Genomic DNA, 57,671 nt, shown 5'->3' on the forward strand with positions numbered 1-57,671 from the left:
AGATGTGTATAAGAGACAGGCTTATTATATTTGCGGCTATTAAACCTTCTTCTATAGAATATATTTCACCAAAGGTATCATCGTAATGATAAAGTCACTCTTAGCGGTATTAATAGCTGGTGCTGCCATCCTGCTTTCTGCGTGTACTTCAACTGCTCAGCGCATGGCCGAATGTGAGCGCCAGGGCATTAGCAAAGATACCTGCTACCTGGCTGAGCAAAATCGCCAGAATGCTTATAATGAAGCCGCACAAAATGCAGCATGGGCGAACGCGCGTGATGCCGCAGCGGGTACGGGTATCTGGGCTAAAAAAGACGCGAAACAACATGCTCAGGCGGCCAAAGCGGTACACGCCTTTAAATGGGAAGGAATGAAGATCACAATTAAAGGCGAGATCCTGGATGTCGATGGCGTATTGGGCGCGCTGGATGAAAATGAGCCTCAGGCAAAAGTTTATTCACAAGGGCTATACACCTTCATTTACTATCCTGCTAAAGGCAAATTAGCGGTGAGTAAAGAAGGAAAGTTCGAAGGCTACGCAACAAAGATTAAATAGAAACAGAGGCGACACCTGTCGCCTTTTTTAATTTGCAGGCCTTAACGTATTACTCTAGCTGCCACGCCCCGGCATCAATAAGCGATGCGGTTCCCGTCCAGGCAAACATTGCCAGTTCGCGCGCCCCTTCATCAGGATAAATGCGGCTGCTCAGGCACGCCTCCCCTTCATTGACAAACACTTCCACTGACGAGCTGTCAACGAACAGGCGCAGGCTTAGCGTGTCGTTCAGGTTCAGCGCGACGCTTCGGGTACCGCACAGGCCATACTGCGGATAATAACGCTCCAGCACCAGGCGCTGCATCTGCGCATCAACGTAGAGACGGAATCCGTCGCCAAGACGAATGCCGTACTGCTCCGCGCTGCTGTTAGCACAGTCCCACTGCAGAATGACCTCCATCGCATCGCAGCTTTCCACCTGAACGATCTGCTGATTGTTGAGCGTGCTCACCGGCCAGGGGAACCACGCTCCCCGCAAGCTTTCCACTTCTCTGGCTGGCCGCATCTGCAGGCGGTTATCCGCGCTTAGCGTCAGCTCGCGCGGTAAGGAGAGCATGCCAGCCCACCCGTCCTGCTGTTCCGGAAGGGGAGATTCCCACATGTCCAGCCAGCCGATAACGATGCGGCGGCCGTCAGGCGTCAGGAAGCTTTGCGGCGCATAGAAATCATGCCCGCTATCCATCTCCACAAACTCACCTTCACGCGCGAAAGGTTGGCCGGGCTGCCACTCCCCCAGCAGGTAACCGCTCTGGAAAAGGTTGCGATTTTTGAATCCCTCCGCAGCCAGCCCCTGAGGTGAAAACATCAGCACGCGTTTGCCATTGAGGGTGAAAAAGTCCGGGCATTCCCACATATAACCCATCTCTTTTTCAGCCACCGCAAGCACGCCCATATCCTGCCATTCGCGCAGGTCGTCAGAACGGTAAACACGCACCTGGCCCGTCTCGCCATCCCGCGCGCCGACAACCATGTACCAGCGCTCCCCTTCCCGCCACACTTTTGGATCGCGAAAGTGATGCAGCCCAGGCGGCGTGTCAACGATCGTTCCTTGCCGCGTAAAATGGACGCCATCACGGCTGGTTGCCAGACACTGCACCTGGTAAAGGTTAGCCTCGTCATCCGGATCGCCGTGGAATTTGTGGCCGGTATAAATCAGCGCCAGCGTATCGCCATCCACCACCGCCGAGCCGGAAAAACAGCCGTCCTTATCCTCTGGCCCTTCCGGTGCCAGCGCCACCGGGAGGTGTTCCCAGCGAACTAAATTCTTGCTGCGCGCATGGCCCCAGTGCATCGGCCCCCACTGGGTCGAGTACGGATGATGCTGGTAAAACGCGTGATACCAGCCGTCAAACCACACCAGACCATTCGGGTCGTTCATCCAGCCGGCCCGCGCGGCGAGGTGGTAACGCGGATACCAGCGCAGGTTAAGATCGCCGCTTTTGGCCTGTAATGATTGTTCAGCTTTGGCAATGGAATACATCATTTGTTTACTCTTTTCAGTCAGATAGTGGAGGGTTGCGGCATGAGCGGGTCAGAAGAAGACTTACCCGAGCGCAACAGGAAGATGGAGATAAGCGTGGTGCTGAACACTAACAGCCCCATAATGAGATAGGATTGGGCAAAGCCGTATTTCTCATAGCTGTAACCCGCCAGCGGCGACAGCACAGACGCAATCACCGAGCTTGTACAGGCAAAGCCCACCAGATAGAGCGTGGAAGAGAGTCGCTTATCAAAATGTAAGCTGTTGTATTTAAATACCGAGACCAGCAATACGGGCAGTTCTACCGCGTGCAGCAGCTTGGTAATGGAGATGAGCACCGGCCCCTCAACCAGACCAGATGCCACCATACGCATTGCCATCACCATTCCCGCGAATATCAGGCCGTTTTTCGCGCCGAGGCGGTTCACCAGCCACGGAGCGCAAAACATGCCCGCCGCCTCAAGGAAAACCTGGAAGGAGTTGAGATAGCCGTACATCGCGTTCCCTTCCTGCAACGTCGGGAACTGTGATGAGAAATAGACCGGGAACTGCTGATCGTAAACGCCGTAAATGCAGGTGCCGATAACGAAAAACACCAGCGCCCAGAAACGCGGCAGCGTCAGCAGGCGCAATGCGTCTTCCAGCGTCACCTTGCCACCGGACACCGCTTCCTGCATGGCGTGCGGTGCGGAAGAGACCCGCAGGCGCGCGAGCAAAACAAAAAACACCAGCCCGGCGCCGCTCGCGACAGCGAAATTCAGCTTCGGATTGATGTTAAACAGGAGCCCCGCAAAAAAGGTTGCCGCCGCCCAGCCAAGCGATCCCCACATTCTCGCCTTGCCAAACTCAAACTGGCTCTGACGGGCCACGCGTTCGGTATAGGATTCCAGCACCCCAATCCCACCGTTAAACGTCAGGCCAATAAAAATCCCACCGAAAATACTGCCCAGCAACACGTTAATTTGCAGCAGATAGCCAAACAGCAAAAAGGCCGGACCGGAAAGAATAAGCAGACTGGTCAGAAACCAGAGCAGGTTTTTGCGCAGGCCGAGTTTGTCCTGAATAAATCCATAGCAGATTTGAGCAAACAGCGCGGAGACGGAAAGCACGGCATAGATAACGCCCGTATCCCCCGCTTTTAACCCCACTTCCTGGTGGAGCCAGATAGAGAGCAACGAGCCGGAAGATGACCAGGTGACAAAAAAGAAAAACAGTAATGCGCTCAGTAAGGGATAGCTGTGAGAGTGATGCGTTTTCATCATGGCATTCTCGTGTTGGAGTAATGACCAAATGGTAACGTTAACATCCATGCTTTCTCATGCTGCCTGATGAAGATTTATGATGTTAATCACGAAAGTTAACGTTAACATTAAGGAAGTGAGATCGCGATCATAAATTTATCACTGAGGTAAGCATGACTTAACCTGGTCATCAGCCTTCCTTTTACATCAGCGACTTAGTTGTATACCCTCTCACAGAGCATTAACGGAGTAAGAAAATGGCTTCCCTGAAGGACGTCGCAAAGCTGGCTAACGTATCGCTGATGACGGTTTCCCGCGCGCTTAACAGCCCGGAGCGCCTTAAACCGGAAACGCTGGCGCGCGTACAGTGGGCTATCGAGCAAACCAGCTACGTTCCCGATCTGTCCGCCAAGAAAATACGCGGCGCGAATGCTTCGCCTAAAACCATAGGCGTGCTGGCGCTCGATACGGTCACGACACCTTTTTCGGTGGAGATTACGCTGTCCATTGAAGAGACGGCCAGGATGCACGGCTGGAATAGCTTCGTCATGAATATGTTTGCTGACGACAATCCGGATGCCATTGTCGATCTTCTGCTCTCCCACCGGCCAGACGGGATTATCTACACCACGATGGGGTTACGTCAGGTTCCTCTTCCTGCCAAGCTGCTCACCCTCCCCTGCGTGCTGGCCAACTGCGAGAGTGTCGGTGAAAAGGTCGCCAGCTATATCCCGGATGATGAACAGGGGCAGTACACCGCCGTCAGGGCATTACTCGCAGAAGGCTATCGGCAGCCCCTGTGTCTGCATTTACCTGTGGGCCATCTGGCCACAACCCGACGCCGTCAGGGGCTTGAACGCGCCTGCCGTGAAGCCGGAATCGACCCGGACAGCCTGGAACATGAATATATGGCGCACGGGGATGAGCATTATCGTGATATTCCGACCGCATTGCTGGCGCGTATCCGGAACGGCATCCCGCGGTTTGATTCCGTTATCTGCGGTAACGATCGTATCGCGTTTATGGTGTACCAGACGCTGCTGGCGCAAGGGCTTCGCATCCCTGAGGATGTCGCGGTTATCGGCTATGACAATATGGTGGGCATTGGCGAGCTGTTTTTGCCGCCTCTTTCAACGGTTCAGTTGCCCCACTACGAAATTGGTCGCCTGAGCGCCCTGCACATTATTAACGGAGCACAACACCGGGAAACGACGCGCGTTGAAAGTCCATTTTTAATGCGTGATTCCATTGTACGCGCCATGTGACTACCGCTTTTTGTCGTTGATGGAAAAAGAAGGGGGTATGAAGGCAGCATACCCCCTTCTTTTGTCAGCCAATGGCACGATTTGTCACACTCTTTTCTGTCATTTAACAACCCAAACAAACGCCGAATAAGCAATTGTTTTTATTGCCAATAAAGTGCAATTTTCTTTTTAAAAATGGTGATATTGCCTCTCCTGTGCTCCATGTCACAAAACAGTAAACAAATTAACCATTGAGCCCCGTGACAAAAGGCTCTATATTGGCGGCGTTTTTTTCAGGCCCCATCTGTTTTTTAACTTTTTATTCAATCGTGGCTCATAGCGAAGCGGCGGTTGTAGGAGTGATATGATGACGGATAAAGTCCGTATTGACACCGTAGATGCCCACAAAAGCAACGAAACCTATCTGGCCCGTCAGGCCGAGTTTGAATCTAACGTCAGGAGTTATCCGCGCAAACTGCCTTTAGCGATTACTAAAGCAGAAGGCGTGTGGATCACCGATGCAGATAATAAAGAATACCTTGACTGTTTAGCAGGCGCAGGGACCCTTGCGCTTGGCCATAACCATCCTGATGTGCTGAAAAGCATCCAAAATGTCATTACCAGCGGCTTGCCGTTACACACTCTGGATCTGACTACGCCTCTGAAAGACGCGTTTTCTGAATATCTGCTCTCTCTGCTGCCTGGTCAGGGCAAAGAGTACTGCCTGCAGTTCACCGGTCCATCCGGTGCCGACGCCGTTGAAGCGGCGCTGAAGCTGGCGAAAAAAGTGACCGGCCGTAGCGGTATCATCAGCTTCTCCGGCGGTTACCACGGCATGACCCACGGCGCACTGTCCGTGACCGGTAACCTGTCTCCGAAAGAAGCGGTTGACGGTATGATGCCAGAAGTGCAGTTCATGCCTTACCCGCACGAGTACCGCTGCCCGCTGGGTATCGGTGGTGAAGCGGGCGTGAAAGCGCTGACTTACTACTTCGACAACCTGATCAACGACGTTGAAAGCGGCGTGCGTAAGCCTGCCGCGGTCATCCTGGAAGCCGTTCAGGGCGAAGGCGGCGTGAACCCGGCTCCGGCTGAGTGGTTGCAGCGCATTCGTAAAGTGACTCAGGAACACGGCATTCTGCTGATCCTCGACGAAGTTCAGGCTGGCTTTGCCCGTACCGGTAAATTCTTCGCCTTCGAACACGCGGGCATCGAGCCAGACATCATCGTGATGTCTAAAGCGGTTGGTGGCGGTCTGCCGCTGGCCGTGCTCGGTATCAAAAAGCAGTTCGACGCATGGGCGCCAGGCCACCACACCGGTACTTTCCGCGGCAACCAGCTGGCAATGGCAACCGGCCTGACGACGCTGAAAATCCTGAAAGACCAGAACATCGCGGGCAAAGTGGCTGCACAGGGCGAATGGCTGAAAGGCCAGCTGAAAGAGATGGCAAAACGTTATCCGGTCATCGGTCACGTGCGCGGTCTGGGCATGATGATCGGTATCGAGATCGTTAAGCCACACGAAGCTGCTGACCATATGGGCTGCTTCCCTGGCGACGGCGAGCTGTCTGCGCTGATTCAGAAGAAGTGCTTTGAAGCCGGTCTGATTCTGGAGCGTGGTGGTCGTAACGGTATCGTTCTGCGCCTGCTGCCTTCCCTGCTGATCAGCGACGAAGAGCTGAAAATCTTCCTGGATAAATTCGAGCAGGCACTGCTTGCTGCGGGCGTTCGCCCGGCGTAACCGGAGTAGTTGATTACGATGTCAGATTCAAACCCAATTTTGTTCTCCTCTGCGCAGAGCATTGAAGCTTACCAGCAGGCGATTGAACAAAGCACTCAGGCTGTGATGCAGTGGCTGAAGCAGCCTGAGATGTACCAGGGAAAAACGGTCGCGGAACTGCGCGACCGTATTAAGCTGGATTTCAACCCGAAAGGGCTGGGCAACGAAGCGGCGATTGAACGCGCCGTGGAGTTCTTCCTGAAAGACAGCTTGTCCGTTCATCACCCGCAGTGTGTGGCGCACCTGCACTGCCCAAGCCTGGTGGTAAGCCAGGCGGCGGAAGTGCTGATCAACGCCACTAACCAGAGTATGGACTCCTGGGATCAAAGCCCGTCCGCAACCATTATTGAGATCAAACTGATCGAGTGGCTGCGTACCCGCGTGGGTTATCAGGCTGGCGACGCGGGTGTCTTCACCAGCGGCGGTACCCAGAGCAACCTGATGGGTCTGATGCTGGCGCGTGACGCATTCTTCGCGCGTCAGGGCCACTCCGTTCAGCAGGACGGTCTGGTGGGCGATCTGCGCAAAATTCGCGTGCTGTGCTCCGAAAACGCGCACTTCTCCGTGCAGAAAAACATGGCGCTGATGGGCCTGGGCTATCAGTCAGTAGTGCAGGTGAAAACCGACGAGTTCTCCCGCATGGATCTGACCGATCTGGCGGCAAAAATCGAGCAGTGCAACGCGAACGGGGAGCAGATTCTGGCCATCGTCGCGACGGCAGGTACTACCGATGCCGGTGCTATCGATCCGCTGCGTGCCATTGCTGAACTGGCGGCGAAGCAGAACATCTGGGTACACGTTGACGCGGCCTGGGGCGGCGCGCTGCTGATGTCCGATCAGTATCGTCACTACCTGGACGGCATCGAGCTGGTGGATTCCGTCACCCTGGACTTCCACAAGCAGTTCTTCCAGACCATCAGCTGCGGCGCGTTCCTGCTGAAAGAAGCGCGTCACTATGAGCTGATGCGCTATCAGGCGGCCTACCTGAACTCTGAGTTCGACGAAGAAGCGGGCGTGCCTAACCTGGTGTCCAAATCTCTGCAGACCACCCGTCGTTTCGACGCGCTTAAGCTGTGGATGAGCCTGGAAGCGCTGGGTCAGGAGCAATACGCGGCGATCATCGATCACGGCGTAACGCTGGCGCAGCAGGTTGCGGCCTACGTGAAAGAGCAGCCTGCTCTGGAACTGGTTATGCAGCCGCAGCTGGCAAGCGTGCTGTTCCGCTTCCGCGGTCAGGTGCAGATGGATGACGCGGGTATCGCCCTGCTGAACCAGAAAATTGGTGACGCGCTGCTGGAATCCGGCCGTGCCAACGTTGGCGTGACCGAGCATAACGGCGTGACCTGCCTGAAGCTGACGCTGCTGAACCCAACCGTGACGCTGGAAGATATTAAAATCCTGCTGTCTCTGGTTGAGCGCACCGCGCAGGAAGTTCTGGCTAAGTAATATAAAATCCCTCTTCCGCCGGGAGAGGGGTTATCTTTATACGCCTGCCCACCACATTCTGATTTTCAATCCCCAGTAGCTCGTCCAGCCCGTTGTGGTACTGACTACTTTCCCCTTTGACACAATCACCAGCGTCGGCGTTACGCTCACCTGCCACTGCTGCGACACGGCGCCGTTTGCATCGTTAATCACCGGCATACTCAGGTTTTTCTTTTCAGCCCAGCGAGCGAGCTTTGCATCATCACCGGAGCGCATGGCAATGCTCACGACGTTACCGCCCTCTTTTGCCAGCTTATCGACCGCAGGTGTCGTATAACGACAGATGCTACACCAGGTTGCCCAGACGTAAATCAGCAGGGGGCGCTCCTTGCTGAGCGCCGCGATATCGTGAATGTTACCGTCGATACTCTGCATAGGCGTTGCGCTAAAGCTGGCGGGTAATGACGGCTTTCGGTATTGATCCACGCCCCACATGACCGCCAGCGTAAGCAGAATGAGTATGATCCCTTCCCGCGCCCAGCGGCGCAGGCGACTCAATTTACGGTTATCCATTATGACCTCTCGATTTAACGGAGGTCATCTTAGCGGGCTATTCGGCGTCATGCTGTAAAGAAGTGTCGCGTCACTTTATTCCGGGGTATAGCCGTAGTTGTAATGGCTATAACCCGAGTGGTAATAGAACGCAGCGGATTTCACAATATCATTGAGAATCGCGCCTTCAACCTGGACGCCCATCTGCTGCAGACGCTTCCGACAGTTTTCGATCTCTTTGACGCTGGTTTTACCGAAACGGGCAACCAGCAACGTGGTTGCCGCGGCTCTGGCGACGAGTAGCGCATCCGTCACGGCCAGCACCGGTGGCGTGTCGACAATCACGATGTCGTACTCTTTGTCTATTCGCGACATTACCGTCTGGAAGCGCTCATTCATGAGCAGCTCGACAGGATGTGAAGGCTGAGGTCCACAGGTCAAGACATCAAAGCCACCTTTCTCGAAGCGTTGAATCGCATCCTGCCACTCTACGCTTCCCCCCAGCACGCCGGACAACCCATGCTGGTTGTTCAGTTTGAAAATATTGTGAACATATCCCTTGCGCATATCCGCATCAATAAACAGTACCCGTTGACCTGCCTGAGCGGCAATCGACGCCAGCGAGGTGCTAACCAAAGTCTTTCCGCAGTCCTGCGAAGGGCCTGAAATCACCACTATCCGATTAACGGCATTCATCATGGTAAAATGCAGACTGGTGCGTAACCCGCGCACCGCCTCGACAAATATATCCGCCGGACGGTCAACGGGCAGGAAAGGTACGTTTGACGTCCTGTGCTTCCAGTGGGAAGCAAACAGCGTCCTTCTGCGCAAATGCGTTTTTTTCCATAGCCACACTGAACGCGGGAGCGTAGCCAGAAGAGGCATTCCCTGCGCTTCCAGCTGTTCAGAAGAGGTGATGCCCCGTTTAAACGCAGAGCGCACCAACACCGTTCCTGCAGAGAACATTAATCCCACCAGCATACCGCACACAATGATAATCACTTTGTGCGGTTTGACGGGTCCAGGCTGCGTTACTGCCGGGTCAATGATCCGCACGTTTCCGATGGCGCTGGAGCGCGAGATATTCAGCTCCTGCTGACGCGTCAGCAGCTGCAGGTAGATGGTGCGCCCGGACTCAACGTCACGGCTTAAACGCAAAATTTCCTGCTGCGTAGAAGGCATGGATGAGACACGGTTATTCAGACGCGTACGTTCCTGCTCCAGGGTCTGTTTTTTTTCCCGTAAGGCGCGGTAGGTTGGGTGATCCTTTTTGAAAAGCTGAGAAACTTCTGCTTCGCGGAACGTCAGCTCGTTAAGCTGATTTTCCACATTAACAACCTGATCGAGAACCGTCTTCGCCTCAAGGGATAGATCGACAGAATCGCGCTGCTCTCTGTAGGCGTTCAGTCGTGCTTCGGCTTCATCCAGTTCGCGCCTGATTTTAGGTAATTGGTCCTGTAAAAACGTCAGGCTGCGGGTATCTTTAGCTTCCTGGCGCGCAATATTCTGGCTGAGATAATTTTCAGCAATGGTGTTGAGCACCACGGCGATCTTGTCAGGGTCCTCGCCCGTCAGCGTTAAGGTAATAATTCCGCTCTGCTTCGCCGACTCAGAAACAATGAGTCGGCGCTGAAGGGCGTTAATTGCTTCAAGCTTTGTGACGGTTTTGAGGGCAAACCGGGTGCCTGGTGCCGCACTGAGCGAGGTGACAAGCAGCGTTACTCCGTCTTTAACCAGCGTTTTCCCAACAACGCCATCAGCCTCAAGCGTTTTTCCTTCGAGGTGATACCGGCCCTGCTCCTGAACGGTCAGTAAAAGTTCCTGTGGCTTGTCTTCCAGAAGAGGAAGGGTAAGCGCACCAATTGTCAGTTCATCGGCTTTACTCCCTCGTTCCAGCAGCGGCCCAATGACGGGCAGCACGCGCCGTTTGACGCTGTACGTTAGCCCCAGCTTATCAACGGTCTCTCCCAGAATCATCCGCGACTTGAGCAGCAAGAGTTCGGGCGCAACATCAGGTGAAAGATCGGTACCAAACTGGCTTAAGCTTTTGAGCAACGAGTTGTCCTGCTTCGCTTCTATCTGCACAAGGGCATCAGCCTGATAGATCGGTGTGACGCTATACGCATAGATCCCGGCGCATACGGTGAACAGGAGCGTGATGCACGCTATCATTACCCGATGATCAAACATCTCAGCCAACAGCTGAATGAGATCAATTTCATTATCATGCGGTGTCGCAGCACCAAATTTGTCTGATTTATGAGACGACATTACTGCTTCATTCCTTGTTGACGCAAACGACGAGCCCATTCCTGACTGGCTTTTCCTAACTGCTCGAAAACATATTCGAAGGCTTCCCGGCTTTTGCGATACGGGTCGGGTATGTCCTTTGTTTCCAGCCACTGACCAAACAACAGCGATTTCCCCCGATTCTCCGGCGCCACTGAGGCAATAAAACGGAGATGCTCTGGCTCCATCACCAGAATCAAATCGGATTTTTGTAACAGAAAACGTGTGACCTTACGCGCCACGTGACCTTCCAGCGAAACGCCATGACGTAAGGCGACTGCCTTTGCAGTCGCATCCGCCGGGCGTCCTTCAAGCCCGAAAATACCTGCCGAGGCCACCTGCGCGTCGGGTAGCTGCTGGCGCAACAGCCGCTCACCAATCGGTGAACGGCAAATATTGCCGGTGCAAACCACGAGAATTGAATTGAACATTATTGCGGCCACGACCTGATGTAACGGACGGTTTCGGTCAGGTCATGTACGCCACTGATGGTGGGTACCAGCTGGGCGATCACACGATTCCAGCGTGAAAGCGGTGCCGTCGTGACATAGACAATGTCGTACGGTTCCAGCTCGAATTCTGTGCTCAGCACCATGGCTGAGGCATCTTCCGCATTGAGTTGATAGATGTTGGCGATTTTATCTTTCTCGCCTTTTCGTGAAACCGGGCGAATAACAAAAATCCCGGTTGCATCGGCCATATTCTGGTTCAGCCCGCCTGCATTCCCCAGGGCTTCGGCCAGCGTCATGCCGCTACGATCCATCTTAAGGGTGCTCTGTTTAACCACCTCGCCCATCACAAACACTTTCAGCGCGTCGTTCCGGGGAACAAACAGGATATCTCCCGGATAAAGCAGCTTATTTTGGGTTAAATCGCCATGTTGCATCAGAGCATAGAGGGAAAGGCGTGAGTCCTGGCCATCATGCGTGAGCACGACGTTACGCCAGTCGGCATCCGCAGAGAGACCGCCCGCGGCGTTCACCGCATCCATTACCGTCAATGGAATATTGGTTATTGGCTGCTGGCCCGATTTCTCAACCTCTCCGGTGATATAGGCTTTTTGAGAACGGAAGGAGGCAACGCTGACGTCCACCTGAGGGCTCTCAATGACCTCATCCAGCCGCGCGGTGATCTCCTCACGTACCTGCGAAACCGTTTTGCCCGCCACTTTCAGCTTGCCAACGTAGGGGTAGAAAAGCGTACCATCGGCGTTAACCCAGTTACCCGCGTCGCTCGCGCTACGGTACTGCCCTGCGGGCGTCGTGAGTTCAGGGTGATCCCAGACGGTGACCGTCAAAATGTCCCCTGAGCCAATGCGGTATTCCCAGTTTTTGAGCTGCTCATCCAGAGTAGGATTTGCCTGAGATTTAGAAACGGGTGGGCGCAGTTTTTCAATCAATCCAGGGGTTAAAGGAAAAACTTCCACGCGTTTGTCCAGCGGATCGTTAATTTCCTCACCGGTAGTGACTTTTTTCCCGGAAAGACTTAAGTTCTGGCCTGGTGAAAATACACATCCTGTTAGCTGGCTGAGCGTCAGAAAGGACAGTAAAAGAGCAGTTGTATTTTTCATTTATATAAAATGTTGATTTATCGTTGCGCTGGGTAGTTAACTCGCAAAAAAAAGCAAGCAAGATCTTGAAATATCGTTATTTATTATTTCCCCGTGACACTGTAAAACACACGTTCGCTGTTGTTTAAAAAGTTAAAAAACAGCGCACAATTGCGCAAGAAAACGGAGAGTAATAATACTTTATGCGCCGCGATATTAAATGTTATCCCTTACGAAAGCATTCGCTTAACGGTGCTATTTTGACGTATAAACTTATTTTCAGAATAGATTAATAAAATAATAAAAATAACAAATATTCCGCACAATCAACATTCACCGCAATGATGAGCAACACCGTTATCGACTACCCAAACCCCTCCACTTTTGTTACATTTTTTATCAAACGCATCATGCTTTGATACTTAAAATAGACCGTCTGTCTTGTGCTGGGTGCCCTGCAGACGAAAGTCTCTGAAACAATATCACTGGAGAAAAAATGGCTAAGCGTAAATTGCTGCTTCTGGGTGTATTACTGTCTCTGGCGGGCTCCGCGTTTTCTGCCCCGCAAACCGCCGCTGCGCCATCGGGCATCAAGGCCTATGAAGAACAAGAGTTCATCGCCGATTTCACGAAGTTTAAAATCGGCGATACGGCACCGGCGCAGTATCAAACGCCGGAGTACACCATTAAACAGTACCAGCTGCGTAACCTTCCGGCACCGGATGCCGGTACCCACTGGACCTACATGGGCGAAAACTACGTCCTGATTGGCGATGCAGATGGCAAAATCTACAAAGCCTACAATGGAGATATTTTCTATCATCGCTGATACGATCGTAATCCGTCCGTGGCAGGAGAGCGACCGCCCTTTCCTGCGTACGCTCTACCTCCACGCCCGGCGTGAAGCCTGGCCGTGGCTGGACAGTTCTGCGTGGCAGCTTGAAGATTTTGACGCGGCAACCCTGGACGAAGAGATTTGGGTGGCGGAGCAGGATGGGCACCGTCTTGGCTTCGCCTCAGTCTGGACGAACGATAATTTTCTGCACAACCTGTTTGTCGACCCGCAGTATCAGAGCCTGGGCGTCGGACATGTGTTGCTTGAGCACGTACAGAAGACGTTTACCAGCACGGGCTCACTCAAGTGTCTGGTGAAGAATGCGCGGGCTATTACGTTTTACCAGCGGCACGGCTGGCACATTGAGGCGACGGGGAATTCTCCTGAGGGAGAGTACTATCTTATGCATTACCGGCTTGGGTAAAGTCAGGTGGTGCTTCGCTTACCTGACCTACAAAATCGTATTTCGTAGGCCGGGTAAGGCGAAACCGCCACCCGGCAATCCAGCGCTGAGGAATTACACCGCGCGGAAGGCGATTTCACCCGGGATCACTTCACCCTGCCAGTACAGCTGCGCCGCAACGCGCCCCGCCAGTTGGCGATACATCTCAGCGAACTCGCTGTCCGGACGGCTGACGACCGTCGGCTTCCCGCTGTCCAGATCTTCACGCAAGGAAATATGCAGCGGCATCTGCCCCAGCAGTTGGGTGTGATACTGCGCTGCCAGTTTTTCCGCCCCACCCGTACCAAAGATAGGCTCATGGTGTCCGCAGTTGCTGCAGATGTGCATGCTCATGTTCTCGACGATGCCGAGCACCGGCACTTCCACTTTCTCAAACATCACGATGCCTTTTTTGGCGTCGATCAGCGCAATATCCTGCGGCGTGGTGACCACAACGGCCCCCGTTACCGGGATGTTCTGCGCCAGCGTCAGCTGAATGTCACCGGTGCCCGGCGGCATGTCCAGCACCAGATAATCCAGATCCGGCCACATCGTTTCCTGCAGCATCTGCAGCAGCGCTTTGCTGGCCATCGGGCCGCGCCAGACCATGGCGTTATCGTCGGTCACCAGGTAACCGATGGAGTTGGTCGCCAGACCGTGCGCCACGATCGGCGCCATATGCGTGCCGTCCGGCGAGGTTGGACGCTGATTTTCCGCACCCAGCATGTTTGGAATAGACGGACCGTAGATATCGGCATCTAGAATACCGACCTTTGCCCCTTCCGCCGCCAGCGCGAGCGCGAGGTTGACGGCGGTAGAGGATTTACCCACCCCACCCTTACCTGAACTCACGGCGATGATGTTTTTCACCCCATTGACGCCCGGCTGATTTTTCACACGCTTCAGCGTGGCGATGCTGTGGCTCAGCTTCCAGTCAATCGCTTTCGCACCGGTAATGCGCAGCAGCTCGGCGCTGGTCTGCTCTTTCAGCGCGTCAAAGGCGCTGGTCCAGACGAACGGCATCTGCACTTCAACGTGCAGCGTATCGTCCAGCCACGCGACGTGGTGCAACGCTTTCAGCGTAGTGAGGTTATGTTTCAGGGTTGGATGCTGAAAGTTAGCCAGCGTCCCGGCGACCATTGCTCGTAAGGCTTCCGGTGATTTGGCCTGGGATTGAGAACTCATCCCGACTCCTTTGTTCTTGTGAATAAGACCTTAGACAAACAAGTTTACCTGAAAGGCCGTGGTTTGTGCTTACTTAATAATGCCCCTTTTGGTAATATCGAAAACCCTTTTCACAGTTAAAAGAAGTAATGCCTACTATGACTCAAGTCGCGAAAAAAATTCTGGTAACGTGCGCCCTGCCGTACGCCAACGGCTCAATCCACCTCGGCCACATGCTGGAGCATATCCAGGCTGATGTCTGGGTCCGTTACCAGCGAATGCGCGGCCACGAGGTTAACTTCATCTGTGCGGACGATGCCCACGGCACGCCGATCATGCTGAAAGCGCAGCAGCTGGGGATTTCCCCGGAGCAGATGATTGCCGAAATGAGTCAGGAGCATCAGACCGATTTTGCTGGCTTTGACATCAGCTATGACAACTATCACTCCACGCACAGCGACGAAAACCGCGAGCTGTCGGAGCTGATCTACACCCGTCTGAAAGAGAACGGTTTCATCAAAAACCGTACTATCTCTCAGCTGTACGATCCGGAAAAAGGCATGTTCCTGCCGGACCGTTTCGTCAAAGGCACCTGTCCAAAATGTAAATCCCCGGATCAGTACGGCGATAACTGCGAAGTCTGCGGCGCGACCTACAGCCCGACCGAACTGATTGAGCCCAAATCCGTGGTATCCGGCGCCACACCTGTGATGCGTGATTCCGAGCACTTCTTCTTCGACCTGCCGTCCTTCAGCGAAATGCTGCAGGCGTGGACCCGCAGTGGCGCGCTGCAGGAGCAGGTGGCGAACAAGATGCAGGAGTGGTTCGAATCCGGCCTGCAGCAGTGGGATATCTCCCGCGATGCGCCGTACTTTGGCTTCGAAATCCCGAATGCGCCGGGCAAATATTTCTACGTCTGGCTGGATGCGCCAATCGGCTACATGGGCTCCTTCAAGAACCTGTGCGACAAGCGTGGCGACGCCGTCAGCTTCGACGAATACTGGAAGAAAGACTCTACCGCTGAGCTGTACCACTTCATCGGCAAAGACATCGTTTACTTCCACAGCCTGTTCTGGCCGGCCATGCTGGAAGGCAGCAACTTCCGCAAGCCGACCAACCTGTTCGTACACGGCTACGTCACGGTGAACGGCGCCAAGATGTCCAAGTCCCGCGGGACGTTCATCAAGGCCAGCACCTGGCTGAACCACTTCGACGCGGACAGCCTGCGCTACTACTACACCGCGAAGCTCTCTTCCCGCATCGACGATATCGACCTGAACCTGGAAGATTTCGTGCAGCGCGTGAACGCAGACATCGTCAACAAGGTGGTGAACCTGGCGTCCCGCAACGCGGGCTTTATCGCCAAGCGCTTTGACGGCGTAATGGCCGCTGAGCTGGCGGACCCTGCCCTGTACCAAACCTTCACCGACGCGGCAGCCACCATTGGCGAAGCCTGGGAAACGCGCGAGTTCGGTAAAGCAGTGCGTGAAATCATGGCGCTGGCTGACCTGGCTAACCGCTATGTGGACGAGCAGGCGCCGTGGGTTGTCGCTAAACAGGAAGGCCGCGATGCCGATCTGCAGGCCATCTGCTCCATGGGCATCAACCTGTTCCGCGTGCTGATGACGTACCTGAAGCCGGTTCTGCCGCAGCTGGCAGCCCGCGCTGAAGCGTTCCTGAACACCGAACTGACCTGGGATGCAATGGCGCAGCCGCTGCTCGGCCACAAGGTGAACACCTTTAAGGCGCTGTATAACCGCATCGAGATGAAGCAGGTTGAAGCGCTGGTCGAAGCCTCTAAAGAAGAGGTGAAAGCGGCTGCAGCACCGGTAACCGGCCCGCTGGCGGACGATCCGATTCAGGAAACCATCACCTTTGATGATTTCGCTAAGGTCGACCTGCGCGTGGCGCTGATTGAAAACGCAGAATTCGTGGAAGGCTCTGACAAGCTGCTGCGCCTGACGCTGGATCTCGGCGGCGAGAAGCGCAACGTCTTCTCCGGCATCCGTTCTGCCTACCCGGACCCGCAGGTGCTGATCGGCCGTCAAACCGTGATGGTCGCTAACCTGGCGCCGCGCAAAATGCGCTTCGGCATTTCCGAGGGGATGGTGATGGCAGCAGGCCCTGGCGGGAAGGATATCTTCCTGTTAAGCCCAGACGAAGGCGCGAAGCCGGGCCAGCAGGTGAAATAACAAAAAAGCCGGAGATAATCTCCGGCTTTTTTTATGGTTTCGGGTGATGCACCCGATGGGTCAGCCCGCGCAGGAAATTACGCAGAAACTGGTCGCCGCACTCGCGGTAATTTTTGTGGTCCGGCGCGCGCATCATGGCAGTAATTTCCGGCATCGACACGCGGTATTTCTGCTCGGTCATGATCGCCTGGATATCGTCCGTTTTCAGCGAGAAGGCGATACGCAGCTTTTTCAGCACCGTGTTGTTGTTCACGCGACGCTCCAGCGCCAGCTCGGGCGCGGAGTCATCTTTTCCACGCTTATCGTAAATCAGCCCGTTCAGAAAACCCGACAGAATGATGTCCGGGCAGCGGACGAAGCCCTCTTCGTCCTCTTTGGTCATCCAGGTATCAAAATTTGCAGACGTGGATTCCATGTCGGACAGCGCAAGAATGCGCACCATGTCGTTATTGTTTGCTTTCAGGGTGTAGCGCAGGCTACGAAGAATATCGTTACTTAGCATAGAGCCTTCGAATGTCGATGATGCAATGGCGCGCAGTGTACCAGTTTTACAGGCCAATCGCCTCTTTCAAACTTTTCAGATAGCGGCGGCTGACGGGGACGGTCTGCCCGGCGCGCAGCACCAGCTCGGCCTGGCCGTTATCTTCCAGACGGATCTCCTTCAGGTGTGCCATGTTCACCAGATACTGACGGTGACAGCGAATCAGCGGCGTGCGGCTCTCCAGCGTGCGCAGGGTCAGCTCGGTAAACCCTTCGTTCCCTTCCGCGCTGGTGACAAACACCCCGCTCAGGCGGCTGCTGACAAACGCCACATCATCCATTTGCAGCAGATAAATCCGGCTGTGCCCGGTGCAGGGGATAAATTTCAGCGGCTGCTGGTTCTCCGGCAGCAGCGTGACGTCCTGGACGGTTCGCTCCTGGCGTAAGCGGGTGAGCGTTTTTTCCAGCCGCTTCTCTTCAATCGGCTTGAGTAAATAATCGAACGCGTGCTCCTCAAAAGCCTTAACGGCATATTCGTCGAACGCCGTCAGAAACACGATGTAGGGACGATGCGCCGGGTCGAGCATGCCGACCATCTCCAGCCCGCTGATGCGCGGCATCTGAATGTCGAGGAACAGCACGTCCGGGCGCAGCTTGTGCACCGCACCGATGGCCTCAATGGCGTTGGCGCACTCCCCCACAATCTCAATGTCTGGCTGCTCCTGCAGCAGAACGCGCAGGTTTTCCCGTGCCAGCGGCTCGTCATCCACGATCAGCACTCTTAACATGCGTTTTCCTCCAGCGGCAGTCGAACGGTAATACGGGTAAAACGGTCAGGCTCGCAGGCGACGGTAATGCCACAGTCGTCGCCAAAATGGGCGCGCAGACGTTTATCCACCAGGCTCATCCCTAATCCGCCCGAAGCGGAAGGCTGGTACAGCCCGGCGTTATCTTCAATATCCAGCACCAGATGGTGGTTAAAACGGCTGGCGGCAATGGTTATTTCCCCTGTCCCCAGCAGCTGCGAGGTACCGTGCTTGATGGCGTTCTCCACAATAGGCTGCAGGGTAAAGGCCGGAAGATGCTGATACGCCAGCTCGTCCGGAACGGAGAGCGACACCTGCAGGCGGGACTGAAACCGCGCCTGCTCAATTTGCAGATAGGCATTCACGTGCTCAATTTCGTCGGCGAGGGTAACGATCTCTGACGGGCGCTTCAGGTTTTTACGGAAAAAGGTCGACAAAAACTGCACCAGCTGCGCGGCCTGATCGCTGTCGCGGCGGATCACCGCTTTTAGCGTGTTGAGGGCATTAAACAGGAAATGCGGATTGACCTGGGCATGCAGCAGCTTAATTTCAGACTGCGTCAGCAGGGCTTTCTGCCGTTCATATTGCCCCGCAAGAATTTGCGCGGAAAGAAGCTGGGCGATCCCTTCCCCCAGCGTGCGGTTGATGGAGCTGAACAGACGGTTTTTCGCCTCATACAGCTTGATGGTGCCCATCACCCGCTGATTTTCCCCGCGCAGCGGAATGACGAGCGTGGAGCCCAGCTTGCACTGCGGATGCAGCGAGCAGCGGTAAGGCACTTCGTTACCGTCGGCATACACTACTTCGCCGGTTTCAATGGCGCGCAGCGTATAGGTCGACGAGATCGGTTTGCCCGGCAGGTGGTGATCGTCTCCGGTGCCGGTAAACGCCAGCAGCTTTTCGCGATCGGTAATGGCCACCGCACCGATATCCAGCTCTTTATAAAGTACCTGCGCGACCTTCATGCTGTTCTCTTCGTTAAACCCCTGGCGCAGGATCCCTTCGGTCGAGGCGGCAACCTTCAGCGCCGTGGCGGAAAAGGCCGAGGTGTACTTCTCAAACATGGCGCGCTTGTCGAGCAGAATACGCATAAACAGCGCCGCGCCGACGGTGTTGGTCACCATCATCGGGGCGGCAATACTGCTGACCAGGTGCAGCGCATCCTCAAACGGGCGGGCAATCAGCAGAATGATCGCCATCTGCGCCATTTCAGCCACAAATGTAATGGCCCCGGCGGTAAGCGGGCTAAACACCTTGTCCGGGCGACCGCGCTTAATCATATAGCTGTGCACCAGGCCACCAAGCAGCCCTTCGACGATCGTCGAGATCATGCAGCTGAGCGCCGTCATCCCGCCCATGGAATAGCGATGCAGCCCACCAGTTAAACCGACAAGACCACCGACGACCGGGCCGCCCAGCAGCCCGCCCATCACCGCGCCGATGGCGCGCGTATTAGCAATAGAGTCTTCGATGTGGAGGCCGAAGTAGGTCCCCATGATGCAAAAAATAGAGAAGGTGACGTAGCAGAGCAGCTTGTGCGGCAGGCGTACGGTGACCTGCATCAGCGGAATGAAAAGACGCGTTTTGCTCATCAGCCAGGCAATGACCAGAAACACGCACATCTGCTGAAGCAACAGCAGCACCAGGTTAAACTCGTACATACTCAAAACCGCACACGCTAAAAAACGCGTAACATACACGGATGCGGCTGAACTTTCTTTGAAGCGCCCCAAAAAAGCGCAAAATCGTGTCCGTTATCACATCTTTTTCTGCACATCGTGCATGGTTCGCATCATTTGTTTAAAAATTAATCAACTCTTCCTGGTTCGGCAAAGTGGGTCTACAGTTAAGCTGGGGACGCGTAAGCCAGGGGGCAAATATGGCGCTTTACACAATCGGTGAAGTGGCACTCCTTTGTGATATCAATCCCGTTACCCTACGGGCGTGGCAGCGACGGTATGGATTGCTCAAACCGCAGAGGACGGACGGTGGTCATCGCCTTTTCAACGATGCCGATATCGACCGGATCCGCGAAATCAAAAGCTGGATCGACAACGGGGTGCAGGTCGGGAAAGTGAAGTCCCTGCTGAGCCACGACGACCCGGACACGCAACGCCTCTGGCGCGAGCAGCAGGAAACGCTGCTGCGGCTCCTGCAGGCGGGTAATCTGCAGCGACTGCGCGCCTGGATCAAAGAGCAGGGTCGCGATTATCCGGCGAAAACGCTTATCACCCATCTTTTCATTCCGCTCCGTCGGCGCCTGCAGTGCCAACAGTCTACCCTGCAGGCGCTGCTCAGCATGCTTGACGGGGTGCTGATCAACTATATCGCCGTCTGTCTTGCCTCGGCGAAGAACAAGGCAGGAAAAGATGCGCTGGTGGTCGGCTGGAACGTGCACGATACCACCCGTCTGTGGCTGGAAGCGTGGATCGCCACCCAAAAGGGCTGGCGCGTGGATGTCCTTGCGCACTCGCTGGGGCAGCTCAAACCCGAGTTTTTCGACGGCCAGACCCTGCTGGTCTGGTGTGGCGAAGTGCCGTCCGCCACGCAGCAACAGCTGCTGACGGAGTGGCGTGAGCATGGTTATCCGGTTTATTCCCTTGGCCCGGATGAGCCATAACGGCATTTAATGGTTCATTAACAGCTGCGCTTCACCGTATAATTGTTCCGTTAACAACAGGAGCACATGATGAAGGCAACTAAACTCGCCATTATTACCCTTTTTGTCCTGATGGCCGTAAGCGGTATCGGCGGGGTGATGCTTGCAGGATACTCGTTTATCGTTCGTGGCGGTGTCGGCTGAGGTACAGCGCCAGCCGCTCAAAAAGGCGATCGACAACGATGGCCGCCAGCGCGACCAGCACCGCCCCCTGCACAATATAAGCCGTATTAAACCCGCTTAAGCCGATGATGATCGGCGTTCCCAGCGTATTGGCACCGACCGTAGACGCAATGGTCGCCGTCCCGATGTTAATGATCACCGACGTGCGGATCCCGGCAATAATAACCGGTGCCGCAAGCGGCAGTTCTACCTTGCGCAGCCGCTGCCAGCGGCTCATCCCCATCCCTTCCGCCACGCTTAAAACAGACGCCGGGACCGTCGCAACGCCCGCCAGAGTACCCTGCAGAACGGGCAACACGCCGTACAGAATCAGCGCAATAATCGCGGGCTGCTGACCAAAACCCATAACCGGCACCGCTATCGCCAGCACCGCCACCGGCGGAAACGTCTGTCCAATGGCCGCAACCGTCTCCACCAGCGGACGAAACTCCCGGCCCGCAGGTCGCGTGACCGCGATGCCCGCCCCTACTCCCAGCACCACCGCGATGACGCTTGAGAGCGCCACCAGCCAGAGATGCGCCAGGGCAAGGTTAATAAAGCTCTCCTGCTGATACACTGGCCGCGGTAGCCCCGGAAAAAGAGTGTTAAACAGCGCCGCGCTGTGAGGCATCAGAAACAGTAAGGCGACAAAGAGCGCTACCAGCCAGAGGAGCGGATCACGCAGTGCCTTCACGCGTCACCTCCCCGGCCAGCAGATCGCGAAAATGCAGGCTGCCGCACGGCGCACCCCGGACATCCGCCACGGGCAGGACTTCGCACCGGCGCGCGACAAACGCGGAGAGGGCATCCCGCAGGCTCATCTGCTCCTGTAGCGGTTCCCCGCCGGACGGTGCATTCTCCCGACGCATATAGTCTCCGACCGTCCGCAGGGAGAGCAGCCTGACGCCCAGCTCGCTGCGTCCAAAAAACTCGCGCACAAAGTCATTCTTCGGGCTGGTCAGCAGCGCAAGCGGCGCGCCCTGCTGCACCACCTCGCCGTGGTCCATCAGCACCAGATGGTCGGCCAGGCGCAGGGCTTCATCTATATCGTGCGTCACGAGGACGATGGTTCGACCAAGAATGCGGTGAATGCGGGTCATCTCCGTTTGCAGCGCCCCGCGCGTAACGGGATCCAGCGCGCCAAAGGGTTCATCCATCAGCAGCACCTGCGGGTTAGCCGCCAGCGCGCGCGCCACGCCCACGCGCTGCTGTTGCCCACCGGAGAGCTGGTGAGGATAGCGCTCACGCAACGCGGGCTCCAGCCCCAGCAGAGACATCAGTTCATCAACGCGGTCAGCGATTTTAGCCCGCGACCATTTCTCCAGCTGCAGCACGGTGGCGATGTTCTGTGCCACCGTCCAGTGCGGAAACAGGCCGATAGACTGAATGGCATAGCCCATTCGGCGGCGCAGCTCCAGCACCGGCAGGCTGCGGATCTCTTCCCCGGCAAAGCGAATCAGCCCGCTGTCATGCTCCACCAGCCGGTTGATCATCTTCAGCGTGGTGGATTTTCCCGAGCCCGAAGTGCCAATCAGCACGGAAAATGCCCCCTCGGCAAAGTTCAGGTTCAGATGGCTTGCCGCCGGGCGGCCGGCAAAGGTTTTACTCACATCATGAAATTCAATCATTGGCTCTTCTCCTGAGCAGCGCGAGCCATAAGGCAAACAGGGCGTCGACGACAACCGCCAGCGCAATGGTAGGGACTACGCCTAACAACACCAGATCGAGGGCGCTGCTCAGCAGCCCCTGGAACACCAGCGCGCCAAAGCCGCCCGCTCCAATCAGCGCGGCAATCACCGCCATGCCAACGGTCTGAACTGCCACCACCCGCAAGCTGCGCAGCAGCAGGGGCAGCGCCAGCGGGAGCTGTATCTTCCAGAAACACTGTCGCGCGCTCATCCCCATCGCATGGGCGCTTTCCAGCACATCCGGCGCAACCTGGCTTAAGCCCGCGACTACGCCGCGCACCAGCGGGAGCAGCGCGTACAGCACCAGCGCAATCAGCGCGGGCGTTAACCCCGTTCCGGCGATACCCACCGCGCCCAGCGCGGGAAACGACTTCACCAGCCCGGCCAGAGGGGCAATCAGCAGGCCAAACAGCGCAACGGAGGGAATGGTCTGGATGACGTTGAGTACAGCAAAGATGCTACCCTGACGTGAGGGATGACGATAACACCACATGCCGAGCGGTATCCCGATCAGCAGCGCCGGGATCAGCGTGCCGAAAAGGATCGTCAGATGTTGCGCCAGGGCATCATCAAACACCTCCTGACGGTTGGCGTACTCTTTTAACAGCGAGAGGTTGTTCAGTTCACCACTGAACAATAACAGCAGCGGAATAGACCATATCTGCGCATTAAGCACCCAGCGCCAGACAGAACTGGCGATGAGACGACGAATCGCATCGCTGCTGGCCAGTAAACACAAAGCCAGCCAGAGCCACAGGCCGCTGCCTGGCGTGGTTCTCGCCAGCGGACTTTCCGCCGAGGCCATATGCGTTGCCGCCAGCCCCGCGCTCCAGAACAGCGTGATAAAGAGACCTTCCGAGAGCAGCAGCGTCAGCCACTGCGCCGTTCGCCCTTGCCAGAGCGACAGTGCAACCCACGCGGCCAGCGCAGCCGCCAGCCACCACGGCGTGAACGACCATACGTCCCAGAGAGCACGCCCTTCCCCCGACATCAGGCGGTTAGGCGCGACGTTCACAAACGGTAACGCGACCGCCGCGATGGCCACGCAGGCCAACAGCAGCAGTACGCGGTTATGACATTTTATTGGCACAGCCCTTTCCCGTTACTTCACAAGCCCTTGTTGTTTCAGGAAGTCGGCGGCCACTTTTTTGGCATCCAGTCCCTCGACGGCAATGCTGGCATTCAGCTGTTGCAGCGTTTTTTCATCCAGCTTTTCGAAGACCGGTTTGAGCCATTCAGCAATATCCGGGTAGGCTTTCAGCACCGCCTCACGCACAACCGGGGTAGGAGCGTAAATCGGCTGAACGCCTTTTGGATCGGTCAGGGTTTGCAGGCCCAGTGCCGCGACCGGGCCGTCGGTGCCGTAGGCCATCGCCGCGTTAACGCCGGAGGTTTGCTGCGCCGCCGCCTTAATAGTTACCGCCGTATCTCCGCCCGCCAGCGAGAGCAGCTGCGCCTGGTCGAGCTTGAAGTCGTACGCTTTTTCGAATGCAGGGAGCGCGTCGGGACGCTCGATAAACTCCGCGGACGCCGCGAGCTTGAAGTCGCCCTTCTCTTTCAGGTAGCGGCTGAGATCCGCAAGCGAGGTGAGCTTCCCTTTCTCCGCCACGTCCTTACGCACGGCGATAGTCCAGGTATTGTTGGCCGGGGCCGGGGTCAGCCAGACCAGCTTGTTCTGTTCCGCGTCGAGTTTTTTGACTTTTTCATAGCCAGCTTTGGCGTTTTTCCATGCTGGATCGTTCTCTTCTTTAAAGAAGAACGCGCCGTTGCCGGTATATTCAGGATAGATATCCAGCTCGCCGGAGGTAATCGCGCCGCGCACGACGGGCGTGGTGCCCAGCTGAACTTTATTGACGGTTTTCACGCCGTGGCTTTCCAGCACCTGGAGAATAATATTCCCGAGCAGCGCGCCCTCGGTATCGATCTTTGAGCCCACTTTTACCGGCTCCGCCGCCTGTAACGGCAGGCTTAGCGCCGCGAGTAGCGCCGCAGAAACTACCATCCCCGATTTAATCGTCATTCCGCTATCCTCATTTTTTTGCTGCCTTTTTCAGAGGCTTGAGAGAAAAGCGTAGCTTAAAACGGCGGATTTACCCGGCAAAATGCCTTTTTAGCATAAGGTAAGACGCATCCCCCGATGAACGGGGGATGCAAAGGAGGGAAAGGTTACAGCAGCTCGAACTCGCCTTTATTTACGCGGGCGGAATCCACCCCGATAAAGACGTTAAACTTGCCCGGTTCCGCATCATATTTCATCTGCTGGTTCCAGAACTTCAGCGCATCCACGTCAATCGGGAAGCTGATGGTTTTGGTTTCGCCAGGCTTGAGATTGACCTTCTCAAAGCCGCGCAGCTGCTTCACAGGACGGCTCATCGAGGCGGTGACATCCTGCACGTACATCTGAATCACCGTTGCCCCTTCACGCTTGCCAGTGTTGGTCACCTCGATGCTGGCGGTGACCTTGCCGTCGCGCTTCAGGCTTGGCGCCGACATTTTCACCTCAGAGACCCTGAAGGTGGTGTAGCTCAGGCCATAACCAAACGGGTAGAGCGGGCCGTTAGCTTCGTCAAAATAACGAGACGTGTATTTGTTCGGCTTGTCGGCGTTGTACGGGCGACCGGTGTTCAGGTGGCTGTAGTAAACCGGGATCTGCCCGACGGAGCGCGGGAAGGACATCGGCAGCTTGCCCGACGGGTTGTAATCGCCAAACAATACGTCGGCGATGGCGTTACCGCCTTCGGTGCCGGCGAACCAGGTTTCCAGAATGGCGTCAGCCTGCTGGTCCTCTTTCACCAGCGCCAGCGGACGACCGTTCATCAGCACTAGCACAAGCGGCTTGCCGGTCGCTTTCAGGGCGGCGATCAGATCGCGCTGGCTCTGCGGGATGGTGATGTCGGTACGGCTGGAGGCTTCGTGCGCCATACCCTGCGCTTCCCCCACGACCGCGACAACGACGTCAGACTGCTTCGCCGCGTTGACCGCTTCGTCGATCATCTCCTTCGGCGTGCGCGGATCGACCTTCACCGCTTCCTCGTACTGGTTGAGGAAGGTGACGATGTCTTTATCGTCGGTGACGTTCGCCCCTTTGGCATACACCACTTTGGCGTTTTCACCGACGGCGCTCTTGATGCCGGTCAGGACGGTAACGGACTGATCGGCCACGCCCGCAGCAGACCAGCTCCCCATCACGTCGCGCTTGCTGTCAGCCAGCGGGCCGACCACAGCAATAGTGCCGGATTTTTTCAGCGGCAGCGTGTCGAGGCGGTTCTTCAGCAGCACCAGGCTTTCGCGCGCCACTTCACGCGCCTCTTTACGGTGCAGGCGGCTTTCGGCGTTGGTATCCGCCGGGTCAGAATCTTTCGGCCCCAGGTGGCTGTACGGATCGTTAAACAGCCCCATGTCATATTTCACGTTCAGCACGTGGCGCGCGGCATCGTCCAGCTCCGCCATCGTTACCTTGCCGCTCTTCACCAGCCCCGGCAGGTATTTGCTGTAGTACTCGTCGCTCATGCTCATGTTGATGCCGGACTTGAGCGCCACGCGCACCGCGTCTTCCGGATCGGACGCCGTGCCGTGCTTGATCAGCTCTTTAATCGCGCCGTGGTCGGAAACAGTGATGCCCTTAAAGCCCCACTGGTCGCGCAGCACGTCTTTCAGCAGCCAGGAATCGGAGGTCGCAGGCGTGCCGTTCAGCGAGTTCAGCGCCACCATCACTGCGCCGCTGCCCGCATCCAGCCCTGCCTTGTACGGAGGCATGTAGTCGTTAAACAGGCGCTGCGGGCTCATGTCGACGGTGTTGTACTCTTTACCGCCTTCCACGGCGCCGTAGGCCGCGAAGTGTTTAACGCTGGTCATCACCGAGTAGCGGTCCGCCGGGCTCTTGCCCTGCATCGCTTCCACCATGGTTTTGCCCATCGTGGCCGTTAAATAGGTGTCTTCACCGAAGCCTTCCGAGGCGCGGCCCCAGCGCGGATCGCGCGAGACGTCCACCATCGGTGCCCAGGTCATGTTCAGGCCGTCGTCCGCCGCTTCATAGGCCGACACGCGCCCGACGGTTTTCACCGCGTCGAGGTTAAACGAGGAGGCTAAGCCGAGGCTGATCGGGAAGACGGTGCGCTGGCCGTGCACCACGTCATAGGCGAAGAACAGCGGGATTTTCAGGCGGCTGAGCTGCATTACCTGATCTTGCATGGCGCGGATATCCTGGCGGGTGACGGTGTTAAAAATCGCGCCCACCTGGTTCTCTTTGATCATCTCGCGGATGGCCTCTTTCGGGTTATCCGGGCCAACGCTGATCAGACGCAGCTGGCCGATTTTTTCATCGACCGTCATCTTCTTAAGCAACTCCGTGACAAACGCGTCGCGGGCTTCAGGCGTGAGCGGGTGATTACCAAACAAATCCTCTGCCAGCGCAGGTTGCAGCGCCAGGCTGACGGCGACACCTACAGAACATAGCCATTTCATGTTGTTATTCTCTCTCATCAATAACCGTGGGAAGCACCCGGCCAGACCGTGCGAAAAGCGCAGTGTGCCATAAACCCTCTGAACGTTGCAGGGTTATTCTCTGATTTTTCTCGTGAATACTCGACCGCTGAACAATTAATCGCGCTATGCTTTACAGCGAGAAATTTGCCCCACCACAAGGAGTGGAAGATGACTTCTGTTCGAACTGACGATAACAATACCTTTATTAACGAACTGTCGCGCCTGGTTGGCTCCTCTCACCTGCTTACCGACCCGGCCAAAACCGCCCGCTACCGTAAGGGTTTCCGCTCCGGCCAGGGCGACGCGCTGGCGGTGGTCTTCCCCGGCACGCTGCTGGAGCTGTGGCGCGTGCTGAGCGCCTGCGTTGCGGCGGACAAGATTATTTTAATGCAGGCGGCCAACACCGGCCTGACCGAAGGTTCCACGCCAAACGGCAACGATTACGATCGCGATATCGTGATTATCAGCACTCTGCGCCTCGACAAGCTGCATCTGCTGGACAAAGGCGAGCAGGTGCTCGCGTTCCCGGGCACCACGCTCTACTCGCTGGAAAAAGCGCTTAAGCCGCTGGGCCGCGAGCCGCACTCGGTGATCGGCTCCTCCTGCATTGGCGCCTCGGTGGTCGGTGGGATCTGCAATAACTCCGGCGGTTCGCTGGTCCAGCGCGGCCCGGCCTACACCGAAATGTCACTTTTTGCCCGCATTGATGAAAACGGCAAGCTGACGCTGGTGAACCACCTGGGCATCGATCTGGGCGTAACGCCGGAACAGATCCTCAGCAAGCTCGACGACGACCGCGTGAGGGACGAAGACGTGCAGCACGATGGTCGCCACGCGCACGACCACGATTACATCACCCGCGTACGCGATATCGAGGCCGATACCCCGGCGCGCTACAACGCCGATCCGGATCGCCTGTTTGAATCGTCCGGCTGCGCGGGCAAGCTGGCGGTTTTTGCGGTGCGTCTCGACACCTTCCCGGCAGAGAAAAAGCAGCAGGTATTTTACATCGGCACCAATCAGCCTGAGGTCCTGACCGAAATTCGTCGCCATATTCTGGGCGAATTCACCCACCTGCCGGTGGCGGGCGAGTACATGCATCGGGATATTTACGACATCGCGGAGCGCTACGGGAAAGACACCTTCCTGATGATCGATAAGCTTGGCACCGACAAAATGCCGTTCTTCTTCACCATGAAGGGCCGCACCGACGCGATGCTGGAGAAAGTGCCGCTGTTCAAGCCCCACTTTACCGACCGCTTTATGCAGAAGCTGGGCAACGTTTTCCCTGCGCATCTGCCAGAGCGAATGAAAACCTGGCGTGATAAGTACGAACATCACCTGCTGCTGAAAATGGCCGGGGACGGGATCGCCGAAGCGCAGAGCTGGCTGACCGAGTTCTTCAGGACCGCTGAGGGTGATTTCTTTGCCTGCACGCCGGAAGAAGGCAGCAAAGCCTTCCTGCACCGCTTCGCCGCGGCGGGTGCCGCTATCCGTTACCAGGCGGTGCATTCCGAAGAGGTGGAAGATATTCTGGCGCTGGATATCGCCCTGCGACGCAACGACACCGAATGGTTTGAGCATCTACCGCCGGAAATCGACAGCAAGCTGGTGCATAAGCTCTATTACGGCCACTTTATGTGCTACGTCTTCCATCAGGACTACATCGTCAAAAAAGGGGTAGATGCTCATGAACTGAAGGAGCAGATGCTCGCCCTGCTGCGCGAGCGTGGCGCACAATATCCTGCGGAACACAACGTTGGGCATCTTTATAAAGCCCCTGACGCCCTTAAGCAGTTTTATCGCGAGAATGACCCTACAAACAGCATGAACCCCGGAATCGGGAAAACAACGCGGAAGAAATACTGGAAAGAGAGTGCAGACGCGGAGCAGCGCATAACGCAAGCGTCTGATTAAACCTTACAGCCAAATTTGAGAGATTGTTTCGCGCGCCTTAATCGTAATAGAGTAGCGGTCTGTCGCCGGAGAAATGTTTCTCCGGCATTCTATAACGAGGAGCAGGCGCATCATGTCGGCTGTTGATGTTTTATCCGAAACCGAACTGGAAGTGCGCGACGCCCTTCCCGATGATGTGCATGCCATCGCCGCCATCTATGCCTGGCATGTGCTTCACGGACGCGCGTCATTCGAAGAAGTCCCCCCCACCATCGACGAAATGCGTCAACGCATGAAAAGCGTGGCCGAGAACGGTTTACCGTGGCTCATCGCGCTCTATCGCGGCATCGTGGTGGGCTATTGTTACGCCACCCCTTATCGACCGCGTCAGGCCTATCGCTATACTCTGGAAGAGTCGATTTACGTGGATGCCAGCATCACCGGACGCGGTTTTGGCACCGCATTAATGAACGCGCTGATCGCGCGCTGCGAGCAGGGCCCGTGGCGGCAGATGATTGCCGTTGTCGGAGATGGCAATAATAATTCCGGCTCGTTACGGCTGCATAAAAAACACGGCTTTGAGATTGTCGGTCAGCTTCGCAGCGTGGGGTATAAGAAAGGCGACTGGCGGGATACGGTGATAATGCAGCGCCCGCTCAATGACGGTGACTGGACGCTGCCGGAATAAACGTAAAACGGTAACCTGGGTTACCGTTTTTAGTGTTTTCTCCCTCTCCCGTGGGAGAGGGTCGGGGTGAGGGCATCAACGCGCAGAGGGGAATTAATCGTTTTGCGCCGTCGCCATCTGCTCCGCTTTCTGCTTTTTATAGGTCAATGCCGCAGCCGGAACGGGCTGCACTTTCCCGGTCTCAATCCAGGTCCGCAGGCGGCTCGCATCCGCGAAGTGGGTATATTTCCCGAAGGCATCCATCACCACCAGCGCCACCGGCTTACCGTTAAACACGGTGCGCATCACCAGGCAGTGGCCTGCCGCATTGGTAAACCCGGTTTTGGTTAACTGAATATTCCAGTTCTCGCGGTACACCAGATGGTTCGTGTTGCGAAACGGCAGCGTGTAAGACGGATTCGAGAATGTCGCCATGTCCTCACGCGTGGTGCTGAGCTGGCCGAGCAGCGGGTACTGCTTGCTGGCAATCAGCAGTTTCGTCAGATCGCGGGCCGTGGAGACGTTGTTAATCGACAGACCCGTCGGTTCAACAAAATGAGTATTGCTCATCCCCAGCGCTTTGGCTTTAGCGTTCATCGCGCGGATAAAGGCATCGTAACCGCCAGGATAATGGTGCGCCAGACTTGCCGCCGCACGGTTTTCGGACGACATCAGCGCCAGCAGCAGCATATTTTTACGGCTGATTTCACTGTTCAGGCGCACGCGAGAGTAGATCCCTTTCATCTCCGGCGTGTGGCTGATATCCACTTTCAGCTTTTCGTCCAGCGGCAGGCGAGCATCAAGCACCACCATCGCGGTCATTAATTTGGTTATTGAGGCGATCGGGCGCACCAGGTCCGGGTGGCTGGCGTAAATCACCTTATTGGTGTTGAGATCAACAATCATCGCGCTGCCGGACGCAATTTGCGGCTGAGCAGCAGCGGTGGTCACCGCGGGCGTTTTGGCGACAGCTGGCACGGCAGCGGACGCGCCCAGCAGCAGCGCCAGGCTAAGTAAGGAGACACGAAATTTCAGCATGGTGAGACTTCTGATAATTATTCACGCACGTAATGACGTACACCGCCTGCGTCGACGGATAAACACAGGCTGGCTTCGGCATCATAGCGGTCACCGTGCTTTGTCGCCAGCGGATAATCGTGAACAGATGCTGCATTGCTGGCATTTACGCCAGCAAGGCAGTGAGCTTAGAAGAGACGGTATCCATAACCCCAGAGAATAACCGTCAGTGCCAGTAACACCTCCAGTACCAGCACCCCGATGGCAAGCGTGGAACCGGAGAAGCTCAGGCCCTCTTCTTTATTGATATTCAGGAAGGTTGGAACGCCCAGATACAGCAGATAACCGGTGTAAAAGAGCGCAACAGTACCGATCAGCGCGCACAGCCAGACCAGTGGATAGAGCGCAACAATACCGCTTAAGAACAGCGGGGTCGCGACGTATCCGGCAAAGACCATACAGTGTGCCAGCGATGGGCGCTGTGGGTAGTTACGCGCCATCCAGTGAATGACGCGCCCCATGACCGCCACCCCTGCCAGCATCAGGCCATAAAAGAGAATGGCCAGATAAAGCCCGGTAAACCAGGAGAGCTGAACCACGGTACCGTCACCGAAGTTCCAGCCGATTTGTGTTGTGCCAATAAACGCGCATATTACCGGCACCGCGGCCATCAGCAGCACATGGTGGGTGTAATGATGCGAGACCGTTTCGTTCTCACTTTTGATGACATGCATTTCACGATCGGGATGGGAGAAAAGTCCCCAGACATGGTTCATAGCGCCCCCTTGTTGTCGGCCCGTCAGCGATACCTTAAGTATAATGCAGGCTTTAGATTATTTTATGTACAGTGGGAAATTTCCGTTGATTGCCGCGCGGTTGATTCATGAGGTATATGATTAAACGAGGAACACAGAGGGAGATAACCGTTACGTAATGGATATTAACGCACTCATTGAACAATATGGATATGCCGCGCTGGTCATCGGCAGCGTGGCGGAAGGTGAAACCATCACGCTGCTGGGCGGCGTCGCCGCGCATCAGGGCTTACTGAAGTTTCCGCTGGTCGTCGCTGCGGTCGCGCTGGGCGGCATGATTGGCGATCAGCTGCTCTACTTCCTGGGGCTACGCTTTGGCCCGACGCTGCTCAAGCGTTTCGTTAAACACAAAAAGAAAATCAACCGCGCGCAGCGCCTGATCCAGCGTCACCCTTATCTGTTCGTCATAGGCACCCGCTTTATGTACGGCTTCAGGATTATCGGACCGATACTGATTGGTGCCAGCCGCCTGCCGCCAAAAATTTTCCTGCCGCTGAATATTGTTGGCGCGATAGCCTGGGCGCTGATCTTCACCACGCTTGGTTACGTGGGTGGCGAGGTGATTGGCCCGTGGCTGCATAACCTTGACCAACACCTGAAGCACTGGGCGTGGTTGATTCTGGTGGTTGTGGCGGTGATTGGGGTCAGGCTGTGGATGCGGCACAGAGAGAAGAAGCGGGATGAGGAGTGAGTCAGCCTGGTGCCCCTCACCCCTTTGGGGAGAGGGGAAACCTGTTACCCTCCCGGCTTAAACTGCGGGTTCGCCAGCATAAAGCCCCCGTCGACGATAAACGATTGCCCTGTCGTATAGCTGGCGTCGCTGTCACACAGCCACGCCACCAGGCTGGCGATTTCTTTGGTGTGGCCCGGCCTTGCCAGCGGGATTTCCGGCATTGACCCTTCCTTCACTTCGCTGTCATCCATATCGTTCATCGGCGTGGCAATGGCCCCCGGCGCGACGGCGTTCACCAGAATCTTGTGCTTCACCAGCTCCATCGCCATCGATTTGGTTAAGCCGCCGAGCGCATGTTTCGCAGCCGTGTAAGCGCTGGCATCAGGAAGCGGCGTGTGCTCATGCACCGAGGTGATGTTCACAATCCGCCCCCCTTCCCCCTGCTTCACCATCTGCCGTGCCGCAATCTGCGAGCAGAGAAACGCGCCGTCCACGTCGACGGTAAAAATGTTCCGCCAGTCGTCAAACGCCATCTCAAGAAATGGCGCTTTGGTCATCGCTCCGGCATTGTTAACCAGCACGTCCAGCCGGCCGAAACGTGCAATCAGCGTTTCAATAGCATCAGCGCCGTCCGGGAGCGTGCTTAAATCAAGATGGATAGCCTCTGCACGCTGCCCACGCGCTTCAACTTCACGGCAAGTTTCCAGCGCCCCTTTTTCATCAGAATGCCAGGTGACGCCAATATCAAACCCGCGCTCTGCCAGCATCAGCGCCGTGGTTTTACCGATCCCGGAATCCGATGCGGTTACAATCGCTACTCTGTTCATACTCACCTCCTGAAAAACTGCAAAGAGGTAAGTATAGATAATGGCCCTGTTTAGCCATGATGATAGCCGCCGCCCAGCGCTGACGTCAGCTGCAGCGTGGCGTCGAGATACTGGCCTTTCAACATGACGCCTTCGAGATGCTCTTTCAGTGCCGGGATTCTGGCTTCGCTGACCCGCGAACCGGCAATAATACCTGCGCTAAAACGCGCCTGCGCCAGCGCCACCACGCGCGCCGCGTCTTTTTCGATCTGCTGCTGGTGACGATTTTTTGCCGTCAGGGTTTCAACTTCACTTGCCGTACGCGCCACCTGATTGACCGCCTCCACCACCGCTTTGTTGTAGTTCGCGACCGAGAGGTTATTCTGCGCCTGGGCGATATCCAGATTAGCGTTCAGCCTGCCGCTGTCGAAGATCGGCAGCGTCAGTCCGGCAGTCACGCCCATCTGCTGGGCTGAAGAGCGGAACAGATCGCTCAGGTGCAGGGCATCCTGCTGTAAGAACGCCATCAGGTTCACGTCAGGATAAAACGCCGCTCGGGCGGCTTCCACCTCGCTCATAGAGGCTTCGATATACCAGTGTGCCTCCTGCAGATCCGGACGGCGTGCCAGCAGTTCATATCCCAGCGTTGACGGTAGCGAGGCTTCGGCTGCAGGCAACGGGTGGCGCGTAAGGTGTGTTGCCGGGGTGCCGGTCAGCGCATCCAGACGCACTTCAATGGCCTTCATTTTTCCCTTTACGTCGGCCAGCTGTTCATTAGTCTTACTGGCGTGTATATCGGTTTCGACGCCCTCCACCGAGGAGGTAATACCGTGCTGATACAGTTCGCGATCGGCGTCGATAATATTTTCCTGCTCCTGTTTAATCCGGGTAAGAACTTCCCCTGCTTCGGCCTGGGTCTGCCACGCCCAGTAAAGACGCGCAACGCTGGTTGAAAGCAGCTGACGGGTCTGCTCCAGCTCCGCTTTTTGCGCATTCACTTTACCGATACGCGCTGCAATCCGGGCGCGGTTTTTTCCCCACAAATCGAGATCCCAGCCCGCCGTCAGGCCAAAGGTGCCGTTGGTATACCATGGGCCGGTGGTGCCCGCCGCCGGGTCGGTAAGGGCAAACGGCCCCATCAGCCCCTCTGCCGACATTTTTTGCCGTTCAACATCCGCTGAAAAATCCATTTGTGGGCCATCGGCTGCGATAGCGGCTCTGGCCTGCGCTTCGGCAAGCGTAATGCGCTGCCGGGCAATTTGCATATCGGGCGCATCCGCTATGGCTTTGGCAATAAGCGAATTTAACTGCGGGTCGTTATATTCTTTCCACCATTCATTTTTCGGCCAGTCCGCATGACGAAGTTGGGTATTAACGGACGCGGCTGCTGTTTGCGTTTGAATTGGCGACACCGTGGAATGTTCCGGTGCGCAGGCAGCCAGCATAAAAACAAGGGGAGCACTCAGAGATAAAATAAGAAAACGTTTCATTACGCCATGCACTCAAAAAAATAAAGGCGCAACTTACGCTTGATGACGCGCTATTTTTTAGTAACGCGTGGCAATCCGCAAATTGTCATACACTTACATACTCGGCAAAATATTCACCGAGTGAATTATTTATTTTTAAATATAACTGCCGATTATTTTGACTGTATAACCCGCGCAATATCAGCCGACGTTTGCAGCGTGCGGATCTCCTGAAATAATCCCAGCGCTTCACTGTACTCTTTGCGTAAATAACTCAGCCACTGCTTAATACGCGCGACGTGATACAAACCGGTGTCGCCCTGTTTCTCCAGACGGCTATATTTTTGCAGCAGCGTGACGACGTCTGCCCACGGCATCCGCGGCTCGTTATATTTCACCACCCGGCTGAGGTTCGGCACGTTCAGCGCGCCGCGGCCAATCATCACCGCATCGCAGCCGGTGGCTTTCAGGCACGCCTGCGCGCTCTCGTAATCCCAGATTTCGCCGTTGGCGATCACCGGAATAGTAAGTCGTTTGCGGATCTCACCAATCGCCTGCCAGTTAATGCGCTCGGCTTTGTAGCCGTCTTCTTTAGTGCGGCCATGCACCACCAGCTCGGTGGCCCCGGCCTGCTGCACCGCATCGGCAATTTCAAACTGTCGGGCGTCGCTGTCCCACCCCAGGCGCACCTTAACCGTCACCGGCAAATGCGAGGGCACGGCCTCACGCATGGCTTTCGCGCCGCGGTAAATCAACTCAGGATCTTTCAGCAACGTCGCTCCACCGCCGCTGCCGTTTACCAGCTTCGACGGGCAGCCGCAGTTAAGATCCACCCCGTAAGAGCCAAGCGCTACCGCGCGGGCGGCATTTTCCGCCAGCCATTCAGGATACTGGCCGAGCAGCTGAATACGTACCAGCGTGCCGGAAGGGGTCCGACTCTGGCGATGCAGTTCAGGGCAGAGACGATAGAATGACTTTTCTGGCAGCAACATATCGACCACGCGCAGGAACTCCGTCACGCAGAGATCGTAGTCGTTCACCTCGGTCAGAAGCTCGCGCACGAGGGAGTCGAGCACGCCTTCCATTGGGGCCAGTAAAACACGCATAGCAGTACCTGTGAAAAAAGACGCGCTATAGTAGCCGCTCTCTATATCGCTGGGAAGCGCTTCTGTTCAGGCAGAAAGTCACCCGGCGTTGCCCCAACAATAGCGCGAAACGCCGCCGCAAATGCCGCCGGGCCGGAAAACCCCAGCATCCAGGCCACCTGCTTAACCGGGTATCCGTTGGCGAGGAGATCCAGCGAGGCACAAATCCTTGCGCGCTGTCGCCAGGCCCGGAAGCTAAAGCCGGTATCGTTGATAAACGCACGTGAAAATGTGCGTTCAGACATCGCGACCCGTTCCGCCAGCCTTTCCAGAGAGAGATCCCAGAGATTGTTGGCAATGATGTCACAGGCCACGCGATGTAAGCGCTCATCCACGGGCATCGGCAGTTCGGCAGAAATCTGCTGCGTTTCGCTGAGGATGTCGAGCAGCAAAACGGCCATGCTGCGCTGACTTGCCGGCCGGTATTCCGCGCTGAACAGCCCGGCAATCAGCTCTTTGAACAACGCTGTGGCCATAATCACGTGAACCTCGTCTTTCCGCTTAAAAGGTTCGCATTGCGAAATCAGTGCCGGGCTAAACCAGACCGCGCGAAGCTCCGTTGCGGATAACACGCTGTAGGTATGCTCCTGTAAGGGAGGGATCCACAGCGCGCGCTGCGGCGGTATGACCCAGCGTTTGCTGCCGGTTTCAACCAGCATAACCCCCTTAATGGCAAACAAAAGTTGTCCCTGCGAATGCTGGTGAGGCGGATCGACTTCGCCGCGCGTATAGCGAATTGCCCCTCTTGACCATCCGATAGCATCGTCGTGAATTGGCGTTTTATCGATAACGGTTGGCATTTCACATTCCCCCCTTCCTCTTATGATGCTGCTTGTACACGTAACCAGAGAGAGACGCAATGCACATCCATTTTATTATTCATGAACATTTCGAGGCGCCAGGCGCCTATGAAATCTGGGGGAAAAGTCGCGGCTGCAGTCTGAGCTACACCAGAGTGTATCAGGGCGAACCTTTACCTGAGGAACTGGGGGGCACAGACCTGCTTATCATCATGGGAGGCCCGCAATCCCCCGCCACCACGCTTGAGGAATGCCCCTGGTTTGATGCGCAGGCGGAAAAGGCACTCATCAGCCGCGCGATAGAGGCAGGTAAAACGGTGATAGGCGTTTGTCTGGGCTCACAGCTTATCGGCGAAGCGCTGGGCGCAGCGTTTTGCCACAGTCCGGAAAAAGAGATCGGCAAATTTCCCGTCAGGCTCACAGATGCAGGCAAGGCGAACCCGCTGTTTGAGGACTTTGGCAGCGTGCTGAACGTCGGTCACTGGCATAACGATATGCCTGGGTTGACGCCGCAGGCTAAGGTTCTGGCTTACAGCGAGGGCTGTCCCCGCCAGATCGTGCAATACAGCGAACGGGTTTACGGTTTCCAGTGCCATATGGAGCTGACGCCGGAGGTGGTAGAGTTGCTGATTGAGCATTCGCAGAATGACCTCCGCCGTGCGGGTGAATTCCGTTTTGTCGAAACGGCGGAAAAACTCCGCTCGCATGATTATCGCGAAATGAACCAGGTGCTGTTTTCTTTTCTCGATAAACTGACCGCCTGACGCTGATGCCTTCTCTGGCGCGTTACTTCGCCAGCGCAATCCCTTTCCTCTAAACTGTAGCCTGCACCAATAAGGTGATACCGGACGTTCCATTCCGGAATGTCTGGTATGCTCAAAATTCATGATGTGATCCGTGGCACATTTTTAGGTTTAATTGTATGATGAATGCGTTTCAGCAAGGACTATCACCATGAGCAAACCATTGAACATTATCTGGCAATATCTGCGCGCATTCGTCCTGATTTACGCCTGCCTGTATGCCGGCATTTTCATCGCGTCGCTGCTGCCTATCACCATTCCCGGCAGCATTATCGGTATGCTGATCCTCTTCGTTTTACTGGCGCTGCAAATTCTGCCTGCAAAGTGGGTCAACCCAGGCTGCTTCATTCTTATCCGCTATATGGCGCTGCTGTTCGTGCCTATCGGCGTGGGCGTCATGCAGTATTTTGATTTGCTCAAGGCGCAGTTCGGCCCGATTGTCGTTTCCTGCGCGGTCAGTACGCTGGTGGTTTTCCTGGTGGTGAGCTGGAGTTCTCATCTGGTACATGGCGAACGTAACGTGGTCGGGGAGAAAACAAAAAAATGATGGCTAATATCTGGTGGTCACTGCCGTTAACCCTGCTGGTATTCTTCGCCGCGCGCAAGCTTGCCGCACGATTTAAAATGCCCTTGCTGAACCCCCTGCTGGTGGCGATGGTGGTGATTATTCCCTTCCTGCTGCTCACCGGCATTCCTTATGAGCGTTACTTTGCAGGCAGCAAAATTTTAAACGACCTGCTGCAGCCCGCCGTTGTCGCGCTTGCCTTTCCTTTATATGAGCAGCTGCACCAGATCCGCGCACGGTGGAAGTCCATCATTACTATCTGTTTTGTGGGAAGCCTGGTGGCGATGATCACCGGCACGTCGGTGGCGCTGTTGATGGGGGCCTCCCCGCAAATTGCCGCCTCTATCCTGCCTAAATCAGTGACCACGCCTATCGCGATGGCGGTAGGCGGCAGCCTCGGCGGTATTCCGGCCATCAGCGCGATGTGCGTGATTTTCGTCGGTATTCTCGGCGCGGTTTTTGGCCACACTCTGCTGAACGGGATGCGTATTCACACCAAAGCAGCGCGCGGGCTGTCGATGGGCACCGCCTCGCACGCGCTGGGTACCGCCCGCTGCGCGGAGCTGGACTATCAGGAAGGGGCGTTTAGCTCGCTTGCGCTGGTGATCTGCGGGATTATCACCTCCCTGCTCGCCCCGTTCATTTTCCCGCTGATTCTGGCGGTGATGGGCTAAAATTTGCGATGCGTCGCGCAAATTTCATTTTGATTTCATAAGTTGCATACATAATGAGAAGTGGATCACATATAAAGGCCTTACGGCTCCGTAAACTACCGATCCATTAACCTTTATGAGGCAAACGCCATGCACCCACGTTTTCAAGCTGCCTTCGCTCAGCTTGCAGAGAATTTGCAGTCAGCCCTGGCTCCCGTTCTGGCAGATGCACATTTCCCCGCCCTGCTGACGGCGGAGCAGGTCACGGTGCTTAAACAGGCAACCGGGCTGGATGAAGACGCGCTGGCTTTCGCACTGCTGCCCCTGGCTGCCGCCTGCGCCCGGGCCGATCTTTCCCACTTCAACGTCGGCGCCATCGCGCGCGGCGTCAGCGGAACCTGGTACTTCGGCGGGAACATGGAGTTCCTCGGCGCAACCATGCAGCAGACCGTTCACGCCGAGCAGAGCGCCATCAGCCACGCCTGGCTGCGCGGTGAGAAAGCCCTGAGCGCCATCACCGTAAACTACACCCCATGCGGCCACTGCCGCCAGTTCATGAACGAGCTGAACAGCGGGCTGCAGCTGCGCATTAACCTGCCGGGCCGCGCGCCGCACACGCTGGGCGATTACCTGCCGGATGCCTTTGGCCCGAAAGATCTTGAGATCAAAACCCTGCTGATGGACGAGCAGGATCACGGTTTCGTCCTGTCCGGCGATGACCTGAACCAGGCGGCCATACGCGCGGCGAACAAGAGCCACACCCCGTACAGCAACTCCCCGAGCGGCGTGGCACTGCAGTGCCGCGATGGCCGTATCTTCACCGGCAGCTATGCGGAAAACGCCGCGTTTAACCCAACGCTGCCGCCGCTGCAGGGCGCACTCAACCTGCTGAGCCTGAACGGCTACGATTATCCGGGCATTCAGCGTGCCGTTCTGGCCGAAAAGGCCGATGCGCCGCTGATTCAGTGGGATGCCACCGCCGCAACGCTCAAGGCGTTAGGCTGCACGACGATCGACCGCGTCCTGCTGGCGTAAACCTTCCGGCGGACAGAAATGTCCGCCACGTTGCTGAAAAACCCCTCAGTTGAGTCGCTGTTTCTTGCGCTAACCAGGCGGGTAAAGTAGCCTGAGTTAAATTTCATCCACGAACGAGCCATCTTCATGTTAAAGCGCGTTTTTTACAGCCTGTCTGTCCTGGTCGGCATACTGCTGTTTATCGTGCTGGGTCTCGACCGCTGGATGAGCTGGAAAACGGCCCCCTACATCTTTGATGACCTGCAGGATCTCCCCTATCGCCAGGTGGGCGTGGTGCTCGGCACCGCCAAGTATTACCGCACAGGGGTGATCAACCAGTATTATCGCTACCGCATTCAGGGTGCGCTGAACGCCTACAACAGCGGCAAGGTAAACTACCTGCTGCTGAGCGGCGATAACGCGCTGCAAAGCTATAACGAGCCGGTGACGATGCGGAAGGATTTGATTGCCGCGGGCGTGGACCCTGCCGATATCGTGCTCGACTACGCCGGGTTCCGCACCCTGGACTCCATCGTGCGCACGCGCAAAGTCTTCGATACCAACGACTTCATCATCATCACCCAGCGCTTCCACTGCGAGCGCGCGCTGTTTATCGCCCTGCACATGGGCATTCAGGCCCAGTGCTACGCGGTGCCGTCGCCAAAAGATATGCTGAGCGTGCGCGTCCGCGAGTTTGGTGCCCGCTTTGGTGCCCTGGCCGATCTCTATATCTTCAAACGCGAACCGCGCTTTTTAGGCCCGCTGGTGCCGATCCCGGCAATGCACGAAGTGCCGGAAGACGCGCAGGGTTACCCGGCGGTGACGCCGGAGCAGCTGCTGGATATGCAGAAAAAAGAGAAAAAGTAGGCCTGCCTTTATACTTTCTTTACGCCGGCACTGACGCTTTTTATCCCCCCTTTACGCCAGCTCTTTTAACCTGAGTTCACTGCCGCTACGGCTTCATTGAAGAATGACTATGAACTCGATAATGAATGCGTTTTTCCTCAAAAGTCTCCGCCCTTACTTTAACTTTCCCGGATTATCACTCCCCGGCGCACTTAATTCTGGTCTCTGGCTGGATGAAAAAATTGACGCCCTGCAGCACAATATTGCCGTGGAAGTGGCCGACTATCTGGAACGCTACCCGCAGACGAAACACGTTGACGTTTACCTGAACGATATCAACGGCACGATGCGCGGCAAGCGCCTCACGGTGGAAAGCATGCTGAGTCTGGAAAAAGGCTGTTATTTTCCGCTTTCCGTCTACTCCATGGATCAGAAGGGAAAAATCGCCGCCCCGCTTTATGATGAACCCGACCGGCTGTGCGTCCCGGTCGCCGGTTCTCTGCGTCCCTGTCCGCAGGATCCGGAGCATACCGCGCAGATCCTGCTGACGATGAAGGACAGCGACGGTAACCCCTGCCCGCTTGAGCCACGCGCGATACTGCAGAACGTCGTGGCCCGCTTCCACCAGCACGGCCTTTTCCCGGTCATTGCCCCGGAAATCGAGTTTTACCTGACGGGACAGGGCGATCGCGATCCGCAAAATCAGGGCTGTTTTCACATGGACACCTCGTCGGCGCACGCGGCGCTTTTTGACGAGCTGGAACAGCTGGCGCACCTTCAGCGCATTCCGCTGTCAGGGGTGGTAGCGGAAGCCGAGTCCGGACAGTACGAATTAAACCTGAAGCACAGCCAGCGCGTCGTAGAGGTCTGTGATAACGTGCTGGCCCTGCGCCGCCTGACCCGCTATGTCGCTGAAAAGCACGGTCTTCAGGCTAACTTTATGGCTAAGCCCTTCAGCCAGCTCTCCGGCAGCGGTTTGCACATCCATTTCAGCCTGAACAACAGCCGTGGCGAGAACGTTTTTGCCTCGCCGGTGAACGCGCTGAGCAGCATGATGCGCTTGTGCATCGCGGGCCAGCTGGCGCTGATGCCCGCCTCCGTCGCCATTCTTGCGCCGGGGGTCAACGCGTTTCGTCGCCTGCGAAAAAACCTGACGGAACCCGTCTTTAACTCGTGGGGCTATAACACCCGCTCCGCTGCCCTGCGCATTCCCTGCTCGGAAGTGAGCAACCGTCGTATCGAGTACCGACTGGCCGGAGCCGATGCGAATCCGTATCTGGTGGCGGCCACAATCCTGACCGGCATGCTGTACGGGCTGGAACATATCGACGAGGGGGAACTCCCGGAACCGCAGCAGGACCAACCGGAACTCCCGCTGTTCCAGCAGGAGGCAATTGAGGCCTTCGCCCGCTGTCAGTATCTCACCGACAGCCTGGGCGACGCCTTTTCCGAACAGTGGGTCGCCTGCAAGCTTTCTGAACTCGAGTGGTTTGAGCGCATTGTGACGCAAGAAGAGTCCCATCTGGCATAGGCCATAAAAAAGCCCGCTCGGTGAGCGGGCCGGGTATGGCGAGTGACGATTACTTCTTACGGGCGTACTTCAGTGAATCCAGCGCCACCGCGAAGATAATGATGGCGCCCTTGATGATGTACTGCCAGTACGGGTTCACGCCGATGTAGGTCAAACCGTAGTTGATGACGGTAAAGATGATCACACCGGTGACCACGCCGAGCACGGTACCCACCCCGCCGCTGAAGGAGACGCCGCCGACCACGCAGGCCGCAATCGCATCCAGCTCGTACATGAAGCCAAGGTTGTTCGTTGCGGAGCCGATACGGCCTGCTTCCAGCATCCCGCCGAAGGCGTAGAACACACCGGACAGCGCGTAAATCATCAGCAGGTTCAGGGCAACGTTTACCCCGGACACTTTCGCCGCTTCCGGGTTACCGCCGATAGCGAAGATGTTTTTACCGAAGCGCGTTTTGTTCCACAGGATCCAGACGAACGCCACCGCAATCAGCGCATAGAAGGTAATGTACGACAGGCGGAAGCTGCCCAGCGCGATAAACCCCTGCGTGAAGGTGGAGAAGCCGCTGTCAAAGCCCGAAATCGGCGACGCGCCCACAAAGTCGTAGTACAGGGAGTTGATACCATAAACGATGATCATCGTACCCAGCGTGGTGATAAATGGCGTCACGTTCAGGTAAGCGATGATAATACCGTTGATCAGGCCAATCACCGCCCCGATGGCGCAGACAATCAGGATCACCACGAAAATCGGCATAGTCGCCATCTCCGGGAACACCTTGTTGGCGTTTTCCATCGACTGCAGCAGGGTTGCCGCAATAACCGCCGCCAGGCCGACCTGACGACCGGCAGAAAGGTCCGTCCCCTGGGTGACGATAAGGCCCGCCACGCCGAGCGCAATGATGATACGCACGGAGGACTGGGTCAGAATATTACTCAGGTTCAGCAGGCTTAAGAACGTAGGGTCCTGGAAAATAATAATGGCCAGCAGGACTAAAAGAACAACGTAAATACCGCCTTCTTTCAGGTAAGTGAGAAAACTTTTTTTATTTAACGCACTCATGAGGAGCCCCTGATCTTAAAGGTGCAAAGACGCAAGACGCAAAATTTCGTTTTGCGTTGTCGTTTTGGTGTCAACAATACCGGCAACGAGACCATTGCTCATAACCAGAATACGGTCCGTGATCCCTAACAGTTCCGGCATTTCGGAAGAAATAATAATGATCCCTTTATTCTTTTTCGCCAGCTCGGCAATCAGCTGATAAATTTCAAACTTCGCGCCGACGTCAATACCGCGGGTCGGTTCATCCAGCATCAGAATTTCTGGCTGTGTTAATAACCATCGGCCAATAATAACTTTTTGCTGGTTACCACCGGAAAGCGAACCGATTTGGGTACGGTGGCCAGGCGTTTTCACGCGCATGGAGTCAATTACCCACTGGGTATCGCTCTTCATGCGGGAGTTATCCAGCAGCCCGACTTTGTTTTTGTAATTGCGAATATTAGAGATTAACGAGTTAAAGTTAATATCCAGATAAGCATAAATACCGGTCGAACGACGTTCTTCCGTCACCAGCGCAAAACCGTTATTAATGGCTTCGTTGGCATTATGGTTGTTAATTTTCTTCCCGTGCAGCGTGATGGTGCCGTCGGCCTTCTCGCGGATGCCAAACAGGGTTTCCACGATGTCGGTACGCTTTGCCCCTACCAGGCCAGCAATGCCAAGAATTTCGCCTTTGTGAAGGTCGAAAGAAACATCGCGGATGGACGGCTGGCGCAGCGAGGTCAGATTGCGCACTTCGAGGATTACTTCACCTGGCTTGTTCTCTTTGTCCGGGAAGCGCTGGTTCAGGGAACGGCCGACCATCATGGCGATGATCTTGTCCATGTCCAGCCCTTCAAGCGGCTGCGTGGCAATCCACTGGCCGTCGCGCAGGATGGTAATTTCATCGCACAGCTGGAAGATCTCTTCCATTTTGTGCGAGATGTACACAATGCCGCAGCCGCGTTCTTTCAGCTTACGAATAATGGTAAAAAGGTGATTAACCTCTTTTTCCGTTAATGACGAGGTGGGTTCATCCATGATGACGATTTTCGCATCATAGGAGAACGCTTTGGCAATTTCGATCATCTGCATCTGGGAAACGGATAATGTCCCCACGCGAGCGCGCGGATCGATATCAATATCCAGCTCATCGAAAATCGCTTTGGTGTCGCGATACATTTTATCCTGATCGACAAACACACCTTTAGTTGGGTAACGTCCCAACCACATGTTATCCATTACCGAGCGTTGCAGTACCAGGTTTAATTCCTGGTGAACCATCGAGATACCGTTTTCCAGCGCTTCTTTCGCTGAATGGAAATCGATCTCTTTCCCCTGAAAAAGAATGCTGCCAGAATCTTTTTGATAGATCCCAAAAAGACATTTTAATAACGTTGATTTACCCGCACCGTTCTCCCCCATTAATGCATGAATAGAGTGAGGACGGACTTTTAAATTAACATTATCGAGTGCCTTAACACCGGGGAAGGACTTGTTGACGCCTGTCATTTCCAACAAGTATTCACCGGACGACTGAGTAGTTGTGCTGACCATAATTATACCTTGTTGGCCTCGCATATCGCGTTATAAAAGGGCGCAACGAATTGCGCCCAGTGAAGACAAAACAAAGATCTTATTTACCGATAAACTCAGCCAGGTTGGACTGGTCTACGCCCACGTAAGGCACGCGAACGATTTTGTTGTCAATTTTCCAGTTGGTGCCATCCGCCGCGCCTTTACCGTCGGCGAGGTTTTTCGCCAGATCGAAGGTCGCTTTCGCCTGGTTGTTGGCATCGTTCAGAACGGTACCGGCCATCGCGCCAGATTTAACCAGCGCCAGCGCTTCCGGCAGGGCATCCACGCCAAATACCGGGATGGACGATTTATTGTGGGCTTTCAGCGCTTCAACCGCACCCATTGCCATCGCATCGTTGTTGGCAATGACCACTTCGATTTTGTTCGCGTTCGGGCCAGACAGCCACGCGTCCATCTTATCTTTCGCCTGAGCGGTGTCCCACATCGCGGTATCTAACGCCAGCTGCTGGGTTTTCAGGCCCTTGTCGTTCAGCTCTTTGATAACATAGGTGGTACGCGCTTCAGCATCCGGGTGGCCGGGTTCGCCTTTCAGCAGCACGAACTGGATCTGACCGTCTTTGTTCAGGTCCCAGTTCGGGTTCGCCGCCCAGTGCTTCGCGATCAGATCGCCCTGAATAATGCCGGACTCTTTAGAGTCAGTACCGACGTAATACGCTTTGTCATAGCTGTCCAGCGCTTTACGGGAAGGTTCTTTGTTGAAGAAGACGATTGGCACGTTCTGGCCGCGCGCTTTCTCAATAACCGTGCCTGCTGCAGCCGGGTCAACCAGGTTGATCGCCAGGGCCTTAACGCCTTTAGCCAGCAGAACGTCGATCTGATCGTTCTGTTTGGACTGGTCGTTCTGGGAGTCATTCATCAGCAGCTGTACGTCTGGCGCTGCTTTCGCATCTTTCTCAATTGCTTTACGCACAACAGACATGAAGTTGTCGTCGTATTTATAGATGGTCACACCAATACGGGTATCCGCAGCGTGCGCTGCTGCACCAAAAAGCATGCTTGCCATTACAGCAGACAGGGTCAACACCTTCTTATTCATGGTATCTCCGGTTTTTTTATGCAGGGTAGTTCTTGTGAATAACGATCGGCAGGCAGGTGTTAATAAAACGTTACTGACAGCCGACGTTCACTTATAAAATTTCTATCTTCCGTGGTCGGTAACGCTCCAGAAATGCGTTTTATTCGTTGTTTGCGGCACATTGGCTATGGTGAAAGCGAATAATCACCGTTACATAGCGTTTCAGCCCCTAAAACGCTGACATCATAGTCAGCGCCTTGTTAAGATACTGTGAATTTACTCACAGATTGAAAACGGTTACATCACCTGGTGTAATCAGTTAGTGATCGGAACCACAATTTGCCGGGCGGCGACGGAATGACGACGCACCAGCGTCGGCATGAAGCAGTGAGTTGCCCCCGGATCCAGCAGCCCTACCGCTCCCTGTAGCGCCAGCTCGGTCGCCAGTTTTGCCATAGAAGCAATGGGATAGCGCACCGTAGTCAGTTGCGGGTCGGTGTAACGGGCAATCGGAATATCATCGAAACCAATCAATGACAAATGCTGTGGCACCGCAATGCCGTTATCCTTCAGCGCAGTCAGCGCGCCTGCCGCCATGCTGTCGTTATAGGCAAACACCGCAGAAAGCTGCAGATTGCGGCCCAGCAGTTCCACCATTGCCGCCTCACCGCCCTGCATATCCGGCGTGCCGGTGCCAATCCAGCTTTCTGATGGCGTAATACCGTGCTCTTTCAGGGCGTTTTGCCACCCCTCACGCCGCAGCTCGTCATCTTCAATGTGATGGCTGGAGGCCAGATAGCCGATCCGCTGATGGCCGTTATTGATGAGCATTTTGGTGGCCATCATAGCGCCGCTGACGTTATCCAGCCCGACACAGCGGTGGGCATAGCCCGGGACGATGCGGTTGATTAACACCATACCCGGGATCTGCTCCATAAACCCGACCAGCTCTTCATCGCTTAAGGCTTTTGAGTGAACAATCAGGGCGTTGCAGCGCTGGCGGATCAGCACTTCAATGGCATAACGCTCCTTTTCCGCCTCGTGATAGCTGTTGCCAATCAGCACGTATTTCTGATGCTGCTGGGCGACCACATCGACCGCTTTCACCAGCGCACCGAAAAAGGCGTCCGAGACATCCATTACCACCACGCCGATGGTATCGCTGACCTGTGTTGCCAGCGCCTGCGCGTTGGCATTTGGCCGGTACCCGAGCTGGGTCACGGCTTTCATTACGGTTTCACGGGTTTCAGGGCTGACCAGCGCGCTGTTGTTCAGCACGCGGGAGACGGTAGCCACAGAAACGCCCGCCAGACGGGCGACGTCACGAATGGTGATCATATTCACCATCCTTCAAAGAATTGCAGCAACTCACAGACACCCCCTGTGTTTAGCAAGGTGGCTATTTTGGCAGCGAGAGAAAGGGGACTACGTGAAGAAGCTCACACTCATGAAAACGCTTACATCCGTTTTGTTAATGATTGTGATCCAGATCGTTATCTGGATGTATTACTTAATGATACCCCCGAAGCATGTGCGGTTAACTGACGCCACACCCACTCCAGCGGTCCCTGGCGGAAGTAACGCAGCCAGATGACAGAAAACGCCAGGTTTACTATCCAGACCGGAATAACAAACGCCAGTAGTCCGAGGCGGTCGAATTTCATAAACAGGCCAAAGCGATAGAAAATCGTGGTGCAGATCAGCGTCTGCAGGAGGTAATTGCTTAACGCCATCCGCCCAACGCAGGCTACGGCGCTGACGATCCACAGGCGAGAAAGCTGCGGCCAGAAACCATAGATCAGCGCCGCATAGCCGATGGTCTGGAACGGCGAGCTCAATTCACGCGGCGCCTGCAGCAGGAACGCGCACCAGCGGTAATCCCAGTGAAGGTGCCACTGCGCCATCACCGCCGGAAGGTTAATCAGCACGCCCAGCAGGACCAGCCCCGCGCCGGTGCGGCGGTAGTGACGCAGGCTGAATTCCCCTTTCAGCCAGCCGGTGCGCATCAGTGACGCGCCCATCAGCATCATGCCCGCCAGCTGCCAGCCGTATTGCGCCCCCAGGGCAAGCAGATTGTCGCCCAGCATATCCGCACGGTTGCTTATCGCTTCCGTACCGCCCTTCAGCTTCCAGTACTGCTCGTACTGGAGGTTAGCGGCGTCCGGGATCCAGGAACGGTTTGTCGCGTCACCGGAGATCAGCCCCAGCAAAAGCAGTACGCCGAGTCCCATGAGATAGAGCATCACGCCGGTGTTAAACAGGCTTTTCACGCTGTGCGCGTCGCGAATCAGCCGCCAGCAGATCAGCCCGACTAACCCATAAGCGAGAAGAATATCACCGTCCCAGAAGAACAGGCCGTGGATAAAGCCGAGAATTGCCAGTAGCGTTAAGCGCGACTGGATCCAGCGCGTGCCGCGTTTGAGCAGAAGCTGCAGGCCCGCGCCAAACAGCAGCGCAAACAGCGTGAGGAATTTAACCTGGGCAAACAGGTCGAGGATCGCCCACGTCCAGGCATCGCTTCGGGTGATGTCGCCGTACCAGGCGGGATTGAGGTAAGCGGCCTTCGGCAGACCGAAGGCGCTGATATTAAGCAGCAGGATACCCAGAATGGCGACGCCGCGAACAAAATCGAGCGTGACGTTTCGCTCCATGGTCCCTGCCCTGTCTGATTAGTTGTGGTGACGCACGGCGCGCAGGAACTCCTGGCGGGTGTTCTGGCTTGATTTAAACAGGCCGCCCAGTGAGGTGGTGGTGGTCGCACTGGTCGCATCACGCACGCCGCGCGCTTTCACGCAGTAGTGCACCGCATCAATAGAGACAGCCACGTTATTGGTACCCAGCAGCGTTTGCAGCGCGATCAGGATCTGCTGCGTCAGACGCTCCTGCACCTGAGGGCGCTGCGCGAAGAACTGCACAATACGGTTGATCTTCGACAGGCCAATCACCGTGTCTTTCGGGATATACGCCACGGTCGCTTTACCGTCGATGGTCACGAAATGGTGCTCGCAGGTGCTGGTCAGCGTAATATCACGGACCGTCACCATCTCATCCACCTTCATCTTGTTTTCGATGACGGTAATTTTCGGGAAGTTGGCGTAATCCAGTCCGGAGAAAATTTCGTCAACGTACATTTTCGCGATACGCTTGGGCGTCTCCATCAGGCTGTCATCGCTCAGATCGAGATTCAGCAGTTGCATGATCTCGGTCATATGCCCGGAAATCAGACTTTTACGGGTTTCATTGTCCATATCCTGAACGGGCGGACGCAGTGGCGTTTCAAGACCGCGCGCGAGCAGGGCTTCGTGGACCAGGGCAGCTTCTTTACTGAGTGATGACATTTTGTTCTCCTGCAGGTGTGGCGTCTTTCGCCCTCGTTGTGGCAAAAGTATGCGCTCATTGTGCGTGAGGCGACGCACATAATCCAGTATTCACGACGATAATTATTGCAATTGCTGTTGCCTTTCAGCGTGGCGATTCCAGACCAGGGCACCCGCGACAAACAGCGCAACGCCAGCCAGCCCCAGCGCAGGCTCCAGCCGGTGGGTTAGCCAGGTTGATAACGCCGAGGTCACCGGCCCCACCAATTGCCCGATGGCATACCCGGTGGTGAGCAGCCCCGCCATATAGCGCGTGTGGTTCGGTGCCAGTTCGCGGCCGTATAAAAGAGAGAGCTGCACCGCGCAGAGGAACCCGCCGCCGACCAGCAGCCCGCCCGTCAGCAAGCCGCCAATGCCCGGCAGCAGCCAGGCCGCCAGCACGCCCGCCCCCTGTAACCACAGCACTATCGCCAGCCTGCGGTTAGCCGTTGAGGTGTGGCGCAAAAGAATGCTGAGCGCAATCCCCACCACGGCCGCGGCACCAAAAATCGGCCAGACAAACTGGGCAAACAGGCTGCCGGGAAAACGCACCGCCGCCATTTGCGAAAGAAAGGTCGCCGGAAGGATATAGCCAAATCCCGCCAGGCTGTAGCTCCAGACCAGGCGCTTGAGATCCGTCGTCAGCAACAGCGGCTCTGGCGCGCTGCCGGGTCGATGAAGCTGTCCGGAACGCGGCAGATAGCGCGCCACCAGCGCGACCAATACCAGCGCCAGCACGCCGTAGATTTGCCACGCCGCACCGGCCGAAAGGGATTTCGCCTGAATATAGACCGCGAGCAGGCCGCTCAGGGCGATGCCCGCGCCAGGACCGGCAAACACGGCAGCGCTGAGCCCCGGTTTACCCAGCTGCCCCAGCCGCTCGTTGCTCCAGGCGGCAATCAGCACCATTGACCAGCCGCTCATGCAGCCAATCACAAAGCGCAGCAGGCCGTGCACAACGGCGTTATCCGCGGCGGCGGAGAGCAGAGTCAGCGCAACCGCACCGGTGATGCCAAGCCAGAGTCGCGTTTCAACAAAGCGGTGCGCCCGCATGGCATCCCATGCGCCCACCAGATAGCCCAGATAATTCATCGCCGCCACCAGACCTGCGCTGGTGAGCGTGAGTTGCCCGGCGGCAATCATCAGTGGCACCTGAGGCGTAAAGGCGAAGCGCCCTATCCCCATCGCCACCACCAGAACGACAAACCCACTAAGCGCAATACGCAGCGCCATGACCGCTCCAATTGTTAAAGAAAAGTAAATTTATGATGCAGCATCTCGCCGCTCCGCGAAAGTGAAAGTTGCTCACAGGTTAATGAAAACGCTGTATTATGGCTCTAATGAATAGCTATTCTCATTAAGGAGCCCTGCATGGAACTGCTCGAAGAGCACCGTTGTTTTGAAGGTCGACAGCAGCGCTGGCGGCACGACTCCACCACGCTGAACTGTGCTATGACGTTCAGCATTTTCCTGCCCCCGACGGAAAATCCGCCGGTTCTGTTCTGGCTTTCAGGCCTGACGTGTAATGACGAAAACTTCACTACCAAAGCGGGCGCGCAGCGTATTGCGGCCGAGCTGGGCATTGCGCTGGTGATGCCCGACACCAGCCCGCGCGGCGATGATGTGGCGGACGATGCCGGGTACGATCTGGGCAAAGGTGCCGGATTTTATCTCAACGCCACCGAGCAGCCGTGGGCGAGCCATTACCGCATGTATGACTACATTCGCGACGAGCTGCCAGCGCTGATTAAGGCCGAATTTACGGTGAGCGACCGCTGCGCCATCAGCGGGCACTCCATGGGCGGGCACGGGGCGTTAATCATGGCGCTGAAAAACCCGGGGAAATACACCAGCGTCTCTGCGTTCGCGCCGATTGTGAACCCAACGCAGGTGCCGTGGGGACAAAAAGCTTTCACAAACTATCTGGGTAAAGATGAAGAGAAATGGCAGGAATGGGACAGCTGCGCGCTGATGCTGGCAAGCCGGACGGAAGATGCGATTCCGATGCTTATCGACCAGGGTGATGCGGATCAGTTTCTCGCCGGACAGTTACAGCCTGCGGTTCTGGCTGAAGCGGCGCGCCAGAAGGACTGGCCGCTGACGCTGCGCATTCAGGCGGGATACGATCACAGCTATTACTTTATGGCGTCCTTTATTGAAGATCATCTCCGCTTCCATGCGGAACATCTGTTCAGGTAAGTTCAGCCTTTTTGCCCGGTAGCCTCCTGCATACCGGGCCTTTCCCCTCCCCCTCATTTACATAGTTCTATCCGCTTGAATCCAGGCTGGTTTCCTTTCACCCCCTTCAAACACAAATGATTTCAATTATCATTTGTGTTTACAATTCTTCATTCTTTTGTACAATTCCAGGCTCTTCTCCATCTTAAAGAGTTCTTAAAAGACAAAAACATACAGTTCTCAGGGTTATCCCGATGGAGTTTTATTCATTTTTATACGGAATGTACAAATGACAATACCCCGCATTAAGCTCCTGGCCGTCGCCGTTGGCGCTGCCACATTCACCCCTCTCGTTCACGCAGCCGATCAGGACACCGTTGTCGTCACCGCGACGGGTTTTGAACAAAAGATCCAGAATGCCCCCGCCTCCATCTCTGTTATTTCGAAACAGCAGATTGAAGATAAAGCCTACCGTGATGTTACCGATGCCCTGAGAGACGTCCCGGGCGTGGTCGTCACCGGCGGCGGGAGTAGCAGTGATATCAGCATTCGCGGCATGGCATCTCAGTACACCTTGTTCCTCGTGAACGGCAAACGCGTCAGTACGCGAAGCACCCGCCCAAACAGCGACAACTCGGGTATTGAACAAGGCTGGCTGCCGCCGCTGGAGTCCATTGAGCGCATTGAGGTTATCCGCGGCCCGATGTCCTCACTTTACGGCTCCGATGCGATGGGTGGCGTCATCAACGTCATTACCAAAAAAGTCTCAAACACTAAAGCCTGGACCGGTTCGTTGCACGGCGATGCAACCTTCCAGGAAAACCATGATTCCGGCGATATCTTCCAGACCAACGCCTACGCTTCTGGTCCCCTGATTGACGGTCTGCTTGGCGCAAAAGTGACGGGGCTGTTGTCACGCCGCGCCGAAGATAAAATCGTGAACGGGTATAACGAGCAGAAAATGCGTAACGGTGGCATTACCCTGAACTTCACCCCGGATGAGAAGAACGATTTCGATCTTGATTTTGCTCGCGAGCTTCAGGACAGAAACAGCACGCCAGGGATGTCGAAAGCGGCTGAAACCTGCCGGGGAACGACCTGTACGCCAAATACTAAAAGCGACTCACGCTATGAGCACACAACTTACTCCTTAACCCACAGCGGGTATTACGACGACTTCAATACCACCAGCTATATCCAGCAGGAAGAGACCAATAATCCAGGTCGCAAAATGCGCTCGTATAACACCACCTTCAACAACCAGAACCAGATTTTCCTCGGCGATCATACGTTGACCCTCGGCGGGCAGTATCGGTATGAGAAACTGCGCGACGAGGGCAATCAGCTGGAAGCTGCGGACGGCCTGAACAAACTGACGCGCTGGAGCTGGGCCCTGTTTGCCGAAGATGAATGGTCAATGACGGAAAGCTTTACATTGACCGGCGGCCTGCGTATGGACAAAGACCAAAACTACGGGACGAACTGGACGCCGCGCGGTTACGGCGTATGGCACCTGGCCGATCACTGGACGTTGAAAGGCGGGGTTTCGGCTGGCTATCGTGCGCCGGATCTGCGGCAGTCGTCTGCCAGTTGGGGCCAGGTAACGGGTGGCGGCCGTCTTGACGGTATCATCGTTGGCAACCCGGATCTGAAACCAGAGAAGAGCCTGAGCGAAGAGCTCGCCCTGCTCTGGGATAACAACGATAACCTGAATGCCGGCGTGACGCTGTTTAATACCGACTTCAAGGACAAGATTACGGAAGTTCGCCGCTGTAACAGCAGCGCCGATCCCGCCTGTACGATTGGCGATCACAGCTATGATTTCGTGAGCGACCGCGTTAACGTGGACAAAGCCAACATGCGCGGCGTGGAGTCCTCCTTCGGCTGGAAAATCTCGCGCGATGTAAACTGGACCGCAAACTATACCTATACCGAATCTGAGCAGAAGAGCGGTCAGTTCTCAGGCAAGCCGCTGAACAAGATGCCGAAGCACATGTTCAACACTACCCTGGACTGGCAGGCGACGCCCGACGTCGGTTTCTGGAGCCGTCTGAACCTTCGCGGTAAAACGTCTGAGTACCTGAGCCGCACGTCAATGTCCCAGGGCACACCGTCCTACACTCAGGTTGATGTCGGTCTGCGCTACAACGCGAACAAAAACCTGCTGGTTACCGCCGGTGTGTATAACGTGCTGGATAAGCAGATTGACTACGACACGTATGACACCGTGCTGGACGGGCGTCGCTATACGGTTGGCATGACCTACAGCTTCTGATCTGCCCATAAAAAAGCCCGCTCGGTTGAGCGGGCTGAAAGAGAGGAAGCGCGGTTATTGTTTAAATCGTTCCGGGAAATCCATTTCACTGTAGCGAACGAAGCGGGTTCCTTTCGTCAGTTTGTAGCCAAACCAGATGATCAGGAACAGCGGAATACCAATGTAGGTCGCCGTGACGGCACCCCAGTCAATGGTGTCCGCAAGGAAGGCCTCATAGTTCTGACCCAGAGTAATGATCAGGCACAGAACGAAGGCGAAAATCGGCCCCAGCGGGAAGAACCCTGAACGGTACGGCAGGTTATTCAGGTCATGACCCTGCATGACGTAGCCGCGACGGAAACGGTAGTGGCTGATGGCAATGCCCAGCCAGGCGATAAAGCCCGTCATCCCGGAGGTGTTAAGCAGCCACAGGTACACCGTCTGGTTGCCGAACATGGAGGTCAGGAAGCACAGGCCGGCAATCACCGTGGTGGCATACAGCGCGTTGCGCGGTACGCCGCCGCGGGACAGTTTCGAGAAAATGCGTGGCGCTTTGCCGTCGCAGGCCAGGGTATAAAGCATACGGGTGGAGGCGTACATGCCGGAGTTACCCGCCGACAGCACCGCCGTCAGGATCACCGCATTCATTACCGCCGCCGCTGAGAGCAGGCCCGCGTGCTGGAAGACCAGGGTGAACGGGCTGACGCTGATGTCTTTCACATCGTTACGCAGCAGGCTTGGATCGGTATACGGAATGATCAGGCTGATAATCAAAATAGCGAACACGTAGAACAGCAGGATACGCCAGAACACCTGACGCACCGCGCGCGGAATGTTCTTCTCCGGGTTTTCGGATTCACCGGCCGCGATACCAATCAGCTCCGTTCCCTGGAAGGAGAAGCCGACAATCATCGCCACGCCAATCATCGCCGAGAAGCCCCCGGCAAACGGCGCATCGCCGATGGTCCAGTTACTCCAGCCCGCAGGTTCAGCCCCTTTGAAAATACCCACGATCATCGCCACGCCGACGACGATAAAGATGATGACGGTGGCCACTTTGATCAAAGAGAACCAGTATTCCGCTTCGCCAAAGCCGCGCACGGAGATGTAGTTCAGCAGGAAGATGACGGCGAGGAACAGGGCGCTCCAGATCCAGCCCGGCGTGTCCGGGAACCACCAGGTCATCACCAGCTGCGCGGCGACGAGGTCCACGGCGATGGTGACGGCCCAGTTGTACCAGTAGTTCCAGCCCAGCGCGAAGCCGAAGCCTTCCTCAACGTATTTTTGTCCGTAGGTCGAAAACGAACCTGACACCGGCATGTATGCCGCCAGTTCGCCCAGGCTGGTCATCAGGAAATAAACCATCAGGCCAATCAGGATATAAGAGAATAATGCCCCACCCGGGCCGGCTGCCGAAATCGTTGCGCCAGAGGCAACGAAAAGACCTGTACCGATTGAGCCGCCAATGGCGATCATCGTCAGGTGACGCGCCTTGAGTTCACGACGTAGCGTGGGCGCTTCTGTGGTTTTAGTTTCTGAAACCATGTGAAAATGCTGTCCATTTAATAAATGAGGCGCGATTGTAGCAGACGATCTGCGTTCCTTCCGGCAGAAATACCCTGTTATAAGAGAGCTTCATGACGCGTCCAGGATTATAAGTAACGCATTATTTTTCCCTCTCCCCTTTGGGGTGAGGGGCGCTTTTACATCTCGCAGTAGCGCAGAAAACGCTGCAGCGAACTGGACAGGTGTTTCTGACGATGGTGGATGCACCACAGCGTGCGCACCAGTTTTGGCAGCGGAACGGGGATTTCCACCAGCGATCCGGTCTCCAGCTGTTCGGCAATCACCCGCCGGGAAAGACAGCTGATGCCCAGGCCATGACGCACCGCGTGCTTAATCGCCTCTGAGTTTCCCAGCTCCATTCCCAGCTGGAAATGCGGCAGATGCGACAGCAGCAGGTAGTCGACAATCTCACGCGTGCCGGAACCCTGCTCGCGGAGGATCCACTGCGCCTGCGCCAGCCGCTCCAGCGTCACCTCACCCTGCAATAACGACGAGGCCGGAGACGCAAACACTACCAGCTCATCCTCCAGCCAGGGCTCGGCAATGATATCGACGTTGTGGCAAGGACCTTCGATAAGTCCGATATCCACGCGGAAATCAATCACCGCGTTGATCACGTCCTGGCTGTTACCCACGCTCATCTCCAGCGGCAGGGTCGGGAAATCCCGGCGGTAGCGGGCAATCACTTCCGGCAGGATGTAGTTGCCGATGGTGCTGCTGGCAAAAACGCGGATCGCGCCGTTGTCCTCGCGGAACAGCTGCTCGATTTCAATAGCCTGCTCCAGCAGCGCCAGCGCGCGCGGGTAAAGCAGGCGGCCATGTTCGTTAACCACCAGTCGCTTCCCTACCCTGTCAAACAGCTGGACGCCCAACTGGCCTTCGAGATCGGTCAACGCCGCGCTGACGGCAGACTGCGAGAGCGCCAGCATTTGTGACGCCTGGGTCGTCGAGCCGCTTTTCAGCACCTCGGCAAACACTTCCAGCTGACGCAATGTAATGTGCATGGTTGCTTACCACTTATAAAGATTGATTATAAATATATAATCAATTTTATTTTTAAGCCAGCGCGCCGTAACCTTTAGCCAGACAAAGGAGAAGGTTATGTCAGAAATCACCTTACAACATCATCGTACAGTGTGGCACTTCGTGCCCGGCCTTGCGCTCAGCGCCGTCGTCACCGGCGTGGCCTTATGGGGCGGCAGTATTCCGGCAGTGGCCGGTGCAGGGTTCAGCGCGTTAACGCTGGCCATTTTGCTCGGCATGGTGGTCGGGAACACCGTTTACCCCCACATCTGGAAATCCTGTGACGGCGGCGTGATTTTCGCCAAGCAGCATTTATTACGTCTCGGGATTATCCTTTACGGCTTCCGTCTCACCTTTTCGCAGATTGCGGACGTGGGCGTCAGCGGGATTGCCATTGACGTCCTGACGCTGACCAGCACCTTTTTACTGGCGTGCTTTATTGGTCAGAAAGTGTTTGGCCTGGATAAGCAAACCAGCTGGTTAATCGGCGCAGGCAGCAGCATCTGCGGCGCGGCGGCAGTGCTGGCGACGGAGCCGGTCGTTAAGGCCGAAGCCAGTAAAGTGACGGTGGCGGTCGCGACGGTGGTTATCTTCGGTACGCTGGCAATCTTCCTGTATCCGGCCATGTACCCGCTGGTGGCGCACTGGTTTAGCCCGGAAACCTACGGCATCTATATTGGCTCAACCATGCACGAAGTGGCGCAGGTGGTGGCGGCAGGTCACGCCATTAACCCGGAAGCGGAAAACGCGGCGGTCATTGCCAAAATGCTGCGCGTGATGATGCTGGCCCCGTTCCTGATTATCCTCGCGGCCCGTGTTAAACAGCTGGCACCGGCTGGCGGCAGCGAGAAGAGCAAAATCACCATTCCGTGGTTTGCGATCCTGTTCATCGTGGTCGCTATCTTTAACTCCTTCCACCTGCTGCCAAAAGCGGTAGTGGAGATGCTGGTGACGCTGGATACGGTGCTGCTGGCGATGGCGATGGCGGCGCTGGGGGTGACCACGCACGTCAGCGCGCTGAAAAAAGCCGGTGCAAAGCCGCTGCTGATGGCGCTGGTGCTCTTCATCTGGCTGATTGTCGGCGGCGGTGCGATTAACCTCGCCGTGCACAGCCTGATGGCATAAACCATCTCGTCCTTCTCCTGTTAACCCGCTATCATAAGCGTTTCGGGTTAACAGGAGTTTTTTTATGAAATACGTTGGAGCGCACGTCAGCGCTGCAGGTGGCCTGGCGAATGCCGCCATTCGCGCCGCCGAAATCGAGGCGACCGCTTTCGCCCTGTTCACCAAAAACCAGCGCCAGTGGCGCGCCGCGCCGCTCACCGCCGACGTGATTGATGATTTCAAAGCCGCCTGTGAAAAATACCATTACAGGCCGGGCCAGATCCTTCCCCACGACAGCTATCTGATTAACCTCGGGCATCCGGTGCAGGAAGCGCTGGATAAGTCCCGCGAGGCGTTCCTTGATGAAGTGCAGCGCTGCGAACAGCTCGGGCTGACGCTGCTGAACTTCCATCCGGGTAGTCATCTGATGCAGATTGATGAAGATGCCTGTCTGGCGCGCATTGCCGAATCCATCAACATGACGCTGGATAAGACCAAAGGCGTCACCGCAGTGATTGAAAACACGGCTGGTCAGGGCAGCAACCTCGGCTTTAGGTTTGAACATCTGGCGGCAATCATTGACGGCGTGGAAGATAAGTCTCGCGTGGGCGTATGCATTGATACCTGCCACGCGTTTGCCGCCGGGTATGACCTGCGCACCACCGAGGCCACGAAAAATACTTTCGAGGAGTTCGAGCGCGTTGTTGGCTTTAAATATCTTCGCGGTATGCACCTGAACGATGCGAAAAGCGCGTTCGGCAGCCGCGTTGACCGCCACCACAGCCTGGGCGAAGGCAATATCGGTCAC

At 56.1% G+C, this 57,671-nt stretch carries 52 protein-coding genes (1 of these 52 running past the window's edge); 22 read left to right on the plus strand and 30 right to left on the minus strand.

The genetic code is table 11. The features are described from left to right. The first annotated feature begins 85 nt into the window (after window positions 1-85). Window positions 86-556: a hypothetical protein gene (locus HBA26_RS13800; RefSeq protein WP_063437101.1), complete on the plus strand. Its 471-nt coding sequence runs from the start codon at window positions 86-88 to the stop codon at window positions 554-556. 49 nt (window positions 557-605) lie between these two features. Here HBA26_RS13800 and HBA26_RS13805 read toward each other — a convergent pair whose 3' ends face one another. Then, window positions 606-2,039 carry a glycoside hydrolase family 32 protein gene (locus HBA26_RS13805; protein ID WP_126345328.1) on the minus strand — a complete coding sequence of 478 codons (1,434 nt, stop codon included), beginning with the start codon at window positions 2,037-2,039 and terminating at the stop codon, window positions 606-608. Between the two features lie 17 nt (window positions 2,040-2,056). Then, window positions 2,057-3,298, minus strand: a complete 1,242-nt coding sequence (locus HBA26_RS13810; RefSeq protein WP_028013826.1) for an MFS transporter — start codon at window positions 3,296-3,298, stop codon at window positions 2,057-2,059. 236 nt (window positions 3,299-3,534) lie between these two features. On the opposite strand from HBA26_RS13810, the gene HBA26_RS13815 reads away from it, so the two are divergent. The 3 genes from HBA26_RS13815 to HBA26_RS13825 all read left to right on the plus strand — a co-directional run bounded on the left by HBA26_RS13815 (window position 3,535) and on the right by HBA26_RS13825 (window position 7,747). Further along, the gene (locus tag HBA26_RS13815) at window positions 3,535-4,542 is read left to right on the plus strand and encodes a LacI family DNA-binding transcriptional regulator (protein WP_126345329.1); all 1,008 of its coding nucleotides are present in this window, start codon (window positions 3,535-3,537) and stop codon (window positions 4,540-4,542) included. A 343-nt stretch (window positions 4,543-4,885) separates the two neighbouring features. Then, window positions 4,886-6,262, plus strand: coding sequence for a diaminobutyrate--2-oxoglutarate transaminase (locus HBA26_RS13820; protein WP_014884533.1), 1,377 nt, complete (start codon window positions 4,886-4,888; stop codon window positions 6,260-6,262). Window positions 6,263-6,280: 18 nt separating this feature from the next. Then, on the plus strand, window positions 6,281-7,747 hold the full coding sequence (locus HBA26_RS13825; protein WP_126345330.1) for an aspartate aminotransferase family protein: 1,467 nt from the start codon (window positions 6,281-6,283) through the stop codon (window positions 7,745-7,747). Window positions 7,748-7,783: 36 nt separating this feature from the next. On the opposite strand, the gene HBA26_RS13830 is transcribed toward HBA26_RS13825, so the two are convergent. From HBA26_RS13830 to HBA26_RS13845, 4 genes are all read right to left on the minus strand, one after another. Further along, window positions 7,784-8,299, minus strand: a complete 516-nt coding sequence (locus HBA26_RS13830) for a protein disulfide oxidoreductase (RefSeq protein ID WP_045259750.1) — start codon at window positions 8,297-8,299, stop codon at window positions 7,784-7,786. 75 nt (window positions 8,300-8,374) lie between these two features. Further along, window positions 8,375-10,549 (minus strand): polysaccharide biosynthesis tyrosine autokinase, encoded by a 2,175-nt coding sequence (locus tag HBA26_RS13835; RefSeq protein WP_126345331.1) that lies wholly within the window; start codon window positions 10,547-10,549, stop codon window positions 8,375-8,377. Beyond that, window positions 10,549-10,998, minus strand: a complete 450-nt coding sequence (locus tag HBA26_RS13840; RefSeq protein WP_126345332.1) for a protein tyrosine phosphatase — start codon at window positions 10,996-10,998, stop codon at window positions 10,549-10,551. The genes HBA26_RS13835 and HBA26_RS13840 overlap by 1 nt, the downstream gene beginning before the upstream one ends. After that, a complete protein-coding gene (locus HBA26_RS13845; RefSeq protein ID WP_028013832.1) occupies window positions 10,998-12,137 on the minus strand; it encodes a polysaccharide export protein in 1,140 nt (379 codons plus the stop codon). The genes HBA26_RS13840 and HBA26_RS13845 overlap by 1 nt, the downstream gene beginning before the upstream one ends. Before the next feature lie 475 nt (window positions 12,138-12,612). Between HBA26_RS13845 and HBA26_RS13850 the strand changes: the two genes are divergently transcribed. Together HBA26_RS13850 and HBA26_RS13855 are read left to right on the plus strand one after the other, a co-directional pair. After that, entirely contained in the window at window positions 12,613-12,945 is a 333-nt protein-coding gene (locus HBA26_RS13850) for an RcnB family protein (RefSeq protein ID WP_008500887.1), read from the plus strand. Beyond that, window positions 12,896-13,375: a GNAT family N-acetyltransferase gene (locus tag HBA26_RS13855; protein ID WP_045259769.1), complete on the plus strand. Its 480-nt coding sequence runs from the start codon at window positions 12,896-12,898 to the stop codon at window positions 13,373-13,375. Before HBA26_RS13850 ends, HBA26_RS13855 begins: the two co-directional genes overlap by 50 nt. 93 nt (window positions 13,376-13,468) lie before the next feature. On the opposite strand, the gene apbC is transcribed toward HBA26_RS13855, so the two are convergent. Beyond that, on the minus strand, window positions 13,469-14,578 hold the full coding sequence (gene apbC, locus HBA26_RS13860) for an iron-sulfur cluster carrier protein ApbC (RefSeq protein WP_028013834.1): 1,110 nt from the start codon (window positions 14,576-14,578) through the stop codon (window positions 13,469-13,471). A gap of 137 nt (window positions 14,579-14,715) precedes the next feature. Here apbC and metG point away from each other — a divergent pair, with 137 nt between their 5' ends. After that, entirely contained in the window at window positions 14,716-16,749 is a 2,034-nt protein-coding gene (gene metG / locus HBA26_RS13865) for a methionine--tRNA ligase (protein ID WP_047363114.1), read from the plus strand. Window positions 16,750-16,780: 31 nt separating this feature from the next. On the opposite strand, the gene HBA26_RS13870 is transcribed toward metG, so the two are convergent. The 3 genes from HBA26_RS13870 to HBA26_RS13880 are packed head-to-tail and all read right to left on the minus strand — an operon-like array spanning window position 16,781 to window position 19,696. Beyond that, window positions 16,781-17,251, minus strand: coding sequence for a DUF1456 family protein (locus HBA26_RS13870; RefSeq protein WP_045259745.1), 471 nt, complete (start codon window positions 17,249-17,251; stop codon window positions 16,781-16,783). A 46-nt stretch (window positions 17,252-17,297) separates the two neighbouring features. After that, window positions 17,298-18,017, minus strand: coding sequence for a two-component system response regulator BtsR (gene btsR, locus HBA26_RS13875; RefSeq protein ID WP_023312443.1), 720 nt, complete (start codon window positions 18,015-18,017; stop codon window positions 17,298-17,300). Continuing rightward, on the minus strand, window positions 18,011-19,696 hold the full coding sequence (locus HBA26_RS13880) for a sensor histidine kinase (protein ID WP_059354110.1): 1,686 nt from the start codon (window positions 19,694-19,696) through the stop codon (window positions 18,011-18,013). The genes btsR and HBA26_RS13880 overlap by 7 nt, the downstream gene beginning before the upstream one ends. 218 nt (window positions 19,697-19,914) lie before the next feature. On the opposite strand from HBA26_RS13880, the gene mlrA reads away from it, so the two are divergent. Beyond that, window positions 19,915-20,655, plus strand: a complete 741-nt coding sequence (mlrA, locus tag HBA26_RS13885; protein ID WP_028013838.1) for an HTH-type transcriptional regulator MlrA — start codon at window positions 19,915-19,917, stop codon at window positions 20,653-20,655. A 69-nt stretch (window positions 20,656-20,724) separates the two neighbouring features. Continuing rightward, window positions 20,725-20,838, plus strand: a complete 114-nt coding sequence (locus tag HBA26_RS13890) for a protein YohO (protein WP_008500895.1) — start codon at window positions 20,725-20,727, stop codon at window positions 20,836-20,838. On the opposite strand, the gene HBA26_RS13895 is transcribed toward HBA26_RS13890, so the two are convergent. From HBA26_RS13895 to bglX, 5 genes are all read right to left on the minus strand, one after another. Continuing rightward, window positions 20,813-21,550 carry an ABC transporter permease gene (locus tag HBA26_RS13895; RefSeq protein WP_126345333.1) on the minus strand — a complete coding sequence of 246 codons (738 nt, stop codon included), beginning with the start codon at window positions 21,548-21,550 and terminating at the stop codon, window positions 20,813-20,815. The genes HBA26_RS13890 and HBA26_RS13895 overlap by 26 nt on opposite strands. Next, window positions 21,534-22,484 carry an ABC transporter ATP-binding protein gene (locus HBA26_RS13900; RefSeq protein ID WP_126345334.1) on the minus strand — a complete coding sequence of 317 codons (951 nt, stop codon included), beginning with the start codon at window positions 22,482-22,484 and terminating at the stop codon, window positions 21,534-21,536. Before HBA26_RS13900 ends, HBA26_RS13895 begins: the two co-directional genes overlap by 17 nt. Beyond that, window positions 22,477-23,634, minus strand: coding sequence for an ABC transporter permease (locus HBA26_RS13905; RefSeq protein ID WP_047367953.1), 1,158 nt, complete (start codon window positions 23,632-23,634; stop codon window positions 22,477-22,479). The genes HBA26_RS13900 and HBA26_RS13905 overlap by 8 nt, the downstream gene beginning before the upstream one ends. Before the next feature lie 12 nt (window positions 23,635-23,646). Continuing rightward, window positions 23,647-24,564, minus strand: a complete 918-nt coding sequence (locus HBA26_RS13910; protein ID WP_041909045.1) for an ABC transporter substrate-binding protein — start codon at window positions 24,562-24,564, stop codon at window positions 23,647-23,649. A 146-nt stretch (window positions 24,565-24,710) separates the two neighbouring features. Further along, window positions 24,711-27,008, minus strand: coding sequence for a beta-glucosidase BglX (gene bglX / locus HBA26_RS13915; protein ID WP_126345335.1), 2,298 nt, complete (start codon window positions 27,006-27,008; stop codon window positions 24,711-24,713). Window positions 27,009-27,197: 189 nt separating this feature from the next. Here bglX and dld point away from each other — a divergent pair, with 189 nt between their 5' ends. Both dld and HBA26_RS13925 read left to right on the plus strand, forming a co-directional pair. Then, window positions 27,198-28,946, plus strand: coding sequence for a D-lactate dehydrogenase (gene dld / locus HBA26_RS13920; RefSeq protein WP_126345336.1), 1,749 nt, complete (start codon window positions 27,198-27,200; stop codon window positions 28,944-28,946). A 112-nt stretch (window positions 28,947-29,058) separates the two neighbouring features. Beyond that, window positions 29,059-29,613 (plus strand): GNAT family N-acetyltransferase, encoded by a 555-nt coding sequence (locus tag HBA26_RS13925; RefSeq protein ID WP_028013845.1) that lies wholly within the window; start codon window positions 29,059-29,061, stop codon window positions 29,611-29,613. Window positions 29,614-29,706: 93 nt separating this feature from the next. Here HBA26_RS13925 and pbpG read toward each other — a convergent pair whose 3' ends face one another. Both pbpG and HBA26_RS13935 read right to left on the minus strand, forming a co-directional pair. Beyond that, window positions 29,707-30,630, minus strand: a complete 924-nt coding sequence (pbpG, locus tag HBA26_RS13930) for a D-alanyl-D-alanine endopeptidase (RefSeq protein WP_028013846.1) — start codon at window positions 30,628-30,630, stop codon at window positions 29,707-29,709. 167 nt (window positions 30,631-30,797) lie between these two features. Continuing rightward, a complete protein-coding gene (locus tag HBA26_RS13935; protein WP_028013847.1) occupies window positions 30,798-31,385 on the minus strand; it encodes a Yip1 family protein in 588 nt (195 codons plus the stop codon). A 157-nt stretch (window positions 31,386-31,542) separates the two neighbouring features. Between HBA26_RS13935 and HBA26_RS13940 the strand changes: the two genes are divergently transcribed. Then, entirely contained in the window at window positions 31,543-32,115 is a 573-nt protein-coding gene (locus HBA26_RS13940) for a DedA family protein (protein WP_028013848.1), read from the plus strand. Window positions 32,116-32,159: 44 nt separating this feature from the next. Here HBA26_RS13940 and HBA26_RS13945 read toward each other — a convergent pair whose 3' ends face one another. The 4 genes from HBA26_RS13945 to HBA26_RS13960 all read right to left on the minus strand — a co-directional run bounded on the left by HBA26_RS13945 (window position 32,160) and on the right by HBA26_RS13960 (window position 36,317). Beyond that, a complete protein-coding gene (locus tag HBA26_RS13945; RefSeq protein WP_126345338.1) occupies window positions 32,160-32,924 on the minus strand; it encodes an SDR family oxidoreductase in 765 nt (254 codons plus the stop codon). Window positions 32,925-32,974: 50 nt separating this feature from the next. Beyond that, window positions 32,975-34,393: a multidrug resistance outer membrane protein MdtQ gene (mdtQ, locus tag HBA26_RS13950; RefSeq protein WP_126345339.1), complete on the minus strand. Its 1,419-nt coding sequence runs from the start codon at window positions 34,391-34,393 to the stop codon at window positions 32,975-32,977. 152 nt (window positions 34,394-34,545) lie between these two features. Next, window positions 34,546-35,478, minus strand: a complete 933-nt coding sequence (gene dusC / locus HBA26_RS13955; RefSeq protein WP_028013851.1) for a tRNA dihydrouridine(16) synthase DusC — start codon at window positions 35,476-35,478, stop codon at window positions 34,546-34,548. Between the two features lie 41 nt (window positions 35,479-35,519). Next, complete coding sequence (locus HBA26_RS13960; RefSeq protein ID WP_063943455.1) at window positions 35,520-36,317, minus strand: helix-turn-helix transcriptional regulator; 798 nt, start codon at window positions 36,315-36,317, stop codon at window positions 35,520-35,522. 59 nt (window positions 36,318-36,376) lie between these two features. Between HBA26_RS13960 and HBA26_RS13965 the strand changes: the two genes are divergently transcribed. The 6 genes from HBA26_RS13965 (at window position 36,377) to HBA26_RS13990 (ending at window position 41,729) form a co-directional block, all read left to right on the plus strand. After that, entirely contained in the window at window positions 36,377-37,081 is a 705-nt protein-coding gene (locus tag HBA26_RS13965; RefSeq protein ID WP_028013853.1) for a type 1 glutamine amidotransferase, read from the plus strand. 190 nt (window positions 37,082-37,271) lie between these two features. Further along, a complete protein-coding gene (locus HBA26_RS13970) occupies window positions 37,272-37,667 on the plus strand; it encodes a CidA/LrgA family protein (protein WP_028013854.1) in 396 nt (131 codons plus the stop codon). After that, complete coding sequence (locus HBA26_RS13975) at window positions 37,664-38,359, plus strand: CidB/LrgB family autolysis modulator (RefSeq protein WP_041909023.1); 696 nt, start codon at window positions 37,664-37,666, stop codon at window positions 38,357-38,359. The genes HBA26_RS13970 and HBA26_RS13975 overlap by 4 nt, the downstream gene beginning before the upstream one ends. Window positions 38,360-38,488: 129 nt before the next feature. Further along, window positions 38,489-39,373 (plus strand): cytidine deaminase, encoded by an 885-nt coding sequence (gene cdd, locus HBA26_RS13980; RefSeq protein WP_126345340.1) that lies wholly within the window; start codon window positions 38,489-38,491, stop codon window positions 39,371-39,373. A gap of 126 nt (window positions 39,374-39,499) precedes the next feature. Further along, window positions 39,500-40,219 (plus strand): outer membrane permeability protein SanA, encoded by a 720-nt coding sequence (gene sanA, locus HBA26_RS13985; RefSeq protein WP_028013857.1) that lies wholly within the window; start codon window positions 39,500-39,502, stop codon window positions 40,217-40,219. Between the two features lie 121 nt (window positions 40,220-40,340). Then, window positions 40,341-41,729 carry a glutamine synthetase family protein gene (locus tag HBA26_RS13990; RefSeq protein ID WP_063437129.1) on the plus strand — a complete coding sequence of 463 codons (1,389 nt, stop codon included), beginning with the start codon at window positions 40,341-40,343 and terminating at the stop codon, window positions 41,727-41,729. Window positions 41,730-41,778: 49 nt separating this feature from the next. Here the strand turns inward: HBA26_RS13990 and mglC are convergent, their stop codons facing one another. The 7 genes from mglC to HBA26_RS14025 all read right to left on the minus strand — a co-directional run bounded on the left by mglC (window position 41,779) and on the right by HBA26_RS14025 (window position 49,971). Beyond that, complete coding sequence (gene mglC / locus HBA26_RS13995) at window positions 41,779-42,789, minus strand: galactose/methyl galactoside ABC transporter permease MglC (RefSeq protein WP_013097952.1); 1,011 nt, start codon at window positions 42,787-42,789, stop codon at window positions 41,779-41,781. A gap of 15 nt (window positions 42,790-42,804) precedes the next feature. Beyond that, a complete protein-coding gene (mglA, locus tag HBA26_RS14000) occupies window positions 42,805-44,325 on the minus strand; it encodes a galactose/methyl galactoside ABC transporter ATP-binding protein MglA (RefSeq protein ID WP_028013859.1) in 1,521 nt (506 codons plus the stop codon). A 79-nt stretch (window positions 44,326-44,404) separates the two neighbouring features. Then, window positions 44,405-45,403, minus strand: a complete 999-nt coding sequence (gene mglB / locus HBA26_RS14005; protein WP_008500923.1) for a galactose/glucose ABC transporter substrate-binding protein MglB — start codon at window positions 45,401-45,403, stop codon at window positions 44,405-44,407. 294 nt (window positions 45,404-45,697) lie between these two features. Continuing rightward, the gene (gene galS / locus HBA26_RS14010) at window positions 45,698-46,720 is read right to left on the minus strand and encodes an HTH-type transcriptional regulator GalS (protein ID WP_126345341.1); all 1,023 of its coding nucleotides are present in this window, start codon (window positions 46,718-46,720) and stop codon (window positions 45,698-45,700) included. A gap of 155 nt (window positions 46,721-46,875) precedes the next feature. Further along, the gene (gene yeiB / locus HBA26_RS14015; protein ID WP_126345342.1) at window positions 46,876-48,033 is read right to left on the minus strand and encodes a DUF418 domain-containing protein YeiB; all 1,158 of its coding nucleotides are present in this window, start codon (window positions 48,031-48,033) and stop codon (window positions 46,876-46,878) included. Between the two features lie 18 nt (window positions 48,034-48,051). Beyond that, complete coding sequence (gene folE / locus HBA26_RS14020) at window positions 48,052-48,720, minus strand: GTP cyclohydrolase I FolE (protein ID WP_023330924.1); 669 nt, start codon at window positions 48,718-48,720, stop codon at window positions 48,052-48,054. 102 nt (window positions 48,721-48,822) lie between these two features. Then, window positions 48,823-49,971 (minus strand): YbfB/YjiJ family MFS transporter, encoded by a 1,149-nt coding sequence (locus HBA26_RS14025; protein WP_045259730.1) that lies wholly within the window; start codon window positions 49,969-49,971, stop codon window positions 48,823-48,825. 138 nt (window positions 49,972-50,109) lie between these two features. Here HBA26_RS14025 and fghA point away from each other — a divergent pair, with 138 nt between their 5' ends. Together fghA and HBA26_RS14035 are read left to right on the plus strand one after the other, a co-directional pair. Next, the gene (fghA, locus tag HBA26_RS14030) at window positions 50,110-50,937 is read left to right on the plus strand and encodes an S-formylglutathione hydrolase (RefSeq protein ID WP_028013863.1); all 828 of its coding nucleotides are present in this window, start codon (window positions 50,110-50,112) and stop codon (window positions 50,935-50,937) included. 268 nt (window positions 50,938-51,205) lie between these two features. Beyond that, the gene (locus tag HBA26_RS14035; protein WP_126300529.1) at window positions 51,206-53,191 is read left to right on the plus strand and encodes a ligand-gated channel protein; all 1,986 of its coding nucleotides are present in this window, start codon (window positions 51,206-51,208) and stop codon (window positions 53,189-53,191) included. Window positions 53,192-53,245: 54 nt separating this feature from the next. Here HBA26_RS14035 and HBA26_RS14040 read toward each other — a convergent pair whose 3' ends face one another. Both HBA26_RS14040 and yieE read right to left on the minus strand, forming a co-directional pair. Continuing rightward, the gene (locus tag HBA26_RS14040) at window positions 53,246-54,715 is read right to left on the minus strand and encodes an amino acid permease (RefSeq protein ID WP_028013865.1); all 1,470 of its coding nucleotides are present in this window, start codon (window positions 54,713-54,715) and stop codon (window positions 53,246-53,248) included. Between the two features lie 158 nt (window positions 54,716-54,873). Further along, a complete protein-coding gene (gene yieE / locus HBA26_RS14045) occupies window positions 54,874-55,740 on the minus strand; it encodes a DNA-binding transcriptional regulator YeiE (protein ID WP_045629869.1) in 867 nt (288 codons plus the stop codon). Between the two features lie 97 nt (window positions 55,741-55,837). Between yieE and HBA26_RS14050 the strand changes: the two genes are divergently transcribed. Both HBA26_RS14050 and nfo read left to right on the plus strand, forming a co-directional pair. Then, the gene (locus HBA26_RS14050) at window positions 55,838-56,884 is read left to right on the plus strand and encodes a YeiH family protein (protein WP_126345344.1); all 1,047 of its coding nucleotides are present in this window, start codon (window positions 55,838-55,840) and stop codon (window positions 56,882-56,884) included. A 64-nt stretch (window positions 56,885-56,948) separates the two neighbouring features. After that, window positions 56,949-57,671 carry the 5' portion of a deoxyribonuclease IV gene (gene nfo, locus HBA26_RS14055; RefSeq protein ID WP_126345345.1) on the plus strand. It continues 135 nt past the right edge of the window, so only the first 723 of its 858 coding nucleotides appear in the window; the start codon lies at window positions 56,949-56,951; its stop codon lies off the right edge, out of view.

The organism is Enterobacter sp. 725m/11, from assembly GCF_011683705.1.
Lineage (GTDB): Bacteria > Pseudomonadota > Gammaproteobacteria > Enterobacterales > Enterobacteriaceae > Enterobacter > Enterobacter bugandensis.

Coding starts and splice junctions, on each gene's coding strand:
- mglA (WP_028013859.1), bottom strand. CDS start 44,325: ATGGTCAGCACAACTACTCAGTCGTCCGGTGAATACTTGTTGGAAATG.
- HBA26_RS13965 (WP_028013853.1), top strand. CDS start 36,377: ATGCACATCCATTTTATTATTCATGAACATTTCGAGGCGCCAGGCGCC.
- bglX (WP_126345335.1), bottom strand. CDS start 27,008: ATGAAATGGCTATGTTCTGTAGGTGTCGCCGTCAGCCTGGCGCTGCAA.
- HBA26_RS13870 (WP_045259745.1), bottom strand. CDS start 17,251: ATGCTAAGTAACGATATTCTTCGTAGCCTGCGCTACACCCTGAAAGCA.
- HBA26_RS13890 (WP_008500895.1), top strand. CDS start 20,725: ATGAAGGCAACTAAACTCGCCATTATTACCCTTTTTGTCCTGATGGCC.
- HBA26_RS13925 (WP_028013845.1), top strand. CDS start 29,059: ATGTCGGCTGTTGATGTTTTATCCGAAACCGAACTGGAAGTGCGCGAC.
- HBA26_RS13910 (WP_041909045.1), bottom strand. CDS start 24,564: ATGACGATTAAATCGGGGATGGTAGTTTCTGCGGCGCTACTCGCGGCG.
- cdd (WP_126345340.1), top strand. CDS start 38,489: ATGCACCCACGTTTTCAAGCTGCCTTCGCTCAGCTTGCAGAGAATTTG.
- HBA26_RS13855 (WP_045259769.1), top strand. CDS start 12,896: ATGGCAAAATCTACAAAGCCTACAATGGAGATATTTTCTATCATCGCT.
- galS (WP_126345341.1), bottom strand. CDS start 46,720: ATGATCACCATTCGTGACGTCGCCCGTCTGGCGGGCGTTTCTGTGGCT.
- HBA26_RS13975 (WP_041909023.1), top strand. CDS start 37,664: ATGATGGCTAATATCTGGTGGTCACTGCCGTTAACCCTGCTGGTATTC.
- yieE (WP_045629869.1), bottom strand. CDS start 55,740: ATGCACATTACATTGCGTCAGCTGGAAGTGTTTGCCGAGGTGCTGAAA.
- fghA (WP_028013863.1), top strand. CDS start 50,110: ATGGAACTGCTCGAAGAGCACCGTTGTTTTGAAGGTCGACAGCAGCGC.
- mdtQ (WP_126345339.1), bottom strand. CDS start 34,393: ATGAAACGTTTTCTTATTTTATCTCTGAGTGCTCCCCTTGTTTTTATG.
- HBA26_RS13850 (WP_008500887.1), top strand. CDS start 12,613: ATGGCTAAGCGTAAATTGCTGCTTCTGGGTGTATTACTGTCTCTGGCG.
- HBA26_RS14025 (WP_045259730.1), bottom strand. CDS start 49,971: ATGGCGCTGCGTATTGCGCTTAGTGGGTTTGTCGTTCTGGTGGTGGCG.
- HBA26_RS13940 (WP_028013848.1), top strand. CDS start 31,543: ATGGATATTAACGCACTCATTGAACAATATGGATATGCCGCGCTGGTC.
- HBA26_RS13960 (WP_063943455.1), bottom strand. CDS start 36,317: ATGCCAACCGTTATCGATAAAACGCCAATTCACGACGATGCTATCGGA.
- HBA26_RS14040 (WP_028013865.1), bottom strand. CDS start 54,715: ATGGTTTCAGAAACTAAAACCACAGAAGCGCCCACGCTACGTCGTGAA.
- mglB (WP_008500923.1), bottom strand. CDS start 45,403: ATGAATAAGAAGGTGTTGACCCTGTCTGCTGTAATGGCAAGCATGCTT.
- dusC (WP_028013851.1), bottom strand. CDS start 35,478: ATGCGTGTTTTACTGGCCCCAATGGAAGGCGTGCTCGACTCCCTCGTG.
- HBA26_RS13845 (WP_028013832.1), bottom strand. CDS start 12,137: ATGAAAAATACAACTGCTCTTTTACTGTCCTTTCTGACGCTCAGCCAG.
- HBA26_RS13840 (WP_126345332.1), bottom strand. CDS start 10,998: ATGTTCAATTCAATTCTCGTGGTTTGCACCGGCAATATTTGCCGTTCA.
- HBA26_RS13825 (WP_126345330.1), top strand. CDS start 6,281: ATGTCAGATTCAAACCCAATTTTGTTCTCCTCTGCGCAGAGCATTGAA.
- yeiB (WP_126345342.1), bottom strand. CDS start 48,033: ATGGAGCGAAACGTCACGCTCGATTTTGTTCGCGGCGTCGCCATTCTG.
- dld (WP_126345336.1), top strand. CDS start 27,198: ATGACTTCTGTTCGAACTGACGATAACAATACCTTTATTAACGAACTG.
- folE (WP_023330924.1), bottom strand. CDS start 48,720: ATGTCATCACTCAGTAAAGAAGCTGCCCTGGTCCACGAAGCCCTGCTC.
- HBA26_RS13900 (WP_126345334.1), bottom strand. CDS start 22,484: ATGATTGAATTTCATGATGTGAGTAAAACCTTTGCCGGCCGCCCGGCG.
- HBA26_RS13970 (WP_028013854.1), top strand. CDS start 37,272: ATGAGCAAACCATTGAACATTATCTGGCAATATCTGCGCGCATTCGTC.
- btsR (WP_023312443.1), bottom strand. CDS start 18,017: ATGTTAAGAGTGCTGATCGTGGATGACGAGCCGCTGGCACGGGAAAAC.
- HBA26_RS13810 (WP_028013826.1), bottom strand. CDS start 3,298: ATGATGAAAACGCATCACTCTCACAGCTATCCCTTACTGAGCGCATTA.
- HBA26_RS14050 (WP_126345344.1), top strand. CDS start 55,838: ATGTCAGAAATCACCTTACAACATCATCGTACAGTGTGGCACTTCGTG.
- HBA26_RS13835 (WP_126345331.1), bottom strand. CDS start 10,549: ATGTCGTCTCATAAATCAGACAAATTTGGTGCTGCGACACCGCATGAT.
- HBA26_RS13815 (WP_126345329.1), top strand. CDS start 3,535: ATGGCTTCCCTGAAGGACGTCGCAAAGCTGGCTAACGTATCGCTGATG.
- pbpG (WP_028013846.1), bottom strand. CDS start 30,630: ATGCTGAAATTTCGTGTCTCCTTACTTAGCCTGGCGCTGCTGCTGGGC.
- HBA26_RS13805 (WP_126345328.1), bottom strand. CDS start 2,039: ATGATGTATTCCATTGCCAAAGCTGAACAATCATTACAGGCCAAAAGC.
- HBA26_RS13800 (WP_063437101.1), top strand. CDS start 86: ATGATAAAGTCACTCTTAGCGGTATTAATAGCTGGTGCTGCCATCCTG.
- HBA26_RS13880 (WP_059354110.1), bottom strand. CDS start 19,696: ATGTACGAGTTTAACCTGGTGCTGCTGTTGCTTCAGCAGATGTGCGTG.
- metG (WP_047363114.1), top strand. CDS start 14,716: ATGACTCAAGTCGCGAAAAAAATTCTGGTAACGTGCGCCCTGCCGTAC.
- HBA26_RS13935 (WP_028013847.1), bottom strand. CDS start 31,385: ATGAACCATGTCTGGGGACTTTTCTCCCATCCCGATCGTGAAATGCAT.
- mglC (WP_013097952.1), bottom strand. CDS start 42,789: ATGAGTGCGTTAAATAAAAAAAGTTTTCTCACTTACCTGAAAGAAGGC.
- HBA26_RS13990 (WP_063437129.1), top strand. CDS start 40,341: ATGAATGCGTTTTTCCTCAAAAGTCTCCGCCCTTACTTTAACTTTCCC.
- HBA26_RS14035 (WP_126300529.1), top strand. CDS start 51,206: ATGACAATACCCCGCATTAAGCTCCTGGCCGTCGCCGTTGGCGCTGCC.
- mlrA (WP_028013838.1), top strand. CDS start 19,915: ATGGCGCTTTACACAATCGGTGAAGTGGCACTCCTTTGTGATATCAAT.
- HBA26_RS13820 (WP_014884533.1), top strand. CDS start 4,886: ATGATGACGGATAAAGTCCGTATTGACACCGTAGATGCCCACAAAAGC.
- sanA (WP_028013857.1), top strand. CDS start 39,500: ATGTTAAAGCGCGTTTTTTACAGCCTGTCTGTCCTGGTCGGCATACTG.
- HBA26_RS13945 (WP_126345338.1), bottom strand. CDS start 32,924: ATGAACAGAGTAGCGATTGTAACCGCATCGGATTCCGGGATCGGTAAA.
- apbC (WP_028013834.1), bottom strand. CDS start 14,578: ATGAGTTCTCAATCCCAGGCCAAATCACCGGAAGCCTTACGAGCAATG.
- HBA26_RS13830 (WP_045259750.1), bottom strand. CDS start 8,299: ATGGATAACCGTAAATTGAGTCGCCTGCGCCGCTGGGCGCGGGAAGGG.